Raw genomic sequence first — 57,671 nt, 5'->3', positions numbered from 1 at the left:
CAGGCAAAGGTGCTCGATTTTGCAGAGAAAGAATTGATAGCTGCTGCAAAGGACCTGCCTTTCATTTATAACAGTACTGATCCGCAAAGTCCCGGTTTTTATTTTAACCAGGGATACAGTTTCTGGGCCGGTACCTTGTTTAATAAGATCAGCGCATATGCCGTGCTGTCACATATTGCAGCCTGGCAGCAACACTATACGGATGTAATGTCTTACACCCGTTTTATTCTCGATAACTACACGCGTGCGGATGCTTCCTTTACACCGGAAACGGATATACTCTGTGCCAGCGATAGCGGCTTTTTTGCGCGCAGAGGACCGAGTCAGATCCTGAATTTTTCATTCGATTATCTGAATGCAGAAGGCATTACCGCCGGTCACCTGGAAGAATATACACTGGCGCAGCCCATTACCAGCAACCAGTTGCCGGCTATGTATATTCCAAGGGATTCTATTCTTAAATATTTCGAATGGAACGGGGATGAACGCTTCAGTATTGATCTGACCACAGGTTACCCGCTAACAACTTATTACTTCTCCAATTACACCACCAATACACCGGTGTTCAGCAAGATCAAAGTGATTGAAGATGGGAAAGCTGACAAAGGTACTTTCCGGTTGTACAATGGCACTATGATGTTCTCCCGCCTGGAAGAGCTGGCGCTGTTAAGAGCGGAAGCTGCCACCGTATTAAATGATCCGAATGAAGCTATGCAGTGGTTGTCTACTGTAATGGTGAGCAGGGGGATCGTAAGTCCTTCTTTTAAGGGCAAAGATCTGTTGGTAGAAATTTTTAAGGAGAGAAGAAGAGAGTTGATGGGAGAAGGCTGGCGATGGTACGACCAGGTACGGTTTGCCCGCCTGCGTCCTGGCAGCAGTGAGCTGGGACCATTGCTGCGCAACGGAGGTATCTACTGGCCGATTGCGGATGAAGTGCTGAGCGCCAATCATCAGCTTGTTCAAAATGCTTACTGGAATAAATAATAGCAGCTATGAAAAAGATACATGCTTATACCCGAATATGTTGCCTTCTGTTGTTAATGGCTGGTACATTTTTTACCGGCTGCCAGAAGGATGGAGGATATAAATCATACACCAAGGGTGCTACACAGATAGATGCCAACATGTACGATTATCTTAAAAGCCAGGTGGGCGTTTTTGATTCTATGGTGGTGGTCATCGACCGGCTTGGCTTAAAGCGGGTAATGAGTAATACACAGCTTACTTTATTTGCGGTCACCAATACCAGTTTTAAAACAGCCATGCGTAACCTCAATGTATTGCGGGAAAAGGAAGGACTGGCCTCCTTATCCCTGGCCGATCTGGATCAGAAAAACCTGGATACGTTGTTTTGCCGTTACGTGGTGCCGGGTGTATATCCAACCGATAGTTTGTTGTTATACCCCGATGGCCGTGGCATCAACTCCATCAAATACAGCCGTGAAGTAAACCTGCAGCTATATACCCAAACTGCTTCGGGTTATGCAGGCGGCGGACCGGCATACATCATCTACAGTGATACAAAAGGTTCCTTTTACATCAGCAAATGGATAAGGGCCAATACCATGTCGATGGATACTTATTTGAGGAACGGTGTGATGCACATCCTGGCCGAAGACCATGAATTTGGATTTAATGAATTCATCAACAGATTTAACAAATAGCTTTTAGCTGAAGCCGATAAATAATTGTACAATGAAAAGATCATTTCAGTTGCTGACAGTTTTGGCCGCCTCCGGATTACTACTGTATGCCTGCGTAAAAGTGCCGGCTGACGTGGATTTTATCAGTTCAGGAGCTAACTACACCCAAACTACGTTTGAACCGGTGCTGGGAAGAACTTCCCTGTTGCCGCAAGATCCTGCCACCAATATTTTCAACGCAGACAACTCTACCAGTCCACTCACTTTTAAAATCATGAATATGAGAAGTGTGGATGGCGGATCCGCGGACATCTTTAATAAAACTTTCCCGGTACTGGTATGGAAAGAAGCTTATACTGGTCTGGAAACCACCCGTGAAGAAATAGAAAAGAAGCGTACCATTGAACAGCACCACCTGTTTGAAGTACGGGAGCACTCCGGGCAATTTGTTATGTGGGCGCCTACCGATCTGCAATACCTGAACGCTATCAAAATGCAGCCGGATTCCGGGTATAAATTTGATGTGGAAGTATCCAACAGCGGCGGCAGTAAAATGATCCGCGACCTGGCATTGAAGCCGCTTCGCCCGCAGCCATATGCACCCAGCTCCATTGATCCGGTAACCGGTAACGCCAACGGATATACGTATGCTTACCTGGTATCTGGTGTAAAGAACTATAACGATGAAAGTTACATTGGTAACTCGGGGGTAATAACAGTATTTTACAAAGATCCGAATGCCACCGGTAACTCCCTCACATTTGAGTTCCGCGATTCTTCCTACCATCCTATCAACCCTGCGTTGTTTAAACATACTAAATGGGAAGACGTAGTGCACCACTTCGGGCAGCCAAAATTTACCCCGGAAGGAGTAACCTATGACGTGGCGTATCCTATCCCGCTGGCTTTACGGCAAACAAAATATACCAATGGCATTGGAGATCGTGCAGTAGCCACTTTTAGCTATGATCGTGTTTCCAATGGCGCATTGAGAGTAACCGCGCAGGTAGGAACACAATTCGCCATCTATCAGCCGGGCGTCTGGAAAATTGTATTCTGGTTCTGGAAAGGAAATCCCGATTTCAGAGACAACTGATCAAAACAGATGTCATTGGCAGGAAAATAAAATCATCAAATGAAAAAATCAAACCTTCATGTATAAGTATAACACTATACCAGGGAAGATAAAACCACTTATCGCGCTGTTGATAGCTGTAATGCTCGCTGTTACAGCTTCGGCGCAGGATCAGACGGTAACGGTAAAAGGAATCGTGTATGAGAAAGGCGGCAACTCTCCTGTACCGGGCGTGGTCATATTCAGCGGTAAGCCACCTAAAGGAGTAGGCGCCAGCGCAGGGGACGGCAGTTTTTCTGTAACTGTACCGGCAGGAGCCGATATCAGCTTCCAGGCATTGGGCTTTAATACCATTGTGCAAAAAGCCAAAACCGGTGAACTGATGCGGATATATCTCACGGTAAAAGAAAATAAACTGAATGAAACGGTGGTGATCGGGTATCAGAAAAAAACAAAAGAAACCACTACCGGATCTACTGTGTTAATCAGTGGTAAACAATTGCAGGATGTACCGGTATCCAACGTACTGGAATTGTTGCAGGGTAAAGTAGCGGGTTTGAATATCCAGAATAATACCGGCGCACCAGGTTATGCAGGTACTATCCAAATGAGGGGGTTGTCTACACTGAGCATCACCGGTTCCGGCAGCAATGCTTTCCTGGCACCTACCTCGCCATTGTTTGTGATCGATGGTATCCCCGTTGATGCCAATTCCAATTACCAGTATGGATTTAATCAGGCAGGCCCGGGTTTGAATCCGTTATCACTGATTCCACCCGAAGACATTGAAAGTGTACAGATTCTGAAAGATGCCCAGGCTACTGCATTGTATGGATCGCGTGGCGCTTACGGCGTTATGCTGATCAATACCAAACGCGGTAAATCAAAAGTGCCTATCGTACAATATTCAGGTAATTTCTTCGTAAGTATTCCGCCTACCCTGCGGGAAGTAATCGGCGGTAACGGCGAAAGGCAGCAACGTATTTCGCAGATCCTTACTTATACGGATTCATTAAAGTACGCACAGGCTGATATCAATGCCACGCCTTTCCTGGCAGACAGCCTCAATCCTTACTATAACAATTCTACCAACTGGCAGGGATTGTTCTATAAATACACCTATAACCAAACGCATAACGTCACCGTTTCCGGTGGTGATGACCGCTTTAACTATAAAGCCAATCTCGGTTATTATAATGAAGAAGGAGTAGTAAAGAACACTGACTTTAACCGTTATACTCTCAGCACCAACATGCAATACCGGCCCACACCACGGCTGAAGATTTACGGTGCGGTGACTACCAGTCTCGGACAAAACAGTAAGGGTAGTGGCAATGGTATCACGCAAACGGATGTAGGTAAAGCCGGAGGTCAGTCTTCCCTTTTGCCGGCGCCTTCTTTTTACTCTGCTTCTGCCAACGCAGTAGCAGCCTTGAGAAATGATAACGTGAATAAAACAGCGAATGTAACCACTAATGTGGATATAGACTATGAAGTGCTCACCGGTTTACATGCCACCAGCCAGTTCAGTTTTGGTAATACCACCGGTACAGAGGATAACTTTATTCCCGCAGCTATCAATAACAACTATTCGGAAGTAAGGGCTTATAATGATCGTTCTACTAATTTATATAGCCGTAGCAGTATTTCTTATTACAAGTCGGTAAATAATAAACATAACTTTAGCGCTTCTGCTTTTAATGAGCTGACTAAAACCACTTTTCAGGCTACCATGCTGCGTCAGCGTGCTACGCCAAGTGATCATGTATTGGGACCCATCGGATCCGGTGGTGCATTMGATGCAGGTGGTGTACTGAATGGAAGTTCCGACAACAGGATGGTTTCTATTGCGGCTTCCTTCTCTTACAACTACATGCAAAAATATATGCTGGATCTTACCTACCGGCGCGATGCATCTTCCACTACCGGGAAAGCTACTCCGTATTCCAATAACCCTTCTATCGGTGTCCGCTGGAATTTTAATAAGGAGAACCTGCTGAAAGATAAAACCTGGCTTGACTATGGTTCGTTTCGCGCTACCTGGGGACGGAATGTAACGCCACAGGGTACCATTTTTGATGCTTATGGTGTGTACGACGACCGTAACGGTGGTAAATACAATGACCGTTCTATGAGTGGTATTTCCTACGATCAGTTACCGAATGCCAATATGAAACCGGTTACTACTACCCAGTGGAATGGTGGTTTTGATCTCGGATTATGGAAAGGTAAATTGTCTACCGAAATGGACGTTTACATTAAAGACGTAAGCGACATGTTGATGGAGCTGCAACTCCCTACCAGTAGTGGATTCAGCAAAGTGAAAACGAACGATGCCGCCATGAGGAATATCGGGATAGAGTTTAACATTACCTATCGCCCTTTACCTGCTACCAGCAAATTAAACTGGACCATTACTGTTAATGGCGCATTCAATAAAAATATCCTGACCCGCCTGCCAAATGGTAAACGGGAGTATATATGGTATGATGAAACGGCCAAACAAAATATCCTGTACCGTGTAGGTCGTAACAGTTTAACCAACTTACTGCTGAACAATACCGGCGCGTATTCCAATCCAGGCAGCGTACAGGTAGATCCTGCCACCGGCAGGCCGCTGCTGGTGTCTTCTGCCGATGGTAAAAATTATTATTATGCAGAAGCCGGCGATCCCAGGTGGACAGACCGTGATGGTAACTATATTATCAATGATGCAGATATCATTTATGCCGGTAACTCTCAGCCACTCGCTACCGGAGGACTTAGTTCATTTGTGCAGTACGGCCCCTGGTCGCTTAATATTACCGGCAGCTACACGGCCATCCGCGCTATATTAAATAACGCCGTACAGGACCGTTTTAACAGCTTTTCCAATCCATTTGGATATGATGCCAACGGAAGACCCACCGTACCTGGCGCCCTGGTGCCACTGGATCAATACGATTACTGGGTTAAGAATGGAGACAATGCGAAGTATCCTAATCCGTACGATTATCAGCGCTATAAAAACATAAGGCCGTATCGCGTAGAACAGACCCTGTTTGAAGAAGATGGTTCTTATTTGAAGATACAGTCTATCACGCTGGCCTATACTATACCGCGCGACAAAACCATCCGCTGGGGTATTACCTCCTGTCGTCCGTATTGCACGTTGGGTAATCCTTTCATGTTCAGTAAATACAGCGGCCCTAACCCGGAAAACGTATCTGCACTCGGAAGAGATCAGACAGGTGGATACCCGGTGAGAAAAACCGTGACAATGGGTTTGAACGTGCAGTTCTAGGATATAAACAATCAATGTATTAAGCAATTAAACTGTGATATATGAAGCGTTTAGTTTTTGCGATAGGAATGGCCGCTTTACTTTGCACCAGCATGCCGGGGTGTAAGAAGTTCCTGGAAACGACTACCACGGACAAGGAATCCGGCTCCACTTTCTGGCAAACCAAAGCCGATGCGGAAAAGTTTACCAATAACCTTTACGGAGAGATCGCGGATGTACTGCTGACCAACTCTTTCTTCCTCGCAGCAGAGTTCCGCTGCGGTATATACCGTCAAACATCCACTTCCCGCGCCATCTGGGGACGCCCGTACTACGACTTCCTGGTGTACAACGATTTGAAAGGATTAATGAAAGAGGGTTACTGGAATGGCTTTTTCCATTTTAACGATATTCCTAACTGGCAGGGATATTACCGGGTAATACAATCGGCTGCCATCCTGATAGACCGTGTGGACGATATTCCCGACACCCAGATATCGGCTACGGATAAACGAAGATATAAAGCGGAAGGAGTTTGGGTGAGAAATTTCCTGTATTTCCTGATGGTACGCCTGTATGGAGATGTGCCTTATTACACAAAGCCATACTTCAATGAAATCATTGGCCGTACTAAGTTTACTGATGTACTGAATTCCTGCCTGGCCGAAATGGCGAAGTACAAAGATGATCTGCCCTGGGCTTACAGTGATCCTAAAATGAAAGCCGTGCGTCCCAGCCGTGGATCAGCACTGGCATTGATGATGCATATGAACATGTGGAACGCGGGCTTTGATGAAGCCAATAAAGACAAATACTATAAAGCTACTGTGGCACTCGGCAAAGAGCTGATGGAACAAAATGGCGGCGCGCATCGTTTGCTGACCACCTCAGAATTCCGCCGCCTGTACAGGGGAGGATCTGAAGAAGGGTTGTTTGAGCTTACGCAGAATGTAAACTATGGAGAAGTACGCGGACTGGGTTATCAGTACCTGAACGATAATGTATTGGAGCATGGCGCCGGCAGCGGCTATTCTTACGTAAACTACGTAGGCAAGTTCCTGGAGAAGATGTACCCGTTGGGCGTAGCGGATAAAAGAAAAGACCTCTGGTTTGACGCCAATACTATGTATCGGGAAGGCAACCTCGTAGAGTTCCGGAAGTTCATCGGCAACTCCGGCAGTAACATTGCATTTGATGGTAACCTGATCGTATTCCGTTATGCGGATGCTATTCTGCTGGCGGCAGAGGCGAATGCGGAGTTAGGCGCTGCCAATCAATCTGAGGCGATCCGTTTATTGAATCTCATTCGTGGCCGCGCAGAAACAGCTTTTTATGCCGGTTCAGATGCTACTGAGCTGAAGGATGCTATTTTCTGGGAGCGTGCCAAAGAAATGATGGGAGAAGGACATGCTTACTATGACCTTGTTCGCACGCACCGTATCCTCAACCAGGAATACTGCACAGCGCCCATTTCCCAATCGGCTTTCCAACGCGGCGCCTGGACCTGGCCTATCGCAGAAAGTGCGCTTACCAACAATGCTTTAATGAAACTCAATGAATACTGGCGTTAACCTAAAAACTGCTGAACATGAAAAATAAATATTTATCGCTCCTGGCAGGTTTCACCTTGACTGTGATGCTGTTCGCCGCCTGCAAAAAAGATTATTACCAGGATACCGGTCTTGCAAAAGGAAAATTCAATGGTACTGTGCTGGAATATCTTCAGTCAAAACCTGAATACTTCAGTAAACTGCTGCAGGTGATCAGTATGACGAAAATGGAAAATGTTTTCAAAAATGAAACCATCACCTTTTTTGCTCCATCTAATCCCTGTTTTGATAGTACAATCTCCCTGGTAAACCAGGTGCTGTTCCTCACGGGAAAGGATACCATCACCAAATTATCACAGGTACCAGCGCCGGTATGGCGGGAAATGCTCTCCCGTTATATTTTCAAAGGAAAGTATATGCTGAAAGATATCCCACAGATAGATCCTGCCCAGTATAAAACATATCCCGGTGTGTTTATGCGCTCTTACGACAGCATACCCATGAACCTCGGCGTAATATATAACAACGAAGGCGGCGCGCAATATGCCGGATACCGGCAGTTGATGATCTCTTATACACCCGATATCTCACAGCCACCATTTTATTGGTTCCCGGCTCTTGTAGCTTCAGCCAACATAGAGCCCACAAACGGTGCCGTGCATGTACTGGTTTTTTCAAAACATGATTTTGGGTTCAGTGTATCCGAATTCTATAGCCGCTGTTTGCAGTATGGCCTGGACTTACATTAATTACTCCCTTCACAAATTATTCAGATGATGCAATTGTTCAGACAAAATATATGGTTACTGCTGCTATCGCTGGCAATAGTGGCTGGTTGCAAAAAAGATGACGGGAGTGTATTCCCCGATCCGTACGCTGGAGGGAAGCCTCCATTGGGCGTAAAGTTCAGCGATGAACTACCCAATCCTTCACAGGGCTCTTCCGGCGACCTGGTAACATTTAAAGTAACGGGGCTGATGGCTTATAAAGACTCCCTGCATTTTTTTCTGTCAGGTCAGGAGGCGCAAATAGTGTCGATTTCAGATGGGGCCATTACCGTAAAAGTGCCGCCAGCCAGTAGCTCTGGAAGTCCATACATAAATATCGGGTTGCAGGTGTTCCATGGACCGGTGTTTAAAGTAATTGGAAAGGTAAAGCTGGATAATACTTTCAAAGCCGGTACCGGTGCAGATGGTATCATTAATTACCTGTTGCCTACTTCTGATAACCGTTACCTGATGGTGGGCGGTTTCAAAACTTATAACAGTAATGGCGTAGGTAATCCGCTGAATGGCATTGCGCTGATAGAGAAACACGGACAGTTTGTGAGTGCCTTCAAAACAGATTCGGCAGTAAGTATGTCCGGAAGTATTTCCGGCGCAACGCAGCTCCCCAACGGTAAATTTGTACTGGGTGGTTTCTTTACCCAATATGGCCGCATGAAGGGAATGACGAACCTCACTCGCATCTATCCAAGCGGACAGGTAGATACCACCACCGTGCAAATCATCCCAACGGAAACGACAGGTGGCAATGCGCACGAGGGCGATCCCAATGAAGAGGAGAAGAACTCATTTGATACCGTCCCTGCTTTCAATGCCGGCGTATCCGGTGTAGTGCAGAAAATATTTTATACCAACAACCGCGTATTGGTATTAGGCACCTTTTTTAACTATCTGCAGTACTACTATAAAAATTCTACGAAAACCGACAGGTCGATCGATGTAAGATATGTAAACAGTATCATGGCATTGGATATGGACGGCAACCTCGACTCTTCCTATCATTATAACCTGGCCATTTCAAAAGGATTCAGCGGTGCTGCCGGCAGCATCCTGGATGCGATTGTATTGCCTGATGGCAGGGTAGTGATGGGTGGTTCCTTTAACAAGTTTGATGACATCAGCGCGGGAAATATTGTATGCCTGGATCAGAACGGACGAGTAGACCCGGCTTTCAAATCCGGTAGTGGCGCAAATGACAGGATATTCTCCATAAAGTATAATGCGGTGACAAAAAAGATCATTATCACCGGCGCTTTTAAATCGTTCAACGGCATCCCTTGTGATGGTATCATGATGTTGAATGAAGATGGATCTGTAGTAAGCACTTTTAAACCTAAACTGTTTAACTCCGGTTCCCCTGCGTATGCCTTACAACTAAACAACGGACTAATAGTAGTAGCCGGAACTTTCGATAAGTATGATAATTATGTAAGAGAAGGAATGGTGATCATGAATGCCGATGGTTCGCTGGCCGCTGGTTACAACAACACCGGTAAGCTGGCAGGATTTGTTTATGGGATGACAGAAACCGTGTCGGCAGAGGGAGAGCCAGCCGTGATTGTGTACGGTTCGATTTCTTCATTTGATAATACAGCGGTAGGAAATATTTTCCGTATGGTTATCGCCAAGTAAAAATAATCATCACAATCAGTTAATCATAGTATGAAAAAGATTATTTCGCTTTTGGGAGTTGCCGCCATCTTTACGTTGTTTGCCTGTAATAAGGCGAGCGACAGTAGAATTGAGAGGAAAGTATACCCCAATGATCCGGGCAAAATGTCCGGCACGCCTAAAGTACTTTGTCTGGTGATAGATGGTGCCAGGGGAGAAACCATGAAGTCGATGAAACCGCCCGTGATCTGGAGTATGCGCGATAGTTCCGTGTTTTCCTGGACCGGTATCGGTGATGCATCCGGCGCTGATGGAGCCACCTGGGCAGATATGCTCACAGGAGTTACAGGTGCACAGCATGGTGTAACAGGTGATGATTATACCAATAAAAACCTGGGCACTTACCCGGTATTTACCAAATATCTGAAAGATGCCGGCGTCATATCGCGCAGCGCTGCGTTCTGTGCTTCGGCAACCCTGAGTCAGGAGTTGATCGCGAACAGCATGGATGTAAATAAAACATTTACTTCAGACGTGGATGTAACCACCGCTGTGATCAACGAACTGAAAAATGATAGCGCGTCAGTGGTGTTTGCGGAGTTTAATAAAGTAGAAACCGCCGGCAAACAATATGGGTTCGATGAATCTGTTCCACAATACAATCAGGCGATCCTGGATGCAGATAAAAATGTAGGCAGCATCATGGCGGCATTGCGTGGCCGTAAAAACTTTGCCAATGAAAACTGGTTGGTGATCGTTACCTCCAATCATGGCGGAACATGGCCAGTGGCGCCGGAAGATAATGACGGCACCCCTTTCAGCAATCCTGTGCAGAATACTTTTACGCTGTTCTTTAACCCCCGCTTTGAAAGCGAAGTAGTGGTAAGACCAGAAAATATCCGCGTGCCGTATGAAGGCAGCGCCGTGAGATTGTATGGCCCCCCTGATAGCTACGTGCGTGCAGAGAACGCCGATGGGCAGTTGTATAATATCGGATCAGGATCAATGACCTTTGAGGCAAAAGTGAAGTTTAATAAAGGCCCCAATGGAAATTATACTTACAGCTATCCGCCATTTTTTGGAAAGGTAGCCGCCCGCAGCGGCACCACACCTGGTTGGGCATTTTTCCGTAATGGTAGTAATATTTCCTTCTTTATAGGTGATGGCAGTACTAAAATCGAGATCAGACCATCTGTAGGATTCACAGATGGAGACTGGCATACGATCACAGGAACCGTGACTAAAGTAGGAGCCAGCTATGTAGCGGCTGTTTTCCTGGATGGTGAAAACAAAGCGACCGGTTCAATGGCCAGCAATGTAGCCGGTATCACCAGTTCAGCCAACACCATCATGGGGTATTTTACCGAAGTATTTACCGACCAGTATGTGGATATGTACATGAGTGATGTTCGTATATTCAATACCGTAGTATCTGACGAAGTTATCAAACAATGGGCTCCGCGTACTTATGTGAACAAATCACATCCTAATTACGCTAACCTCATTGGCTACTGGCCATGCCTGGATGCACAGGGCGGTGTGTTTGCAGATAAGAGTCCGTCCGGGAAGAATTTTTCTCTCAAAGGAAATTATAAATGGGCGCCTTTTAGTGATGTAAGTGGTTACCTGTTTCCTGTGATTCCTAACCAGGAAAGATATGTACCCAACCCGGTAGATATCCCCTTTATGATCCTGAACTGGATGAAGGTACCGGTACAACCGGAATGGAACCTGGTAGGAAAATCATGGCCTGCGAATTATCGTGATTTCCCATCTACCATTCAATAATCATGGTGTTTAACATAAAAAACAGTGCAATGAAAATATCATTTATCAGGTCTGTCGTAGGGTTAACACTGCTGGTGACTATGCAGACAGCCTGTAAAAAAGATTATGATTATAAAGATGGCTATGACAAGCCACTGGCTGTCGATACATCCGGCGTTGGAGCGATCGATACCAGTATGTCCAAGATCGACAGCAGCGGCTTTGCAGATGCGCGTAAGTTTCCCGGCCTTATTTCTGTTGTCGAACCCCGTTTGTATAATGTACCGGTAACACTTAACCTGGACTTTAAACTGGCCTCGCCCAACATCCGGATCAGTGTAGTTCCTGGCGCGTGGCTGAGCACCGGCTATTACGCTGCGCCCGGCGAACTGGTGAAAGTAGTAGTGCCTGAAGGTATGGAAGGAATGGCCGTGCAAATAGGATCACATACCGATGATGTAAACGGTAAGTTGCCCCAGTTGCGCGCGGGTGTGATCACCACCCGTAGTGTGGTACTGCCGGGCGTAAACTATATCCGCAATATCTATGGTGGCCTGGTATATATGATTCCTGCGCTGCCATCTAAAAAAACAGTAACTATTACCCTCAGTAATGTTTGCAAAGCGCCTGACTTTGTATTGGGAGAAACAGATCCTGTTGCGTGGAAAGATCAGGTACGCCGCTCGCAGGTGCCGGTGCTGGAGTTGAGAGGCAAACGGTTTATACTAACGGCCTACCGCAAAGTATTACTGGGCCTGCTGGATAAATTTGATGCAGGTGCCGTGATGAGTAAGTGGGACGAGGTAATAGAGAAAGATTATCACGAATGGTATGGTTTATCCGATAACCCTGCAGATCCGGTTGACCAGGCGCCGGGTACACCGCAGCGTTTTGTACTGGACATACAGATTTCGCTGGGCAGTGGTCATAATGGTTATCCCTGTATGGCGTATCTCGACTGGCACAGTGATTTCCTGGATGTGGCAGAGATCAACAAAGGAGCCAGCTGGGGACCTTTCCATGAGATAGGTCATAACTTCCAGATGGGTAGCATGTGGAGCTGGAGTGGAGCGGACGGATTGGGAGAAACTTCCAATAACCTGTTTGTATTTAAGATAGCGCAGCGTTACGGTACCAAACCTCCACGCGTATACGATGAAGAGCAGAATTTTGTGCAGCCAGCACTGGATTGGGCTGCCAAAGCCGTTGGGAATGGTAAACACTTTTCAGATGTAAAAGATGTTTTCCAGCGACTGGTACCTTTTGTACAGTTGTTCCAGCGTTACGGTTATGGTATGATGGGATATATCTGTAAAGAGGCCCGCCATGAAGAGCGTATTTCCTATATCAATGAGGTGAAGAAAAACTTCTTCTTTGTGAAGGCCAGCAGATATGCAGGTGTAAATCTCAAACCGTTTTTTGATCAATGGGGCATTGCTGTTTCGGCTTCCGCGGTGGCTGATGTCGCCGATTTGCCGGTACTTACGGAACAGGTATGGAAAAATGATATCAGATGATCATCTCCCAACAGTCAGCCAAAATAAAATTATTATGCGCATAAGATCCTTACAATATATACTGGGTTGCACACTTACAGCAACAATACTGCTGACAGGGGCCTGCAAAAAAATAGGCATGGTGTCGGATGACAATACGCCGCAACCTAAATTTTCAGATAAGAGCAAAGTACTGTTGATAGTAGTAGATGGCTTATCGGGTCTTGAATTGAAAAAGATCAAGCCCCCGGTTATCAAAAGCCTGATGCCACATAGTACCTATAGCTGGGACGCTATTGCGGATTCTATTACTACCGATGCTACGTCCTGGGCCAGTATTATGACCGGAACAGGTGTTGAAAAGAATAATATAAGAGATAGCAGCATTACACCGGGATCTGCCAGCGGCGCCCGTTTTGCGTCCTTTCTTACACTGCTGAAAAATTCCGGCCAGCGAAAACTGAAAACGATTTCCGTAACCGGATGGGATCAGTTGAATAAAACATTATTGGCAGACGCCACTGTAAAAGTAACTACGAATGATGATGATGCGGCCGTGAAAAATGCAGCAGTGACTCACCTGAAAGCAGATAGCATGGACCTGATGATTACGCATTTCAGTGGGGTTAACAAAGCCGGTAAATCTTCCGCATTCAGTGGAGACAATCCTGTTTATGTAGCTGCTGTGAACCAGTTGGATACCTATATCGGTGAATTGCTGGATGGGATGAAAAGCAGACCTGATTTTGCCAACGAAAACTGGCTGGTCATTATACAATCCACTCACGGTGGAATAGATAATACATATGGCGCCGACTCAGATGCAGAGCGCAACGCGTTTTCTCTCTACTATTGCCCGGATTTGTATCAGCATGAAATAGAAGTACCGCTGGCCATTAAATATGGTGTACACATGTACGACCAGGGAAGCGGTGCTGTAAATGCTATTCTGCAGGATAACAGTATGTACAATATTGGTAGTACAGGTAACTATACCATTGAAGCAAAAATGCGGAACTATACTCCCAACTTCTCGGTTAACTACCCGGCATTCCTCTCTAAACGCGCTTCGTTTGATGGAGGCGTGGTTGGTTGGTGTTTTTTCCAGGAAGGAAATGTATGGCAGATAAACTTTGGCCAGAAAGGGAAGAACAACATTCAGTGCAAAGGAGGGAAGATGAATGACGGTAACTGGCATCAGCTCTCAGCAGTCATTTACATGACGTCCAATAATAAGAGATGGGTGAAAACCTATACTGACGGTGTGCTGAATAATACAAAGGAGATCACTGCCAATGGAGATTTTAATACCACGGCGCCACTTACCATGGGATACATTCCCGGTTCTATCGGTACTCCGGAAAATATGTACATGTCTGATGTGCGTATATGGGGCGATTCACTCACCAGTGATGTCATTGCGAAATATTCCTGCACCAATCAGATTGATGAAACACATCCCAATTATAATAAGCTGATTGGTTATTGGCCTTGTAAAGAAGGGAAAGGTAATTTACTCAGAAATCAGGCTCCTGGCGCCACTGGGAAAAACTTTGAACTGAAAGGTGGTTATGCCTGGGATGTACTGAACTATGTATTGCCCTGTGCAGGTAATTCGGAGTTGCAAACGCCTCCTTATACCAAGGAAGTGTTTTACCAGATAGCTTACTGGCTTAATCTTCAGATCGATACTAATTGGGAAATTGAGGGTCGCTTATGGCTCAAATTTTTCTAACAGTACGTGCATTTTTTTCTTTCTTAAACGAATGCTTTATGCAGAAATTATTATCAGGATATATACGCGGAGGATTGATAGCAGCTGCTATCATATTTGTAGCGGGTATAAGCGCCTGCCGGAAAGAGTTTCCGGCACTGTCTAAATACGATACCGATACCGCAGGATTGAATTATGGTGGCGCTAAATTCAAGAAGAGAAAAGTGCTGTTGATCGGGATAGATGGTGCGCCCGGCAAGCTGGTGGAAAGTTTTAATCCAACAGTAATGACAGGATTGCTCACTAAGAGTGTGTACACCTGGGAAGGGCTGAATGATACCGTATCTACCGTGGCAGCCGGCTGGACCGGACTTACTACCGGGATGCCCTATCTCAGTCACCAGATAGGCGACAGCACACTGATTCCAAAATCGGTGCAGGGAAGTCATGCAGATATCAAGTATTACTTCAGCTTCATCTACTATCTGAAACAGGATAATCTCAATACCAAGGTAACTGCCATTACGCAATGGGATGACCTTAATAACTTCCTGCTCAATAATGCAGATAAAGTGGTGGATGTGAGCAGAACAGCCGGCGACAAGGGGGTAGTGGACGCAGCAGTAACTGAGCTGTCATCGTCCAGCCCGGATGCGCTGATTGTAAACCTGAGTGGGCCTGCCAAGGCTGGTTTACAGGCCGGGTTCAGTGATAATGCTACCTATCGCCAGGCCATTTCAGACGTGGATGCCAATGTAGGCAAACTGCTGGATGCCCTCAAGGCGCGTAAGGATGCTGATAAAGAAGACTGGTTAGTAATCATACAGTCTACCAGTGGCGGCTATATGAAACAAATGGGCGGTAAATCAGCGATGGAGCGTAATACCTTCTCTATCTATTACAGCCCCCTGATCACACCCGGAAAATTCGTTGGCCCCAAAATATTTGACTATGGCATCCGGTTCCATGGCGGTGATCCGGGATATGTACGTGCAGAAAATTATAACGATATCTACAACCCCGGCACAGGAGATATTACGATTGAGGCAAAAGTTAAATTTGCGAGAGGACTCAACGGCGATTTCGATTACTATTATCCGCCGTTTCTTACCAAGTGCAGAAACGTGGACAGTGCCGTAGTAGGATGGTCATTTTACCGCAGTGGGAATGATGTGGTGTTTGTAGTGCATGATGGTACCAATGCGTTGGAAATCACCCCAACAAAAGCGATTGTGGACGGTAACTTTCATGCTATTGCAGCCACCATTACCCATACTAAAGATGCCGGCGGGGGAAATACCTACAAGGCCAATGTGTATGTAGATGGGGAAGGCAAAGGCTCCGGCACCATTACAGACGGAGAGCCATCCATCGTGTCGCCCAGCCCACTGGTGATTGGTTACAACCCTACTGTATGGTACGATGATAACGTGGTGGATATGAACATGGCGGATGTCCGTATCTGGAATACGGCAATGCCGGACGATGCGATTAAGAAGTACGCCTATGTTTCTGATATAGATGCCACACATCCCTATTACAAGAACCTGATAGGCAACTGGCCGGGCAATGATGGCAGCGGTAATAAACTGGTTGACAGAAGTGCTTCCCACAGCGATTTTACGATTGTAGGTCCGTATTCATGGGATTTCATAGGTGCGCCGATCACGCTTTCCGATGATGCACCTTCTATACATGACGTGGTGCCTTCCATGATGACCTGGATAGGCATTACCCTGCAGGGCGATGATAAGCCGCCGGGAAAGAACTGGCTGCAGGTGATCGGTATTAACTAAAGGTCGATTATAGTACAGTATATCAGGGGATGCCGGCAACGGTGTCCCTTTTTTATTCTTACAGAAGAATAGATGAGGTGTAATCCTTTACTATGGCTAGTTATTGATGTAATAAATATTTTTTCTTGCTTTTTAATTGTAAATGTGACAATTATTTTGTTCTTTTGAATTGTCACTGCAAATCAAGGTTGCGGGACAGGATATTTTAAAACCTCGTTATGAAAAAACAATATCATTATATCTGTACAGGTATTATAGGGCTGTTGCTTTCCACGCAGGCCATACAAGCACAAAATACGGTTACCTTCCGTTCTGATGCGCCCACACAAACGATCAACCGCAATATTTACGGGCATTTTGCGGAACATCTCGGCAATTGTATTTATGGTGGATTTTATGTGGGTGACACTTCCCATATTCCCAATACGAACGGGGTTCGTAAGGATGTTATCGCCGCCCTGCGAAAAATGAAAATTCCCAATCTCCGCTGGCCGGGTGGTTGTTTTGCAGATACTTATCACTGGAAGGATGGTATAGGCCCGAAAGATAAAAGGCCGGCCATCGTAAATACCTGGTGGGGAAATGTAACAGAGAACAACAGCTTCGGCACACACGACTTCCTGAACATGTGTGAAGAGCTGGGCGCAGAGCCTTACCTCTCTGGCAACGTAGGCAGTGGTACGGTGCAGGAACTGGGGGACTGGGTGCAGTATGCCAACTTCGGTGGTAAAAGCCCGATGTCTGACCTGCGGCAGCAAAATGGCCGGCAGGCCCCCTGGAAGGTTCGCTTCTGGGGCGTAGGTAACGAAGCGTGGGGCTGTGGCGGTAATATGCGTCCTGAATATTATGTAGATCAGTACCGCAAGTTTGCCACCTTTATGAATAGTGATTTGAAGGATGGAATTTTCCGGATCGCCTCCGGCGCCAGCGATGCGGATTATAACTGGACCGAAGTATTGATGAAAAATATTCCACTGCATTTGTTGCAGGGCGTGGCCGTGCACCATTATTCTATCATAGACTGGAACCGCAAAGGGGACGCGGTTGATTTCACAGAACAGCAATATTTTACAACGATGAAGTCGGCCCTGCTGACCGATACCCTGATCCGTAAACATACGGCCGTAATGGACAAGTATGATCCGGCAAAAAAGGTAGCCCTTGTAGTAGACGAATGGGGTGGATGGTATAACGTACAAGGAGGTACGAACCCTGGCTTCCTGTTTCAGCAGAATACCATGCGCGATGCTATGATCGCAGGTTCCACCCTCAACATCTTTAATAATCATTCCGATCGTGTACGCATGGCCAACCTGGCACAGGCGATCAATGTACTGCAATCGGTTATCCTTACTAAGGGAGACACCATGGTATTAACGCCCACCTACTACGTGATGGAGATGTACAGCGTACACCAGGATGCCACCCTGATCCCTGTTGATGTTCACTGCAACGACTATACGCTTGGTAATGAAAAATTGCCAGCAGTTACCGTTTCTGCTTCGAAAGATAAAAATGGCGTTACGCATATTTCCCTGGTAAATATTGATGCCCATAAAGCACAGGAAATTACGCTGGATACCCGCAGCCAGGCCTACAAATCTGTCAATGGCCGATTACTTACCTCTGCTAAATTGCAGGACTACAATAGTTTTGCAAAGCCAAATACTATTAAGCCGGTAGATTTCAAAGGCGCATCGCTTAAGAACAATGCCATCAGCGTAAAACTACCGCCTTTCTCAGTGGTAATGCTGGAACTGAAATAAGAATTACGAATTACGGAGTTGTGAGGAGATTTTACAGGAGATATTCGTATAAGTCTCCTCACAACTCCGTAATTCGTAATTTCTTTTTTATAAGTGTCAATGATACATTAAATATGAATTCATCTTACGTTATAGGAGTAGATTACGGCACCGATTCCGTCCGTTCCATCATAGTGGATGTACAAAACGGTCAGGAAATAGCAGCAGCGGTATTTTATTATCCACGCTGGAAAGATGGTTTGTACTGCAACGCTGCACAGAGCCGTTTCCGTCAGCACCCGCTGGACTATGTGGAAGGACTGGAAACCACCATCAAACAATGTTTGCAGCAGGCAGGGAGTACTGTGGCGGCTAACATCAAAGCCATCTCCGTAGATACTACAGGTTCCAGCCCTGTGGCAGTAGACGAAACAGGTACACCGCTGGCGCTTACGCCCGCCTTCCATGATAATCCTAATGCCATGTTTGTATTGTGGAAAGATCATACCGCTCTGAAGGAAGCAGCTGCCATCAACGCTACGGCAGCCACCTTTGAAGAGAACTATCTTCGCTTTGTTGGCGGCATTTATTCTTCTGAATGGTTCTGGGCTAAATTGCTGCATATTCTTCGTGCAGACGAAGCCGTTAGGAAAGCTACGTATTCCTGGGTAGAGCACTGCGACTGGATACCTTTTCTGCTTTCAGGAGGCAAACATGTAAGTCAGTTGAAACGCGGTGTTTGCAGCGCCGGCCATAAAGCCCTTTTTGCAGAAGCATTTGGCGGGCTACCACCCGATGCTTTTTTTACGGCCGTAGATCCATTGTTACAGGGATTCACACAACGCCTCTTTAGCAAAACATATACCGCCAGCGAAGCCGCCGGACATCTGTGTCCGGAGTGGTCGGAGCGGCTGGGACTTCCCACCAGTGTGGTCATCGGCATCGGTGCTTTTGATGCGCATATGGGCGCCGTAGGCGGACAAATAGAACCATACCATCTCAGCAAAGTAATGGGTACTTCCACCTGCGATATGCTGGTGGCGCCCATGGAAGAGATGCAACACACCCTGGTAAAAGGCATCTGTGGTCAGGTACCGGGATCTGTGATCCCCGGTATGATGGGCATGGAAGCCGGACAGTCCGCTTTCGGAGATGCTTACGCCTGGTTCAGCAACGTACTGGCGTGGCCGTTACAACAGCTGCTGCCTTCCTCTTCCCTGATAGACGCCGCCACCGCAGCCAGGTTAGCGGAAGAAACCAGTGGTAGAATGATCACTGAGCTGGCCCGGCAGGCCGCGCAGATCGCACCGGAAGAGCATAGTGAACTGGGGATCGACTGGCTGAACGGTCGTCGTACCCCCGATGCGGACCAGTCGCTCAAAGGTACCCTCACCGGACTGAATCTCGCTACAGATGCTCCCCGCATTTTCCGCACCGTGGCAGAGTCCACCTGCTTTGGCGCCAAAGCCATTGTAGAACGTTTCGAAAGGGAAGGCGTACCCGTAAAAGGATTGATCGGTATCGGCGGTGTCGCCAAAAAGTCGGCCTTTATCATGCAGATGATGGCAGACGTAATGAACATGCCTATTCGTATTCACCGCTCCGAACAAACCTGCGCACTGGGCGCCGCTATGTTTGCTGCTACCGCCGCCGGCATATTTACCCGAGTGGAAGAAGCCATGGAAGCCATGGGGCAGGGCTTCGAAAAGACTTATCAACCGGATGTGCAACGGGCAGGAATATACGAAAACAGGTACCAGAAATATAAAGCTTTAGGCGCCTTTACTGCCGCCATCACCATAGATTAATAGTTGTATGCAACAATATCAGGATATCCGGCTGGCCGCATATGAGGCCAATATGCAGTTGCCTGCATTAGGACTGGTGATCTTCACCTTTGGTAATGTAAGTGCAGTTGATCGCCGGCAAGGTGTATTTGCCATTAAACCCAGCGGCGTGCCATACGCTGAACTGACACCGGAAAAAATGGTGATAGTGGATTTTGATGGCAGAACAGTGGACGGACAACTACGCCCGTCTTCTGATACGCTGACCCACGCCGTATTATATAAACACTGGGAGCATATTGGCGGTATTGTCCATACCCACTCTACCTATGCCACCGCATGGGCACAGAGTCAACGCGATATTCCCATTTATGGCACCACGCATGCCGACCATAACACGGTAGACATTCCCTGCGCACCGCCCATGTCTGACGAGATGATTGCCGGTGACTATGAATACCAGACCGGCTTCCAGATCATGGACACATTGTCGCAGCGCGGACTCACTTACACCGATATAGAAATGATCCTGGTAGGCAACCATGCACCCTTTACCTGGGCTGCCACACCTGCCAAAGCAGTATATAACAGCGCCGTGCTGGAATCAGTAGCACAGATGGCGTACCTCACCGAGTCGATCAACGGCAACGCTCCCCGTCTGAAAGACGCACTTATTAAAAAGCATTTTGAACGTAAACATGGCCCCAATTCCTATTACGGGCAGTAAACCAAGCAATATGATTAATCTGAAAACATTTGAGATCTGGTTTGTTACCGGTAGTCAAAATTTATACGGAGAAGAAACATTAAGACAGGTAGCCGCACATAGCCAGGAAATAGCCGCCGCACTGAATCAGGATAAGCGCATACCCGTTACCGTAGTATACAAGCCTACGGTGAAATCACCGGAGGAGATTTACGCTGTATGCATGGAAGCTAATGCTGCTACCAATTGTATAGGTATCGTTACCTGGATGCACACTTTTTCTCCGGCCAAAATGTGGATACGTGGATTGAAAGCATTGGCCAAGCCAATCTGTCACCTCCACACCCAATACAACCGCGATATTCCCTGGAGCGAAATAGATATGGACTTCATGAACCTGAACCAGAGCGCGCATGGCGACCGGGAATTCGGATTTATGATGAGCCGCATGCGCATCAACCGCAAAGTAATCACCGGCCACTGGCAGGATCCGGAAGTACTGGACGAACTGGGTGCCTGGGCCAGGGTGGCCGCGGGCTGGCACGACTGGCAAGGAGGACGCTTTGTGCGCTTTGGAGATAACATGCGCTTTGTAGCCGTAACAGACGGTGATAAGGTAGAAGCCGAATCCAAACTGGGTTTTTCCTGTAATACCCACGGCATAGGGGACCTGGTGAATGTGATCAACGGTATCTCCGATGCCGCCGTTGCCTCCCTGGTGAAGGAATATGGCGATAGCTACACTATTTCATCTGCACTGTTGCAGGATGTGGCGTTGAAAGATGCCGCCAGAATTGAGCTGGGCCTGAAAGCATTCCTGGAAGCAGGCGATTACAAAGGATTCTCCGATACGTTTGAAGACCTGCATGGCATGGTGCAATTGCCAGGTATTGCCGTACAACGTCTCATGAAAGCAGGCTACGGTTTTGCAGGGGAGGGCGATTGGAAAACAGCTGCACTCGTGAGAGCCATGAAAGTAATGGGCAGCGGTTTACCCGGTGGCAACTCTTTTATGGAAGATTATACCTACCATTTTGATCCGGCTAACCCCCTGGTACTCGGTTCGCATATGCTGGAAATCTGTGAGTCGATTGCAGATGGTAAACCTTCCTGTGAGAAGCATCCGCTGGGAATAGGAGGTAAGTCAGATCCGGTAAGACTGGTGTTTAACTCCGCTGCAGGTCCTGCTATCAATGCGTCTATGGTGGATATGGGGAACCGTTTCCGTTTGCTGGTAAACGAAGTAGAAGCCGTTGCGCCGCCACAGGATCTGCCTAAGCTCCCCGTAGCCCGCGTATTGTGGAAACCTTATCCCGATATGAAAAAAGGATGTACCGCCTGGATACTGGCAGGTGGCGCACATCATACCTGCTATAGTCAGAACCTTACCGCCGTACATATGCAGGACTTTGCAGAAATGGCCGGCATAGAACTGGCGCTGATAGATAAACATACAGACCTGCGTGAATTTAAAAATGAACTCCGCTGGAATGACGCAACATATTGAAAATAGCTTTTAGCCGTTAGCTTTTAGCTTTTAGCAAAATGCAGCGAAGGGGATGTTATGTTATTCTTCGCTGCATTTTGCTAAAAGCTAAAAGCTAATGGCTAAAAGCTTAAAAACCCTCCCGTTATGAAAAATATACTCTCCACTGGCGACATTCTCGTCTTTATCATTTACTTCGTTGTTGTATCTGCGTACGGTTACTGGATATATAGCAAGAAGAAGAAAACCGCTACTGATACCAAAGATTTTTTCCTGGCAGAAGGATCGCTTACCTGGTGGGCCATCGGTGCCTCTCTGATTGCCTCCAATATTTCTGCAGAGCAGTTTATCGGCATGAGTGGCGATGGTTATTTTGTAGGAATAGCGGTAGCCGCTTATGAATGGATTGCAGCCATAGCGCTCATCATCATTGCAGTGTGGTTTATTCCCATCTACCTGAAGAATAAAATTTATACCATGCCACAGTTCCTGAAAACACGCTACAATGAAACGGTAGCGTTAATCATGGCAATTTTCTGGCTGTTTTTGTATGTGTTCGTTAACCTCACTTCTATTTTGTACCTCGGCGCACTTGCTATCAATGGCTTGCTGGGAGGGGAATACCTGCATGTTGTAATGATTGCCCTGTCTGTTTTTGCTGTCATCATTACATTGGGAGGTATGAAGGTAATTGGTTATACCGATGTGATACAGGTGAGTGTACTCATCATCGGCGGACTGGCTACCACTTATATGGCCTTAACGCTGGTGAGTGAAAAATTTGGCCTGGGGCATAATGCCATGGCTGGTTTCAATGCCCTGATGAAAGATGCACCGGATCATTTCCATATGATATTGGCTAAACCCGATGCCGCATCTTCGCAGGAATATATCAATAAATATTTAGTGTTGCCGGGTATCCTGATGTATGCAGCAGGACAGTGGATCGTGAACCTTAACTACTGGGGTTGCAATCAGTATATTACACAACGTGCGTTGGGGGCTAATCTGCAAACCGCCCGTAATGGAATTCTCTTTGCAGGCCTGCTGAAAATTATGATGCCTGTCATCGTTATGTTGCCTGGTATTGCAGCTTATGTGTTGCAGAAAAATGGTCACCTGCCAGGTCTGGATAGCAAAGATGGGGCATATGCAGCTATTCTCGGTTTTCTGCCTTCCGGGCTGAAAGGCTTGTCTATTGCCGCTTTAACAGCTGCCATTGTGGCTTCACTTGCAGGCAAAGCGAATAGTATCTCTACCATTTTTACATTGGATGTATACCGTAAATATATCAGCAAAGACGCCTCTGAAGAAAAGCTGGTATGGACCGGCCGTATCACAGTTATCGTTGCGATGGTGTTAGGAATCCTCTTTACCTGGAATGATCTGCTGGGAATTGGCGGTGAAGGTGGATTTACCTTCATTCAGAAATACACCGGCTTTATCAGCCCCGGTGTATTTGCCATGTTCCTGCTGGGCATGTTCTGGAAACGCACTACCGGCGCTGCGGCAGTAGCAGGTATCATTACCGGCTTTACGCTCTGTGTTTTCTTTAACCAGTTTGCACCAACGGTATTAGGTCATGAAACCATTTTTTATACGGCCTATCCCAATGGAAAAGGAGGGTATGAAATTCCTTTCCTCATCTGTATGGGCCTGGCTTTTATGTTTACCATGATAGTGATGATTGCCATCAGCTTCGCCGGACCAAAAATAAATCCCAAAGCATTTGTACTGGATAAAGCGATGTTTAAGATCAGTCCGGCTACCACCGTATTGATTGTTATTACGCTGTTGTTGCTATCGGCTTTGTATATACGCTTTTGGTAAAGCGTGGATTTTGTCTTTGTTCAGTATAATCCTGAACAAAGACAAAGCTCCGCTTAAATTTGTACTTTCACTGACTAATACATCGTTATGAAAAGATATTCGCAGCAGACGAGGTTGTTATTTGCCGTTGACTGTATTATATTTGGGTTTGATGGGCAAGAGCTGAAACTGCTGCTGATACAGAGAGGTTTTGAACCTTGCAAAGGGCAATGGAGCCTGGTAGGGGGCTTTGTACAGGAGAGTGAAAGTGCGGAAGATGCGGCCAGCAGGGTGCTTAAAAATCTGAGTGGACTGGATGGTATTTACATGGAACAACTGCATACCTTCAGTTCGCCTTCCCGGGATACTGTAGAACGTACTGTGTCTGTAGCCTACACTGCCCTGATAGATATCCAGAAGTATAAGCAACAACTGAACGAAGATTTTCACCCCGTATGGTTTCCTATTAATCATCACCCGGAACTGATCTTTGATCATAAAGCGATGGTAGACCTGGCGAAGGAAAAGCTTCGTTATAAAGCAGCGTTGCACCCGTTATTGCTGGAACTACTGCCGGGTAAATTCACAATCCCTCAATTACAGCACCTGTACGAATCTGTGTATAATATCTCTTTTGATAAAGGCAATTTCAGCCGCAAGATCCTTTCTACCAAACTGCTGGTAAAGCTGACTGATAAAGATAAACTAAGCTCTAAAAAAGGCGCCTTCTACTATAGAATAGACCGCAAAAAGTATAACGCTAACTTCCACGCGTTCCTCAACTTTGTTCCTGACCCCCATGTGCTGCAGCATAACAGCAGGTTATAAAAATGGTGAATATTTTAATTGTTATTTTGACAATTAAATAAGTTCTGTTAATTTGGACTTGTTATGAAAAAACAAAAATACTCCATACTGTTACAGGGGATAGTTATGTCATTACTCCTGTCGATATTGTTTCCTGTACGGTTAGCGGCGCAACGCCCATTGAATTTTATCGTGAAAGCCAACGAAGTTAAAACGGCTGTATCTCCCAATATGTGGGGCATCTTCTTTGAAGATATCAACCTTAGCGCAGACGGTGGTATTTATGCGGAACTGGTGAAGAACCGCTCCTTTGAATTCAGTATACCGCTCATGGGCTGGAGTATTCCGAAGGAACTAGCCGCCAACGGGCAGGTGCTGGTTATCAACCGGCAGACCACCAATGCGGCCAATCCCCGCTTTGCCAGGGTAACGGTGCCCGACACACGTAATTTCGCATTGGTGAACGAAGGATTCCGTGGTATGGGCATTAAAGCAGGAGAGCAATATAATTTCTCTTTGTATGCCAGACAGCAGTCTGCTACGCCAATGGAACTCACGGTTACCTTACTGGATGAATCAGGCAAAGCTATCGGCAGCACTACCATAGCACCTGTCGGCAATAGCTGGCAACAATATAAAGGGAGCTTCACGGCTTCCGCTACGGTATCTAAAGGAAAATTGCAGGTGGCATTCAAAGGGCCGGGCATAGTTGATATAGACATGATTTCATTGTTCCCGCAGCATACCTGGAAAGAGCGCCCCAATGGCTTACGTGCCGATCTCGTACAATTACTGGCAGACCTGCATCCGGGATTTCTCCGCTTCCCCGGAGGCTGCATTGTAGAAGGGCGGGAGCTGACCAACCGCTATCAGTGGAAGAAAACAGTAGGAGATGTGAATGAGCGCGAAGTGATCATGAACCGATGGAATACAGAGTTTGCACACCGTTCAACACCGGATTATTTTCAATCTTTCGGATTGGGCTTCTTCGAATACTTTCAGCTGTCGGAAGATATTGGTGCTTCACCACTACCGATTCTCAACTGTGGCATGGCCTGTCAGTTTAATAGCAGTGAAGTCGTTGCTGTAAATGAGCTGGACCCTTACATACAGGACGCACTGGACCTGATAGCATTTGCCAATGGAGATGTAAATACTACATGGGGGGCCCTGCGTGCCAAAATGGGACATCCTGCACCATTTAACCTGAAAATGATGGGTGTGGGCAATGAACAGTGGGGGCCGCAGTATGTAGAGCGTTACACGATTTTTGCAAAAGCGATTAAAGAAAAGTATCCGGACATAAAATTGATCAATAGCCTGGGACCCGGTCCGGACGGTGATAAATTTACTTTCCTGAATGATACGTTGCGTAAACTGCATGCAGATATCCTGGATGAACATTATTACAGTTCCCCCGAATGGTTCCTGAAAAATGCTTCGCGTTACGATACGTACGACCGCAAGGGACCGAAGATCTTTGCCGGCGAGTATGCTGCTCACAGCAAAGGTGTTGGCAATGGTGATAATAAAAATACCTGGCAGTGCGCCCTCGCTGAGGCTGCATTTATGACCGGCCTGGAACGCAATACAGATGTAGTGGTAATGGCTTCCTACGCGCCATTGCTGGCACATGTGGATGGCTGGCAATGGACACCGGATCTGATCTGGTTTGATAACCTACGCTCGTATGGTACGCCGAACTACTATGTACAAAAACTCTATGCTAACAACAAAGGGAGTGTGGTGGTACCGATTCTGAAAAATAATGACGTGATCAGCGGACAGGACAGCGTATATGCTTCAGCGGTAGTGGACCATGTTACTGGCGAACTGGTGGTAAAACTGGTGAATACATCCGCTAATTCTATTCCTGCGGAGTTGATTGTGCAGGGCAGGAAGCTGGCCACCAGTGGAAGCGTAACTAAATTGCAAAGCAATAGCCTGCAGGGACTGAATTCCCTCGATCAGCCAACGAATATTTCCCCGGTTGTACAAAGTATTGATATTAAAGGCAAGACAATACGAACTAATATAGCACCCTGGTCTTTTTACGTGATCAGGATTAAGATGAATGAGTAGATCATATAACTGTCCCACTATATAAGCCGTTGGCGGGAAATGCTCCTGTCAGCGGTTTTTTTCATAATGATTATGTATGTCAATGGTACGTTGGGAAAACGATTCTTTTGAGGTAGCTGATTAGTTGGGTTGTTTCCGGGCGATCGACCGGAAACAACCCAACGGTCATTTACTCTTTCACCATTCTGCAGCCGTACAACGGTCCGGCGCTGTTATTGTTTTTAGGTACAAAACGTATGTTCACGCGTTCTTTTCCTTTTGTCAGGCTTTCAGGTATTGCATAGGAGATCTGATAAAACCGGCTCTCCTTGAATTTATTGATATCTTCTGTTGCGATCGTGGTGCCGTCTACTATAATGTCGAATGTTCTGCCACGGTTATCCATACCCCAGTACGTGCATTGCAGGGAGTGTTTGCTGTTGGGGGCTACTTTCATCTGGAAGGAGAAATAACCTTCCGGCCATGCGATACGCCATTTGCGGCCATGCTCTTCTTCAGTGGTTGTTTTTTCACCGGTGAATTCATGATCACGTTCTGGTTGCATTTCTCCGGGGCGAAGGATATCTGTGGTGCGGGCATCGAGTTCCTGCTGTTGCTTTTTTTCAGCGGCATAGCGTACCTGTTGCAGCTTCCAGCTCTCCGGTGAAAATACATCCCAGTATACGGTGTAATATTCGTTTTTAGTTTGATAGAAAGGTGACAGCGTAACATCCTGTGGTTGTGCGGTGCCAACAGAGCGGAAGGTGAGCGTATTGTTATCGGTGCGTTTGATCCAGGTATCGGGGGAATGATTGGCAGTGACCAATACCGGCACACCACTAACCGGGTCTGGTTCTTTTTCACCCAGTATACCGGATAGCAACACAGGGCCGTAGAACAATGCCTGTCGATTTGGGTTATCGGGGATGGCTTCTGTATACACATCTGCGGGTAAGGTAAGCGTTACTTTATCATTGTTTTTCCAATTGCGGCGGATCACAAAGTAGCCGCCTGGATCTGTCGTGAGCGGCTGGGCGGTGCCATTTACCCGCAGGGTAATGCCTGCTCTAGCCCAGGCTGGTTTACGGATGCGTAACGCAAAGGAAGCAGTCTGCTTCGTACTAACGGTGAAGGTAGTACGATTATCGGCAGGCAGATTGTTTTCCTGTTTCAGGGTAATTTCTTTTTCCTGCCATTGCAGTACAGATGGGATAAAGAGGTTGACATACAGACTTCCGTCTTCGCCTTTGTAATAAATGCTCTCGCCATATTTCACATGATTTTCCATACCTGATCCAACACAGCAGGTAAAGGTTTCGAACTCATCGCTGTACTCTTTTTTGCCACCCATACGGAGTGGTACGAAGTAGCACATCATACCGGTTTCATGATTTTGAGAGGCGAGAATATGATTATACAATGCCTTTTCGTAATAGTCCATTAGTCTGGCTTGTGGCGACAAAGCAAACAGGTGCCTGGTCAGCTTCAGCATGTTATAGGTATTGCAGGTTTCGGTGGTGTTGTCCGTTAGTGCTTCGTTGAGTTGTCTGGCGGCGCCGAAATATTCATAATTGCTATTACCTCCGTTGGCATAGGAGTGATCTTTTGTCACTACCTCCCAGAAGTAGGTGGCAATGGCAGCATCGTTGCTGTCTTTATTCAGTTCATATCTCCGGATGCTGGCAATAGCTTTGGGGATCTGGGTGTTGGAATGCTTACCGGGAAGTACATCTTTCCCGATAGCCAGTGAATCAAGAATACGTTTATCATAGAAGCGATAGGAGAGATCAAGGTACTTTTTATCGCCACTCAGGGCGTAGGTATTGACAAGTGTTTCCGCCATGCCACCGTATTCGCAGATCAGCATTTGCTGCATCTGTGCTTCCGTGAGATTTTTGATGACATTGCCGGTCCAGTCGGCGATACCTTTGTTGACCTGCAATGCTTGTGCATTATTGCAATAGAGCCATGCGTCCAGTAAGCCGGCCATTATTTTATGTACCGTATACCAGGGTGACCAGGCACCGTTGAGGTCAAAGCCGCGGGAGCGGATATCGCCGGCGGCTACCTCGGTCCAGAGTTTATCATCATTAGGGAAGGCGCCAATATATCCGCTGTGGCGGCTTTGCTGACATAAGGCCAGTTCATTTACCAGGTAGTTCACCCGGTTCAGGTAAGCGGTATCTTTCGTGGCGGCATATTGCATGGCGCAGGCGGATAAGTAATGGCCCATGGTATGTCCGGCGAGGCCACCAGTTTCCCAACCGCCGTATTGTTTCCCTTTAGGTGCCAGACCAGCATTGGAGCGGAAGGCCGACAATAATCTGTCGGGGTCTATTTTTAGCAGGTAATGTGCATCCGCCAGCATGGCTGTTTTGAACGGGCCGTCCAGTAACGTTACGGCCGCTAACGGAAACGGATATGCTTTAATGGCTACTGCCGGCAGCACTTTCATCTTAGGCTCTTTCCAGCCCGGAACATAGGACTGGGCAGTTGTGCTATAATACCCTGCCAGTGCCAGACAGGTAATGATCAGTCTTTTCATATTCATCAATATTTATCCCGCTAAAGCTAGCTACCACGCCGTATACTTACTTTCCGATTATTGACAGATAGTATACGTATTTTAATCATTCGCTTTTTTAATTGTTTAATTGACACTAAAAATAAAATAAAATTATTTGACTTTAGCCGGATTATCACGATATTTAGTGACTCTTTTTCACTTAATACCAAAATACGTTATGGACATGAATTTAAAGGCGATGACTGCCCTATTGATTTCCGGTGGCACCCTACTGGCTTCCTGTAACAACAATGCTCCTAAGACAGAAGAAAGTAAGGATTCCACAGCAGTTGCCACTACTCCGGCTAACGGCCCGCGCAGCTTTGGTCATGCAGACGGTCAGGAAGTATTGCAATACACCCTGAAGAATGCCAATGGGATGGAAGTTAAGATCCTGAACTACGGCGGTACCATTACCGATATTATCACCGCCGACAAAGAAGGCCAGAAAGGAAACGTCGTATTATCTTACGATTCATTATCAGGTTACCAGCAAAAAGGACAGCCTTACTTTGGCGCGCTGATTGGCCGCTACGCCAACAGGATTGCCAATGCAAAATTCAAACTGGATGGCAAAGAATATTCCCTTGCTGCCAATAACGATGTAAATAGTCTTCATGGCGGTCTTAAAGGCTTTGATAAAGTAGTATGGGCAGCCACCCCCGCTGGCGACAGCAGTCTGCAGCTGGTATATACCAGCAAAGACGGGGAAGAAGGTTATCCAGGTACTTTACAGGCAACCGTAGTGTATACGCTCACGCCTGACAACGCCCTGCAGATTACTTACAAAGCTACTTCCGATAAAGCCACCCCGGTGAACCTCACCAACCACGCTTATTTTAATCTTTCTGCTGGTAAAGACAGCACCATCCTGGGCCATGAATTGTCCCTGAAGGCCAGTCGTTATACCCCGGTTACGGATAAACTGATTCCTACCGGTAAACTGGATCCGGTAAAAGGTGGCCCTATGGATTTTACGTCACCTAAGAAAATCGGCGCCGATATCGGTAAAGTAAAAGGTGGGTATGACCATAACTGGGTACTGGACAAAAAAGAAGGCGATCTGGAAACTATTGCTACCCTGTACGATCCTAACAGCGGTCGTTTCATGGAAGTAGCTACTACGCAGCCAGGTATACAGTTTTATACCGGCAACTTCCTGGATGGTACCCTTACCAATACCCGTGATGGTAAAAAATATGTGAAGAACGCAGCACTTTGCCTGGAAACGCAGCATTTCCCTGATTCTCCGAATCAGCCGTCTTTCCCTAACGTGATCCTGAAGCCAGGTGAAACGTTTTCACAAACCACTGTGTATAAATTCTCTACAAAATAAGTAATAGTAAGGCGGTTGTTTCCATCTGGGGCAACCGCTTAATTTATGCAGCTGCGCGCTGGTCTGGCATTTCTTTCTTCATCATGCCGATCATTCCCCATACCCCCAGGATAGCGGCTATCAAACACATAAAAAGTACCGGCGACACATATAAGATCCCCACATAACCCAGCAGGGCCAGGTTAAAGCAAACCAATACCCCTATAATGACCTTTCCGAGCCATTTGCCGGCTTTAAATTCAAGCGGACGATTGATAGGCTGCGTACTGTACTTGTGCACCAGCAGCGCCGTTAATTCAGCGGAAAACTGCTCCGTTGTTTGCGCCGTGCCGTTTTCTTTTAAAAATACACGGAGTTGGTCGTCATTGATTTTATTCATAATAAATTTCTTTTTTCCTGGTCCAGTAATAACTGTAACGCCGCTTCCAGTTGTTTACGTCCTCTCAGCAGCCGCATTTTTATGGCGGATTTATTCATTCCCAGTATATCGCAAATCTCCCCGATACTTTTTTCCGCGATATAATGAAGCGTAATGATGGTTCTGTCTTCCGCTGCCAGTTCATTCAGCAGCAGGGTCACGTATTTTTTCCTTTCTGTGGCGATTAACGCATCCCAGCTCTGATTTTCAGAAAATCCCGGTAAACCGGCTGCGTACTGTGTTTCGAAAGGGACCGGCTGCGGCTTCCTGTACTGGATTTTTGTAATCGAAGTATTATAAACAATTTTATAAAGCCAGGAGGAAAATTTAGCATTGTTATTAAATTTTCGGAGAGCAGCAAAGGCTTTTACAAAGGAATCCTGTACAACTTCCTCCGCATCCTCCCTGTTTGAAACAATCCCCATGGCAATGGTGAAGGCAAAGTCCTTATAGGTATTCACCAGATAAGCTATGCCGGCAGGGTCACCAAGCGCTGCTTTTTTTAATAGTTCATCTTCGGGTTGAATTTGCCTAAATAGTTTCATCAGATAGTTAGACCAGCAAAGAAGGAAAGTGGTCACAAAAAAAATATTGTGACCATTTGGGCAAATGGCTGGTCTAATATGAAAGTAGCCAAAAACTTTTAAATAATACAACATGCAACTAACGTCCGCCGCCTTATTTATTGCTATTGCACTGGTCATATTCGGAATCAGCTATTATTATTTCACGACCAGGCATAAAGAACGAATGGCCATCCTTGAGAAAGGACTGCCGCCAGATTATTTCAAGGGAAATATAACAGTACTGCCTTTCTTATTAATACTGGGTATTATAAGTATTGGCATTGCGATGGGATTGCTGACAGGCGCCTTGCTGGATGCACTACCCATTCCGGGAGTTAGCAATGACCTTAAATTTATCTTTTCTATATTCCTTTGTTTAGGTATTAGTTTATTAGTGGGATATGCGCTGCTTAAATCCCATTCCCGGAAGCCTTAAACATACCTAAGAAAGTATACCATCCCATCACAGGAAACCCACACCCGCATGTATTAGCTTTTAATCATGCCGCCGTCCTGTGCCCATTATCCTCACCAGTTAAATACAAATTATCATGAAAAATAAGTTAGCGGGATCGCTATTGCTATTATTCCTCCACCTTCACTTTATAGCGCCGGCACAATCAGCCGAAGCACGAATAGATACCCTGTTGTCGAAGACATTTTCTGGTACTGGTCCCGGAGGCGTAGTACTTGTGGCCAAAGATGATAAGATCATTTACCAGCAGGCGTTCGGTAAAGCAGACCTGGAAGCAGATCTTCCCATGCAACCGGAACAGGTATTCCGCATCGGCTCCATCACCAAACAGTTTACTGCCTGCGCCATTATGAAGCTGATAGAAGTAGGCAGGTTATCACTGCAGGATGATATCCGCCGGTTTATCCCCGACTATCCCACGCATGGACAAACCATTACCATCGAACATTTACTCACGCATACCTCAGGCATTTCCGCCAGCGCCGGGAAATGGACGCCAGAAGCACGAAAAAAAGATATGACACCGCTGGAACTGATAAAGCAATTTAAGGAAGAACCCATGGAATTTGAGCCAGGCGCGAATTTCCGCTATAACAATAATGGGTATGTACTCCTCGGCTATATCATTTCACTGGTTACCCAAACTTCCTATGAGGAATATATCACTACACATATCTTTGAGGTCCTCGGCATGAAACATACCTTTTTCGATAACGGAGATCATATCATCCCCAACAGGGCACACGGTTATGAAAAGTATGATGATCATTACAGAAATGCCGCCTTCCTGAGCATGTCCCAACCTTATGCAGCAGGCGCTATACTCTCTACTGCGATGGATTTATATACCTGGAACAAAGCAGTCATGGAGTATAAGGTTATCCGGAAACAAAGCCTGGACAAAGCATTAACGCCCTATCAACTGAAAAGTGGTGCCTCTACCGGATACGGCTATGGCTGGTGGTGTGGCAATATTCAGGGAAGCCCCGACAGGCATCATGATGGACTGATTAATGGATTCTCCACCTTCGCTGTTTATCTTTCAAAAGAAAAAGTATTTGTAGTCCTCCTGACGAATTGCGAAAATAATAACCCGGAACTAACAGCCACAAAAATAGCCGCCATCACAATCGGAAAGGCTTATCCGCAACAGGAAATACCATTATCTGCTGAACAGCAAAAGGAGTTGGAAGGTGTATACGGATCAACGGCAACGGGTGAGAATTACATCGTGTATGAAGATAACCGACTGTTGTTGTATAAAAAAGGCGGCACTAAAAGCCGGTTGGTGCCTTTTGATAAAGACCAGTGCTGGCAGGATAACAGTTTGAATACCTTCACCTTTACCAGGGATAGCAGTGGCCATATTAATACAGTAGTGATACACGGTAACGGCGATTCCACCATCCTGAAACGCAGTGATAAGATCGTTACCGCCATGAAGGCAATACCCGTGGAACCCGCCAGCCTGGAAAAGTACGCAGGTAAATACCGGTTCAGCTCCGGATTTATTTTAACGATCAGCCAGGAAGATAACCGGATGTATGGTAAGGGAACAGGTGGGAGACAGGTAAAGCAGGAAATATTATTGTATGCACCACATCAGTTTTTTGCGAAGAATATGGATGCGCAATTATCTTTTCATGTAGATGAGCAGGGAAAAGTACGGGGGCTGACGAAAATCCAGAATGGGCAGGAGGAGGCGGAGAAAGTAGAATAATAAAAAAACCGCTCCCGATAAGAGAGCGGCTTTTCGTATATCCTAGAAATTCGGATTCTGTATCAATATCCCCTGACTTCTATCTATTTCCTGTTGCGGCATCGGGAAATAGTAGTTCTTCGGACGCACAAAAGTCCTGGCTGCACCACCGCGGGTGATCGTAGTACCATCATAGGCCTTTTTAGGCTGTTTGTATAATGCTACGATGTCTATCAACTTCGCTTTGTCCCAGCGCAACAAATCCTGATGACGTTCGTTCTCGCCACATAATTCTACCCGACGCTCGTGCATCAATTCTTTCATACCCGCATTTGTTACCACAGGCAAAGTAGTGGAAGCACGCTGACGAACCGCTTTAATCTCTGCATCACCGGCACCGGCGCCATTCACACGGATCTTAGCTTCTGCCACCAGCAGGTAAATATCTGCGGAACGCATCAATGGTGTTTTAAGCGAGTAGTCTAAACCACCGGAAGGTTTCCAGCTACAGAATTTTTTATAGTGATAACCACTCCAGGAAGCATCTGCATTGTAGGTAGCAATACCGGTACCTATGTTCACCTGGTCACCAGGTTGCATAATGCAGATATTCTTACGTGGATCGCCTGCTTCAAATTCATCCACCAGTCCTTTGGTAGGGTAGAAGAAGCTCCAGCCATTCCAGTTACGGGGGGCGTGATAAGTGATGAAGTCGGAATAGCCGTTACCATCTACTGTTTGAACAGCCAGCAACATTTCTGAATTGTTACCAGTAGCTACGCTGAAATTATCGGCATATTTGGGAGCTAATGCATAATGTGCATTGGTGGTTACTTTGCTGCCAAATTCAATCGCCTTGTCCAGTTTTTCCCAGTTCATATACAGTTTGCAGAGCAGGCCCCAGGCGGTTCCTTTGCTCACACGACCTTTATCGCTATCACCATATGTTTCAGGCAACTGATCGGCTGCTGCCAGCAGGTCTGTTTCAATCTGTGCACGCAACTGATCTGCACTCACTTTAGGTTTTTTGTAATTGGATTTGAGTACATCGTCTTCTGTAACAATAGGCGCTTCTCCGTAGATCAGCAGCAGACGCCAGTAAGCGAAGGCGCGGAAGAAATGTGCTTCACCCAGACAGCGGTTTTTAATCGCTGCATCTATATCTGTTATTTTAGGAACATAAATGAGCACATTGTTGGAGCGGCTGATTGTTTCATATTTCCATCTCCAGCCTACTCTGACGCTGTAGGTAGAAGGATCATAGGAAAAGTCTTCAATAGCAGCATCGTAATCGTGGTCTCCACCACGTACCTGGTCATCTGAGCAGTTATCAAATACAAACTCGTTAAAGCCGGTATAATCTTCTTCCAGTAAGGTATTATAAATGCCGGTAACACCATCTAATGCATCGCTTTGGTTACGCCAGTAGTTGCCGGTGGTATAATTTCCTTTTGGCTTTACATCCAGCACGCTCTTACAACCTGTCAGCAGTACGGCGGTAATTAAAAATATATGTTTGATCCGTTGCATAGTAATTAATTTAAAGTTCCCGTGAATTAAAAGTTAAGGGTAGCGCCAAATGTAAAGGTTCGGGCCTGTGGATAGGCAGCTACGTCTACACCGCGTTGTCTGTTACCATCGAGGGTACCGTTGTATCCCAGCTGTGGAGTTAAACCAGAGTAGGAGGTAAGGATGAACAGGTTTTGTGCGGCTACATATACATGGATATCAGAGATGCCGCTGTGACCCCATATTTTAGATGGAATGGTATATCCCAGCGAGGCATTCTTCAGGGAAAAATAATCACCTTTTTCTACAAAACGATCGGAAACACGATTGTTCTGATTGTCACTGCGGAGCGACATACGTGGTACGCTGTTGCTGGTACCTGCACCATGCCAGCGGTTCAACGCATCGGCATACATGTTATACGGATAGGCAGGATCCATACCCTGCATTTTATCAGCGTTGTACAGTTTTACACCACTTACACCGGCAAAAGAAAGACTCAGGTCAAAGCCTTTATAGCTGCCGCTGGCCTGTATACCGTATACCATTTTAGGATTAGGGCTACCCAGGTTTACGCGGTCTTTATCGTTAACGATGCCATCTCCATTGATGTCTACAAAGCGTACATCGCCGGGCATGATTTTAGCCTTGTTAGGATCGTTTTTGATATTGGCGTCATTATTTACTTCGTCAGCTGTCTGATAAATACCATTGGTTTTCCAGCCATAGTAAGAAGCTAATGGCTGACCTACATAGGTGCGGGAAATTTCCACTCCCTGGCGGCCGTAAACAGTTGAACCAATGTAAGAGGACGGATCGTATAATTTGGTGACTTCATTTTTAATGAAAGAAGCGTTGGCGCTTACATTAAAATGAAAACGATCATTACCGCCCTGGTAGCCTACTTCCACTTCCCAGCCTTTGTTATTCAGCTCACCGATATTACGATCGGGGATAGCGGCAGTACCATGCAGGTCCATTTCCGGTGCTGGTACCAGCATATCGCGGGTATTTTTATTAAACCAGGTAATAGTGGTATTCAGTTTGTTTTCGAAGAAGCCAGCCTCCAGGCTGATGTTCGTCATCTCTGCTTTTTCCCAGGTGATGTTGGGGTTGGCCAGTCTGGAATTCCATACKCCGGTAAAAGAGTTTTCACCAAAGTTATAGCGTCTGTCTTTGTCTATCGGTGCCAGGTACTGGAAATCATTTATGTTCTGATTACCCAGTTGTCCCCAGCCTCCGGTGATTTTCAGGTTGCTGACTGCTTTCACATGATCTTTAAAGAAGGTTTCGTCAGAAATGCGCCATCCTGCGGAGAAGGCAGGGAAGTATCCCCAGCGTTGATCCGGTGCAAACCTGGAAGAACCATCTGCGCGGAAGGTAACTGTCAGCAGGTATTTGTCTTTATATCCATAGAAACCTCTCACAAATCCTGATGCGATTGCGTTGGCCGGATAGTAGTTACCCTGGGCATCGTGGATGTCGTTACCATTGCTGAGTACACGCTGATCTGGTGCTTCATCATTAAAGCCCCAGCGGTCGGCGCGGAAGAAGGAGCCATTATAAGTTTGCTGAGAGTAACCACCGGTAACGGTGATGTGGTGTATTTGTCCGAATATCTTATTATAGGTCATGAAGATTTCGCTGAGCTGGGTGTTTTCGGTGGCATTGCGGTTGTACAGTTCTGCGTGATCACGTGCCCTGGTCTGGTCCAGAACTTTTGGAGAGAAGCTATACTGGTTGTTGATATTACCGTCAAAGCCGTAGTTGGCGCGAAGGGTCAGACCGTCCATAATTTCCAGTTCTCCGTATACGCTGGCCAGCATGCGGTAGGTTTTAGCCCAGGCATCGGTGGTTTCAGCGGTATATACCGGGTTGTTGATATCACCCAGTTCATTGCTGGCTTTGGAGCTGCCGTAGCTGCCATCGGGATTGCGTACCGGGATGGCAGGGTTGAACCGCAGGGCACTGAAAATAAGACCTGTCTGTGAAGAGTAGGTATCAGGGCCAGCGCTCTGTTTGTAGGTCAGCTGCATGTTTTCACCTACTTTGAAACGTTTACCCAGTTTGTGTTCTGAGTTGAAACGTACGGAGTAACGTTTAAAATAGGAGTTGACAATCAGCCCGTTTTCATTATAGTAACCTGCACTGAGCATGTAATTGGAACTGGCGTTACCACCGCGTAAGCTCACGTCAGCATTGGTTACATCGCCGGAACGCAGGAGGGCGCGTTGCCAGTCGGTGCGTTGGGTGGAATAGTAAGGATCTTTCCAGAGTGGATCTACAGCGGCGCCATCGTTGGTATAGCGTTCCTGTTTGAGCGTGGCCAGGTCTGGTGCCGTTAGCAAAGGAATATACCGGATGGTGTTGGAAACGCCCCGGTAAAGGTTCACAGATGCTTTCAGTTTCTCGCCATAGCTTCCTTTTTTGGTGGTGATGATAACTACGCCGTTAGCCGCACGGGTACCGTAGATCGCGGAAGAAGAGGCGTCTTTCAGTATTTCCATAGACGCAATGTCGTTTGGATTTACATCGCTGAGGCCACTGGCCGGGATCCCGTCAATGATCACCAAAGGGTCTGCGTTGTTAATGGTACCTGTACCACGTATACGTATGGCGGGGGTGCTGCCGGGAGCACCGTCGGAGCGGACAATGTCCACCCCTGTAACACGGCCCTGTATAGCCGAGGCGGCATCGGGTACCGGTAAGTTTTTAATATCCGAACCTTTTACGGAAGCAATGGTACCGGTTACATCGCGACGTGTTTGTACACCATAACCTACGACCACTACTTCACCCAATCCTTTGGTGGTAGCGCTGAGAGATACATTGATGACAGTTTTGTCACCAACCGTTATTGTTTGTGGTTCATAGCCGATAAATGAGAACAAAACCGATTTAGCACCCGCGGGTAAAGAAAGGGTGTAATTGCCTTTTGTATCAGTACTGGCTCCGCTGCTGGTGCCGGGCACAATTACATTTACACCTGGCAGACCCGTTCCGTCTGCCGCCCCGGTGACTTTTCCGGTAATGGTCTTTTGTGCCATCACAGCGCTGGTAGCTGCGCATAGAAAGACCATCAGAAAGCATAATTTTCTAGTGAATGAGTACCTCATAATTTGATGAATAAGACGTGAACTTGAATAAACGTGATTGGAACAGATATATACGGCCTGTCTGTTTTAGTGTTACTGAATTACTGGTTTTGGTTGTTAGATAATAATTGTTGCTAAATCGTTATTGCACTATTGCCTGTTGTAGGTAAAATTTTTAAATATTCACTGGGTTCCAAAAAACGTAGATGAAAAAAACTGGTTGGCATTTCACGATGACTACATTACACCTTTGGCTCAGCCAGAAAGATAGTGAATTTTACAAATGTAGCAGTATAGTTTTTTACCCGGGTCTGATAGTAGATTAATTATGTATTAACACTTGTAAACGCGTATGGAGAACACTTATAAGGGGAGATATTAAAAAGGGGACTGATACATCAGTCCYCCGGAAATGATTGGTTTGGTCAGTAGATTAGTTGGTGGTAGTAATTTTTTCCCTCTGGGAGACAGGTGGTTTATCGCTCCGTCTTTTCCTGTTAACCAGGTAATACACAGGAATACCAGACAGCGTAATGATCAGTCCCGGCCAGGTAAACCGTGGTTTATAGATAAACAGCAACCCGCAGAATGTGAGGCCCATTAAAATATATAATACCGGCAGCACCGGGTATCCGAAAGCCTTGTACGGCCTGTCAGCATTCGGCCGCTTTTTACGCAGGATGAAAATACCGGCTATCGTCAGCATATAAAATGCCACCACTACAAACGAAATCATGTCCAGCAATTCACCATACCGGCCACTTAAGCACCATAAACAGGCAAGCACACATTGGATCCATAAGGCAAACGCCGGTACGGAAGCACTGTTTAAAGTACCCGCCTGTTTAAAAAATACGCCGTCATTCGCCATCGTATGATACACCCTGGCTCCGGCCAGAATAAGGCCATTGTTACATCCGAAAGTAGAGATCATGATCATCAGCGCGATAACAACTGTGCCTGCATTACCCAAAACAACCTGAGATACGGACACGGCTACACGATCTTTTGGCGCCTGTGCAATTTCTGATAAAGGTAATACGGCGAGATAGGTAATGTTGGTCAACACGTAAATAATAGTCACGATAGCGGTACCCAGGAAAAGACTCAACCCAATATTACGTCGCGGATTTTTTATTTCTCCTGCCACAAAAGCAACATTATGCCAGGAGTCACTGCTGAAAACCGAACCAACCATCGCTGCCGCAATAGCACCAAGGGCTGCTATGGTAGTATAGGAGGGGGCAGTATTACCGGTAGTTAAAGGATGGAGGTCCCATGCATGCTGCCAGTTGGCCGTCCATACGCCCGGTTTTAATGCCAGCAGGCCGCAAATGATCAGGGCAGCAAGACTCACCAGTTTAGTCATCGTGAAAGTAGTTTGTATTTTTTTACCGCCCTCAATACCACGTGTATTCATATAGGTTAGTAACACAATCACCATAATAGACAGCAGTTGCGCCGCACTCACTTTCATCACCCCCAGGTCCAGTAACACATGTTCTTCACTGAATACAGGCAGGAGGTAGGCGGTGAACTTGGCAAAAGCAACACCTACCGCTGCAATGGTGGCCGTTTGTATGACCGTAAAAAAGCTCCAGCCATATAGGAAAGCCGTCATAGGATTATAGGCCTCTTTCAGGTATACATATTGTCCGCCGGCACGGGGAAACATGCCGCTCAGTTCCCCGTAGCTTAAAGCGGCAGTAAGCGTCATAAACCCGGTAATCAGCCACACCAGCAATAACCAACCGGCGCTTCCGGTATGACGGGTAATATCGGCACTGACAATAAAAATTCCAGAGCCTATCATGCTGCCGGCCACAATCATAGTGGCATCCAGCAGCTTTATAGACGGCTTGAATGATGGAGCGTCTGACATAGTAGCTATAGTAATTGGTTGATTACCCTAAAACTACAGCTACTTCGGGGTGAATTCTATGCGCTTATTGACCAATACTATGCAGATTTTGTAGCTGCTGTATCTGAGGTGTTATCCAGTTGTTCATATTCCCGCAGATAGCTGCGTGGCGATTTCCCGGTAATACTTTTAAATACCCGGTTGAAATTGGMAATACTATTGAATCCGCAATTGTACGCCACGGTAGCGATACTGTCGAATGAGCCACCAGCCAGTTTTTTACAAGCTTCATTGATGCGTACCTCATTCAGAAATGACACAAAAGTTAACCGCGTATGTTTTTTGAAATACCGGCAAAAAGCCTGTGGCGTCATATGCGCCTCCCGGGCAATATCTTCCAGCTTAATTTCCGTATCATAGTGCTGCATAATATAATTGTAGATATACCCGATACGGATACCTTCCTGCTCATTCACTGCCGATAACCTCGACCCCGTAATTAACGGCTCCAGGCTCTTAATCGTCAGAAAGAAATTCATCAACTCCACAAATGCCAGAAACTGCACAATCCCCTGCGACTGATGGATCTTCAGCATACGGCTCGAAATATCCAGCACATGCACTTCCGGGATCTTAAACCCGTTGCGGGACTGCTCTACAAATGACTTGATCTTTTTAAATTCCGGCAGCTCAAACAACGGCGCCAGCTTACCTTCCGGATTGAAAAATACGGTCAGCGCCTGCACATTCTTTTTGTTCTTACTGCCAAAAGGCAACTCCTCGCTCTTTAATACATGAGGTTGATTACTGCCTAACCAGTAAATTTCATTCGACCAGAAAGCGTGCATATTGTTTTCCACGATCAACGTACCATGTCCGTGCTGAATCCAGGTGAGCTGAATTTCTTCATGACGGTGCAGGTGCGGATAGAAAGCTGGCAGCGAATCTTTTTGCGTGATAATGGTTTTGTCGTGCGCTACAGGTATTGTAAACTGTAATACTTTCATGTAGTTACATTATTCTTTTTTTAACACCTTTGAAGGCTTTGTGACCAAATTTAGGTGAAGATATGAGAACAAGTTATTAAAAATCGTTCAAAAACTACGCATTGTGGATAGTACTTTTAAAAAATATTCAAACAGTGTATTTTTAATAATTGTCAGGTATACATTTACTTACAGCCGATCAGAATTATTTATGAAGTACCAGAAGTTTCTTTTTTTGCTATTGTTACTGGGTATCCCCGCCGGGCTGCTGCAGGCACAACAAAGCAAGCCAACGCCCTATTTACCCACACATGCGGATATACTGCAGCGATATCGCCAGGCGCGGTTGCTGGATAGCATCACCCGGAAAACAGTGTTCAAGCATAATGTAGATGCCAACTGGCTGCCGGGAGGAACCTCTTTCTGGTATGTGAATGATAGCAAAGACAGTACTAAGACTTATTACCTCGTGAACGCCGCTACCGGCAAAAAGGAAGTCATTACCGATACCGCAAAATTTGCAAAATTGTCGGTATCGAAATCCTCATCCCGTCCTTTCCAGCATCGGGAGCCCAGCCGCTGGGAGAGTTTTACCACCGACAGTCTCTCACCGGATAAGAAATGGGTGGCCACCACCATCAATGGCAATGTTTATGTACGCTCCCTCCTGGATGGGTCAGTGATCCCCTTTACAAAGGATGGCGACACAACAAAGGAAAGTTACGGCTCCCTGGCCTGGTCGCCGGACAGTAAATACCTGGTGGGATATCGCATCCACCCCGTAGAGGATTCTTCTGTATATTATATCCTGACGGACGTACCGGGAACTACCCGCGGACAGCTGCGTTCGCAGCCCTATAAGCAACCCGGCGACCCTTTTACCACCTATGAAATGTATGTGTTCAACCTGGCTGGCAAAACTACCACCAAAGTAAACACCGACATCATCGATTTCTTTGATGCGCCGGTATTGCACTGGCGCCAACCCGATGCCCGATACTTCCTGTACGAAAAAGTAGACCGCGGACATCAGCGCTTCCGCATCATAGAAGTAGATGCGGCTAACGGTAACACCCGTACGATACTGGAGGAAAAAACCAACACTTTCATCTACGAATCCCGGATATACACGCACTACCTCCCCGAAAGCAATGAACTGTTGTGGACCTCTGAAAAAGATGGCTGGCAGCACCTTTATCTCGTGAATAGCCTCACAGGAGAAATAAAGAACGAGATCACCAAAGGCGATTGGATTGTAAGAGAGGTGGATAGCGTAGATGCCCAAAAAAGAGAAATCTGGTTCCGCGGTAGTGGCCGGAATGCCGGGGAAGATCCTTACTTTATTCATTATTATCGTATAGACTTCAACGGTAGTAAACTGCTGGACCTGACTCCTGCTATCGGTAATCACCTCGTTTTCTTTTCTCCCGATAAAAAATTTTATATAGATAAATACTCACAGGTCAATGTGCCACCGGTAAATGAACTGCGCCGTACGGCTGATGGAAAACTCATTACCGTACTGGAAAAAGCAGATGTAAGTGCCTGGCAGGCCACCGGCGTTCCTTTCCCGGTACCATTTGTTGCCAAAGGCCGCGATGGGAAGACAGATATCTGGGGTGTGATGTGCCGGCCGTCCAACTACGACTCCACTAAAACATATCCGGTAGTGGAAAATATTTATGCCGGTCCGCAGGACGCTTTTGTACCCAAAAGTTTTATGAGTTATTACATAGACATGCAAAGCCTGGCAGATCTGGGTTTTATTGTGGTACAGATAGATGGTATGGGAACGGCTAACCGCTCAAAAGCATTTCATGACGTATGTTGGAAAAACCTCGCAGACGCAGGGTTCCCGGATCGTATTTTATGGATCAAAGCACTCGCCCGGAAGTATTCTTTTGTGGATACATCGCGGGTAGGTCTGTATGGTACTTCTGCCGGCGGGCAAAATGCGTTGGGTGGACTCCTTTTTCATCCTGAATTTTATAAAGCAGCCGTGGCTTCCTGCGGTTGTCACGATAACCGGGTAGATAAGCAGTGGTGGAACGAGCAATGGATGGGATATCCTGTGGGCAAGCATTACGAAGAGCAATCCAATGTCACCAATGCCGGCAGATTACAGGGCAGTCTTTTACTGATAGTAGGAGAGGCGGATACCAATGTACCTCCTGAATCCACTTACCGTGTGATAGATGCCCTGATAAAGAAAGGAAAGACATTTGAATTCCTTCCGGTTCCCGGCATGGGACATAGTGATGGCGGCCCTTACGGCCGTATTAAACGCCGCGATTTTTTTGTGCAACACCTGTTACAAACCACGCCACCAGATAGAAATATTAACGAGTAAAACCTGACCACCTTGAAAAAAATATTTCCGCTGATCGCTGCGCTGCTCTTACAGCAGGCGATCGTATCCGCGCAATCCGCTGATAATGACCTTTACGCACAAACCAGTGAGGTCAATAATATCATGGTACAGTATGAGGCAGATGCCGGTATCCTGAACCGCTTTTATTTTGTAGAGAACTCACCGGAACGTTTTGCGCGTTTCGCTGCGCTCATTAAGAGCTATCAGCAACGCCTGCAGCAGCTGAACTACAGCGCATTGAATGTAGGCACGCAGGTAGATTATACGCTGTTTAAACGCAAGCTGGCTGCTGCTGCGGAAGATTTGTCCGAGGCGCAACAGGAATATGCCCAGGTGAAAAAGTGGTTTCCCTTTGCAGATAAGATTTACCAGGTAGAGCAAAACCGCCGCCGTGGCGCCAAACCGGATGCACCGGCAATGGCAGCACAGTTCAACGAAATAGCAAAGGAAGTTAACAAAAGCAGGCTACAACTGGAAGGCGATAGCAGCATCTCTATTGTACAGATACGCCGGGGTAAGGCTACTGTAAAAGACTTGCGTAATGCGCTTGGCAGCGTGTTTTCTTTTTACAACGGATATGATCCGCTTTTTTCCTGGTGGATACCTGCTCCCTATAAACAATTGGATAGTCTCCTGAGCGGCTATGGGACTGCTTTTGCCGCTAAAGAGAAAAGCAGTGGACAGCTCCCTGATGATGGCAGCGGTATTATTGGTCACCCTATTGGCAGAACGCAGCTGATCAGGGGATTACAGCAGGAAATGATTCCTTACACGCCAGAAGAACTGCTGGCCATTGCCAATAAAGAATTTGCCTGGTGTGATGCAGAAATGGATAAGGCTACCCGTGAAATGGGATTTGGTACCGATTGGAAGGCCGCCATGGAAAAAGTGAAGAACAGCTACGTACCGCCGGCCGACCAGCCTGCCGCCATGATGCAACTTTATAATGAATCCATAGACTTTCTCAAACAGCATGACCTCATCACATTGCCGCCACTGGCCGAGGAAACCTGGCGTATGAACATGATGTCGCCGGAAAGACAACTGGTTAATCCATTCTTTTTAGGCGGCGAAGAATTCATTGTATCCTATCCGGTTAGTAGCATGAGTCATGAAGATAAAATGATGAGCATGCGGGGTAATAACCCACACTTCTCCCGCGCCACCGTACACCATGAATTGCTGGCCGGACATGCACTACAGGAGTTTATGCTGAACCGTTACAAAGCATACCGTCATTTTGAAACACCTTTCTGGATCGAAGGATGGGCTTTGTACTGGGAAAGACTGCTCTGGGATCAGGGCTTTGCTAAAACACCGGAAGATCGCATCGGCATGTTGTTCTGGCGTAAGCACCGTTGTGCCAGGATCATCTTTTCTATCAACTACCACACTGGTAAATGGACACCGCAGCAATGTATCGACTTCCTCGTTGACCGTGTAGGACATGAGCGGGCCAATGCAGAAGGAGAAGTACGACGCTCTTTTGTGGGCGGTTATAGTCCGCTGTACCAGATCGCTTATATGATTGGAGGGTTACAGTTCGAAGCACTGAAAAAAGAATTGGTAGACAGTGGAAAAATGTCTTACAAACAATACCATGATGCTGTGCTGAAAGAGAATATGATGCCCATTGAAATGTTGAGGGCGATTCTTTTGAATAAACCAGTACCCAAAGATTTTGTCAGTACCTGGCATTTTTACAAGCTATAACGGAAATACGCCGGGCGCTTTCCAGCCCCGGCTTTTTTTATTGCGACAGCCTCAACTTATCAGGCGCAGCCTGCCGCTGCATAGTGTAGCACTGCTGCGTTGCGCAGGATTGATAAAATACAGGGAATACTCGTTAATATTTACGCAGTATTCCTCTTTTTTTCTGAATACTTTTAAATGTCATTAAGACAATTTAAAAAAAACTTGTTTGAACTGGCTTTATAACTGGCTGTTTATCCGGATGTGATGAGTCAGAACAACCCATTGAGTTAAAACGTAAGTCAGGACTTATAATTGTTTAATTGACAATTATGAATTATTATATTAGGTGTTTATAAAGATAAAAAAGGTATGAGATCATTTTTGGGAAAGATGGCGATGGCGGGCGCAGGTATGTTGCTCAGCAACACTGCATTAAAAGCGCAGCTGCAAAAAGACTATCCGATAAGGCCGGTGGCCTTTACCCAGGTAAGGGTAAACGACCAGTTCTGGGCGCCAAAAATAAGGACCAACGCCGGTGTAACGATACCGTATACATTGGAGCAATGTAAAAAGACAGGCAGAATAGATAACTTTTTGCGTGCCGCCGGTAAACTTTCCGGTGATAAACTAACAGAGTATACTTTTGATGATACAGATCTTTACAAGGTGATTGAAGGTGCTTCCTACGGACTGCAGGTGCAGCCGGATCCCGGTCTGGAAAAATACCTGGATACACTCATCAGCATCATCGGTGCAGCACAGGAAAGAGATGGTTATCTCTATACCTTTCGTACCGTGAAAGCAGCAAAACCACATGAATGGATTGGCAGCAAACGTTGGGAGAAGGAAGAAGATCTCAGTCATGAACTCTACAATGCAGGTCACCTGTTCGAAGCAGCTGTAGCGCATTACCAGGCCACCGGAAAGAAGACACTACTCAATATCGCGATTAAGAACGCGGACCTGCTGGTGCGTGTTTTTGGCTGGGGTAAGGAAGAAAAGTTTCCGGGCCATCAGATCGTGGAAACAGGTCTCACCAGGTTATACCGCGTAACCGGTAATAAATCTTACCTGGACCTCGCTAAATTTTTCCTGGATGTACGCGGTCCCGGAACGAAGTATAGCCAGGAGTACAGCCAGTCGCATAAAAAAGTAACGGAACAGCATGAAGCCGTAGGACATGCGGTACGTGCTACGTATATGTATACCGGTATGGCAGATGTGGCGGCATTAACGGGCGACCGGCAATACCTTAAAGCCATTGATGATATCTGGGAAGATGTGGTAGAGCGGAAGTTATATATCACCGGCGGTATTGGTGCAACTGGTGCAGGGGAGGCTTTCGGTGCCGCGTATGAGTTACCGAATATGTCGGCCTACGCKGAAACCTGCGCGGCTATTGCCAATGTATACTGGAATAGCCGGATGTTCCTGCTCCATGGAGATGCCAAATACATAGATGTGCTGGAACGCACGCTGTATAATGGATTGTTGTCAGGTGTATCATTGAGCGGTGATCGCTTCTTTTATCCCAACCCACTGGCCTCTATGGGGCAACACCAGCGGAGTGCCTGGTTTGGCTGCGCCTGTTGTATTTCCAATATGACCCGCTTCCTGCCCTCTATGCCGGGATATGTATATGCGCAGAAAGATAATGATCTGTATGTAAACCTGTTTGTAGGTGACTCCGCCAGCATACAACTGAAAGCAGGGAAAGTAAATATTGTGCAACAAACAGATTATCCCTGGAATGGTAAAGATGAAATTACGATCAACACGACCAAACCCACTGCTTTTAACCTGAAAGTACGTATTCCCGGATGGGCGGAAAACAAGCCTGTACCGGGTAATCTCTACTTTGAGGATGACAGTGCTGCCGTGAATATCCCTGTTTTACTGAATGGTAAACCAGTGGTGTATGCTATGGATAAAGGCTATGCGGTGATCAGCCGCACCTGGAAAAAAGGAGATAAAGTAGTGGTAGACTTCCCCATGCAGGTGAAGAAAGTGCTGGCAGCAGCACCGGTAAAAGATGATAAAGACCGCTTTGCCCTGGAACGTGGCCCTATGATGTTTTGCCTCGAAGGCCCGGATAATAAAGATGCCACCGTGCAGAATATTGTAGTCAGCAAACAGGCCGATGTGAATACAGTCTTCCAGCCAACCCTGCTCAATGGAGTGATGACCCTGCAAATGGCAGGTAGCTCGGCCAGCAGACAACTGCACTCAGATTCGCTGATCAGCAGCACGCAAACGGTAACGGCTATACCGTATTACGCATGGGCCAATCGTGGCCCTGCAGAAATGACGGTATGGATACCTTTTGAATCTTCCGCAGCCCGTCCCAAGCCGGCGCCCACCATTGCGTCCAAAAGCAAAATCAGCGCTTCGGTGAAAAATCAGCGCATGTTTATGGCATTGAACGATCAGTACGAACCTAAAGATTCCAAAGATAACAGCGCCCTCTATTTACATTGGTGGCCAGCCAAAGGCAGCACGGAATGGGTGCGCTACGATTTCGACAGCACCTATACCGTTAGCAGCTCCAAAGTATACTGGTATGACGATGGGCCTTTTGGAGGCTGCCGCATTCCTGCCACCTGGAAGCTCTATTACAAACAGGGAGCTGACTGGATACCGGTGAAGAATAAGACACCCTATGTAGTGGAGAAAGATAAATACAGCGTCATCACCTTTGAACCGGTTACAACAACTGCGTTAAAACTCGAAGTGCAATTACCTGCAGAAAATGCAAGTGGCATACATGAGTGGATCGTGGAATAATAAATTATACGCATGAAATACGGCCATTTCGCTGCCATCGCTCTGGTGATGGGGTGTAGCACTGCTATCGCTCAATCAAGGGCCAGCATCCACGTAAATACCGCTGTAAAGGGTGCTGTAGTACCAGCTACCCTGCACGGTATTTTCTTTGAAGAAATCAGTCATGCCGGCGAAGGAGGACTTTATGCGGAAATGGTACAGAACCGCGGCTTCGAAGATCATTGCATTCCTGCAGGTACACAATTGAAAAATGGCTGGCTGCAACCTTTTCCGCTGAAGCCGCATTTTATGCTTAACGGACAGCCATCCGACTGGAAAATGGAATGGCCCCTGCAAAGTCAATGGCCAGCCTGGCATGCGGAAGAAAAAGGAAACGCCACGATACGGTTATCTATTGTCAGCGATCATCCCTTACACAAAGCTACTCCGCATGCTATGCAGGTGGAGGTAACGGCTACGGATCTACGTAATGATGCTGCATTGGTAAACGAAGGGTTCTGGGGTATGAACATCGCCAAAGGGGCTCCATATCGTTTATCTTTTTTTGCCAACGGCAGCAAAGGTTACACCGGCAATGTGCGTGTTTCTCTGCAAACAGCCGGCGGTAAGGTACTCGCGGATACTACTTTTACAATTGCAGCAAAGACCAACTGGAGAAAGTATACTGCCGTACTCACCGCAAAAGATACTGACCCGGACGCGCGACTGGTACTTTCTTTTCAGCGCTCCGGTACCTTGCTGCTCGATATGGTGTCGCTCTTTCCGGTACATACTTTCCGCGACCGGCCCAATGGTATGCGGGCAGACCTGGCTACCCTTATCGAAAAAATGAAGCCTGCCTTTGTGCGTTGGCCCGGCGGCTGCTATGTAGAAGGTATTACGGTGGAAAGTGCACCGGACTGGAAAACCACGCTGGGACCGCCTGAGCAGCGCATACCAACGTATAGCCCCTGGGGTTACTGGAGCAGCAACGGATTCGGATATCATGAATACCTGCAGTTTTGTGAAGATATTAATGCAGCGGCGCTGTACGTATTCAATGTGGGCATATCCTGTGAATATCGCAGTGGTACCTTTATTCCGGACGATAGCATTGCACCCGTGATACAGAACGCACTCGATGCTATTGAATATGCTATTGGTCCGGTTACCTCGCGCTGGGGTAAACAACGTGCTGCCAACGGTCACCCGGCACCTTTCCCATTAAAGTATGTAGAAGTAGGCAACGAACAGCATGGCCCCAATTACGCCAAACGATATAACCGTTTTTATGACGCCATACACGCCAGGTATCCTCAGATAGGTATTATTGCCAGCATGGGAATTGGTGATGTAAACCAGTATACACTGGATAGTATGCAGCATACAGACATTGTAGATGAACATGCATATAAAGATGCCGGCTGGAGCCTGCGCAACTTTGATCATTTTGATCAGTATAAACGCGGCCACTGGCAAATGTATGTGGGAGAATATGCCACCAATGCCGGTGTAGGCAATGGCAACCTGCGGGCCGCCCTGAGCGATGCGGTATACGTGATGAGCATGGAGAAAAACGGCGACCTGGTGAACATGAGCAGCTATGCACCCTTGCTGGTGAATGAGCATGATGTGGATTGGCCCGTGAACCTCATTCATTTTAACGCCGCCACCAGCTTTGGCCGTATTTCTTACTATGCGCTTAATATGCTCAATGATCATAAAGCCACCATCAACTTCCCGGTGACAACCAGCATACAGACCGAAACTACGGAACAACCGAAGTTTGCCGGCGGTATCGGTCTAGCGACATGGGATACGGAAGCGGAGTATAAGGATATCGTAGTCGTACAAAATAAGGATACGGTATATCGCAGCAACGCATCCATCGGTTTAAAGGAATGGCTGCCGGTGCGGGGTAGCTGGCAACAAGCCGGTGGCATCATGGCGCAAACTATGGAAGGCGCTCAGCAATTGGCAGTATTGAAAGATCATCACTTTAACGCCTATACGCTTACGTTGAAAGCACGTAAAACAGGCGGAGTAAATGCTTTCATTATCCCGTTTGCAGTGAAGGATACAAATACCTGTTTGCGCGCACATATAGGATCATGGCTGAATTCTCATGCCGTGTTTGAAAGTCTCACGAACGGTTATGAGGTAGCAGGTATCAGTAACCCGGTAAGACTGAAATCCCCATTGGCATTGGATCATTGGTATAATATCCGGCTGGAAGTAGGTAACAGTGAAGTAAAATGTTATTTAGAGGATACCTTACTAATGACTTACCAGGAACCACAAAAGCTGTTCACCATTGCCGGGAAAGATGAAAAAAATGGAGATATTATACTGAAAATAGTCAATGCCGGTGAACAGGCGGTGAATGCCGATATTCAACTGGGTGGCGCTACGGCTGTTAACCCCATCGCACAGGTCATCACGTTAACAGCCGATACACCGGAAGCAGAAAATTCTTTTGACCGGCCTGCCGCCTATGTGCCGCATACCACTACTATCACCGATGCAGGTGCGCAATTCAACTGGACTGTACCACCACTTTCAGTGAATATTATCCGACTGACCCCGGATAGAACTGCAATACACACATCGCAGGCTCCTGATAAATTGAAGCCGTAGCTCACCACATCCCATCATCGGGAGACCTGCAAGATAACTATTCACTTTTTCCGTTTTTTGAAAGAAATGGGGAGATGCTCGTTGATAATCAGCGATCAGCTCCCCATTTCTCCTAAAAACTAAAAAATATATTTACACTTTGTATTACAAAGTGCTTTTTATTTTATAGCTTTACCTCGTATTCAAAACCTATATATGGAAGTTGGAATTTCCAAACGCCAGCCGATAATAATTAAGATCGGCCTGGTATCACTATGCTGTTCAGTACTCGTATTTGTATTATCCTCTTGCCGGATAGGGAACCCTAAATGGGAAGCCTATTTTTTGATGAATCACTTTATCGTATTAATCTGGCTCTTTGCCAATTGGTTCGGTGGTGAACTCAGACGAAACCCTCATAGACGAAAAGTGGTAGCCATATTTGTTGTCCTGTTATTGTTGGATGCTTATACCATTAATAACGAGATATCCGTATTTAAATCAACGGCAACCTGGTTTGCTATAATACTGGTAATGATGTGTGTTAACATCATGGCGTTTTGTTTCTTTGAACAATGGCCGGAATGGGTAAAGTGTCTGCAAAGCGCGGTATTGGGTTTCACTTTGTTGGCGCCGGTTTACCTTGCCTGCTATCTGCTGAATATGTATGTTATTAGTCTGATTGGCCTGATTGCTATTGGGATTTCCATTGTTACGTTTTCCCCGCTATTCCTTTTATGGTTTAACCTGCGAATGGTACAAAAACTGATATGGCCGGTGTTTCGTTATCGCGTCATTTATTTAATTACACTGGCATTGTCCCTGACCATTATTACCACTTACGCATTATTATATGCAGTAAACGTGAAAGCCATCGAGGATGTTTTCAGTGTAGATGACAGATCAACAGAATTGCCAGCCTGGGTGAGCGCGGCGCAAAAGCTACCGCATAATTTCATGATGGAAAAGATCCTGAAAACAGGTATTATTTATATGGTCCCTGGAAATTGGGATAGCTTTAGCCTCTGGTCTATGCCACAAAAGGAATACGATGGCGAAATGAAACACGACCCGCTGTTCATTACATCTGCTTTTATTTTTGGGACCACCAACATACCGGAAGAAGACAGGCTGAATATCCTCAGTGTAATATACGACAAGCGACATTTTGCAGAAGATCGTCTTTGGACCGGAAAAGACTTAGCTACTACCAAAGTTAGCACCAGTGCTGATCTCTGGCCACGTTACCACCTGGCATATACGGAGAACACGATCACGGTAGCAAACAAGAGCGAAAAGGGTTGGCCACAAAACGGAGAAGCTATTTATACTTTCCATTTACCGGAGGGGGGCGTTGTCACTTCTTTGTCGCTATGGATCAATGGCAAGGAAGAAAAAGGGATACTCACCACCAAACAGAAAGCGCAGGCTGCTTATAAAGATATTGTCGGTGTTCAATACCGTGACCCGTCTGTTGTTCATTGGCAGGAGGGAAATCGGGTAGTCGTACGCGTATTCCCGGTACCCGTGGGCGATAGGCGGAAATTTAAAATAGGGATCACGTCTCCGTTGCTGGTGAAGGAGCGTAAACTGGTATACCAACCCGCCTGGTTTGAGGGACCGGTGCATGATAACGCAGATTATGAAGTCAATCTGAATATAGATAACTGGCCTAAAGAAATGGCATTCCCATCCGGATTCCACCCGGGTAAAGGAAAAACCATCGTGCGTAAAGGCAACTATGATGCAGACTGGGAATTGAAAATTCCGGAAGAACAAATAGACAATGCGGCTTTTAATTTTAACGGACAGCGATATACGCTGCTGCCTTATGCACCGGCTTACGAATTTTTTGCACCGGAAAACTGTTACCTGGATGTCAACAGTAGCTGGCAATACAACGATTACCAGCAAATAACAGCACAGCTGAAAGACAAAGCAGTATGGGTATTTCATCCCAAAAAAGGGATGACGGCGGTGACAGAAAATAATAAGAAGGAACTATTCGATGAGCTACAGCAGCTTCGCTTTTCGCTGTTCCCGTTTCATCATATCCGTAATGCAGTCAGTGCTATAGTAATTACTGCTTCCGAAAATATTTCGCCACAACTGGGCGACCTGGAAGATGCGAAGTTCCGGGATAGTTTACGTACGTTCTTTACCAGGCAACCCGTACGACTATACGATATTGGTAATACCCTTTCACCTTACCTGGCTACCCTGAAAGAATCACGCTCGTTGATCTATGAAAAAGGAACAACAGCCCAGTTGTTATCTCAACTAAATAAAAATAGCTTTTTAAAACAGGAGGAAGACAGCTCACAGTTGACGATGGCACAGGCAGGCATGCGCATTACACGAAGTACAGATAGTACCCTTGCACAAGGCCCGGATCATCTGGCACGACTCTTTGCCTACAATCATGTGATGCAACAGCTGGGACAGCGCGTTACGGCAAAAGACCTCAACAATGATACTGCCCTCATCGGGGTGGCAAAGCAAGCCTACATCGTATCGCCACTATCCAGTTTGATTGTACTGGAAACGCAGGCAGATTATGATAAATTTGATATCAAAGATGATGGAAATACATTGAAAAATGCTTCCTTACACGGGCAGGGAGCTGTCCCTGAACCACATGAATGGGCACTGTTTATTATAGCCATGTTGCTATTGACCTATGTCAGATTTGAGAAGTTGCTGTTCCCGAAAAAGAAGAATATATGCTAACGTTATTGTATAAACGGTGTACAAGCAGAGGGGCAAAACTGCCGGCAACATGGTTGCTGGCAGTTTACATAGTAACAGGCATCATGGAGCTGCAAGCCTATTTTGCCTGGCGCAGCACCTTCTTTATATTGTCAGTAGTAGCCATGGTCATGGTATTCCGGATAGACCGTGCCCGCGCGGGCAGTATGCGTTGTGGCTGGGTGGCGATGTGTTTTTTATTGCTGTCGTGGCAGCTGCCGGTCTTCACTTTACGTTATGCTGCACTGGCCTCCGCCATCTTTTTTGTAGTAGAGTATTTTTATGGGCGCATTCATCCGCTCACTTTTATTACCGCTATACTGGTTACACCGGTAATAGATTATGCCGCTAACGTATTTAGTTTCCCGCTGAGACTGTGGCTTACCGGGATGGCTGGAAAAATACTGGCAGGCGTTAATCCCACCATTACCACCAACGGTAATGTAATTCAACTTGGGCAGAATGAATTTACGGTGGATGTTGCCTGTATGGGATTGCAGATGATGCTTACCTCCCTGCTTTGCGGGGTGATACTGATCGCCTTTTATCAGCGCAGGTATCAGAAAACGCTCCCGGGAATTTTTATCGGCCTGGTACTAATGGGCATTACAGGTTTAAATATTATAGCCAACTTGTTTCGCATCATTTTGCTGGTACAATTTGCATTACCACCCGGCACGGCTGCACATGATGCTGTAGGTATTTTATCGTTACTCATCTATGTCATACTTCCCCTGATACCTGGAATTAACTGGTTATTGCAGCGGTATGGGAAAACAGCGATGGAGCACCCCATTGCGGCTACGCACAGGTATGGGCTGCTATTGCAATTGTTGCTGCTGGTGGGTATTGTAGCCGGACATTATTTAAAAAAGAATAGTGCCGGAAGTGATACGGAGCGCAACACCCGTATAAAAGCACTGCCAGGTTATACGCAAACCATTGAAGCCGACCACGTGATTAAACAAACAGCTGCTGATGCCTTGCTATATATCAAACCTATTCCCGGCTTCTATTTTACCGATCATCAACCTATGATTTGCTGGAAGGGGAGTGGCTTTGAATTTTTTAATGTACAGGAGCAGACTATGCAGGGCGTGAAAATGTATACAGCAGAATTGAGAAAGGAAAACAGCACCTTGTACACCGCCTGGTGGTATGAAAGCAGTACCCGCCGCAGTAGCAGCCAGCTGGAGTGGAGATGGGATGCACTCTGCAGCGGGGATAATTATTATCTTATTAATATAACGGTAGAAAAGAAAGCATTACTCGAACAAAAAACAGGAGCGTTACTCCGTGCACACCTTATTCAGTAGTCACTTCTGTTTCCTCTTTATGCCTTGGCTGATAATACAGATAGAAATAAGCCAGTATTAAAATGCCTGTCACAAAAGGAATCAGTGCCAGATGCTTATAGGTAATATCGCCCACAATCACCTGCGTATCAAAATGAAAGAACTCACTGATCATCCAGTAGGAGTTCGCCGAAATCCAAACGGTGATAGCTACGTTGTGGCATAACTCAGACACAAACTGACGGGTACGCCACGCAATAACGATGGAGATAATCAGCGTTGGAAAAATCATGGCAACGCCCAGGGGCTTCCAGATCATACACCAGCTGATATCTTTCAATAGCCAGAAAACAATATGGAGATTTTCCATCTTACGGTAACTTAAAGGAATAGAGTATACCGGTGATGTGGTTGCTTGCTTACTCATGTGTGTAGTTCAGTTAATTTTATCTGGTTGAAATAGGGGATAAAGATATTCTTTATCTTCGTTTTGTACCAGCTAAACTCAGGCTATGAATGAATTTTACTGGAATTACCAGCACACAAAGTTTCATGGTATCAACTGGATCCCCGAAAATCTTGACCGGGTAATGATTATTGTACACGGAATCGGAGAGCATATTGGCCGTTATGATCATGTGGCCGCATTCTTTATGAATGAAGGTTTTGCGGTGATCGGCATTGATCATTATGGACATGGTAAAAGTGATGGTCCCAAAGGAGGCTCCAAAGGTTTTGAATTTATGTTTGAATACCTGCAGGCATTCCTGGGCTATGTAAAGGATACTTATGGTAAGCCGGTAGTGATGTATGGCCATAGTATGGGCGGTGGTGTATTAACGGGTTTCTTACTCAAAAGACAACCGGATATCCAGGCAGCGGTGATTTCGGCTCCGGCGCTGATCATTGGTATACGTCCTGGTGGTTTCCTGAAAGGCACCTTGAAGGTATTGAGTGCAATAGCTCCTAATATCAGGGTTAACCAGGGACTGGATATCAATAAAATTTCACATGATAAGAGGGCGGTAGAAAAGTTTAAGGCAGATCCTTTGCGTCACGATAAACTCAGTTTGCGTTTGGCCAATGATATGATTCAAAATGGCGCCTGGTGCCTGTTACACGCGGCAGCATTAAAAGTCCGTTCCTTGCTGATCCATGGCAATGCCGATGAATTTACTGCTGTGGAAGGCTCCCGGTTGTTTGCGCAGCGGGCCCCCGCTACACTGCTTACTTACAGGGAATGGGAGGGTATGTATCATGAAATGCACAATGAACCGGATGCCCGGGATGTTTTATTGTTTGTGGCCGGTTGGCTGAGTAATGTGAGATAATTAGTAAATTGGGTTTACAATTCTATTAATTATGAAAATCCAAGGCTCTTTTAAATGGCTTTTGCCGGCTATTGTCATGTTTTTTGGCACCACCGCATACGCACAACAAATTGATCTCGGCGTTAGAGGAGGCATTAGTATTCCAAATCTTACGGCGGGTGGCAGTGAAGAAAATCCCCTCAATAAGGGTTACAGCTCCCGTCAGGGCCCCGACTTCGGTATTTTCGGGGAATACCACATCAGCAAACTTTTCTCTATCGAAGCAATGATCAGCTACTCTTCACAGGGCGGCAAAAAGAATGGATTGCAGGCATTTCCGGTACCACCACAACAGGCGGGCCAGTTACCTCCCGGCACTACTTATCTCTATGCAGATTTCAAAAGTCAGGCAAAACTTAACTACCTGATGGTGCCTATTCTGGCTAAATTTGGCTGGAACCTGGGACCGAAATCACCGCTGCGTTTATATGTGGATGCAGGTCCTTTCTTTGGATTTCTGCTGAGTGGTAAACAGGATATCACCGGTGGTAGTACCACCGTTTTCCTGGATGAAAAGGCTACACAGCCAATTGGTCAACAGTCTTTMGACCAAAACGTAGACATCAAAGATCAGCTGAATACTTTCAACTTCGGTGTAAGTGGAAACGTTGGACTGGCTTACCTCTTTGGTCGTAGCCAGGTATTTGTGGAAGGTGGAGGAAACTATGGCTTCCTCAATATTCAGAAAGGAAGTGCCAATGGTAAAAACAATACAGGTGCTGCTACCGCATCTATCGGATACGCTTACCGCATCCGTAAATAATTCATGGAGGATGTTAGTTGCTGATGATCATATTCATCAGCAACTAACATCAAGTAACTTAAGGATTAGTAGACCATAACCCCGCAGATTTCACCAGCACTCTTCTGTTCAGCTTCAACTGTGCCACTACAAATTCCGCCAGATCCTCCGGTTGTAATACTTTGTCCGGATTACCATCCGTTAAATTCAGGTCTTTCGCCATATCCGTAGCAATGGTACTAGGTGTTAAAGCACTTACCCGGATATTATGTTTTCTCACTTCCAGCATCAGGGATTCTGTTAATCCCAGCAGCCCGAATTTAGAAGCGCTGTAGGCGCTCGTAAGCGGAGCTCCACGTTGTCCGGCTGTGGATGAAATATTGATGATATCACCTGTTTTTCTGGCGATCATGCCCGGTAATATGGCACGGGTTACATAATATACGCCCATCAGGTTTAC

Annotated in this window: 38 protein-coding genes (2 of these 38 only partly in view); 29 read left to right on the top strand and 9 right to left on the bottom strand. The window is 46.4% G+C overall.

Features of this window, described 5'->3' with window-relative positions:
* The 18 genes from AC1DCV_RS08230 to AC1DCV_RS08145 all read left to right on the top strand — a co-directional run.
* Positions 1–984, top strand: partial view of a RagB/SusD family nutrient uptake outer membrane protein gene (locus AC1DCV_RS08230; protein ID WP_477022740.1) — the 3' portion only. Its footprint begins 552 nt before the window's first position; only the last 984 of its 1,536 coding nucleotides appear in the window; its start codon lies beyond the left edge, outside the window; its stop codon occupies positions 982–984.
* An 8-nt stretch (positions 985–992) separates the two neighbouring features.
* A complete protein-coding gene (locus tag AC1DCV_RS08225) occupies positions 993–1,664 on the top strand; it encodes a hypothetical protein (RefSeq protein ID WP_477022739.1) in 672 nt (223 codons plus the stop codon).
* Between the two features lie 31 nt (positions 1,665–1,695).
* On the top strand, positions 1,696–2,739 hold the full coding sequence (locus AC1DCV_RS08220) for a DUF5007 domain-containing protein (RefSeq protein ID WP_477022738.1): 1,044 nt from the start codon (positions 1,696–1,698) through the stop codon (positions 2,737–2,739).
* Positions 2,740–2,797: 58 nt separating this feature from the next.
* Positions 2,798–6,001 carry a SusC/RagA family TonB-linked outer membrane protein gene (locus AC1DCV_RS08215; RefSeq protein ID WP_477022737.1) on the top strand — a complete coding sequence of 1,068 codons (3,204 nt, stop codon included), beginning with the start codon at positions 2,798–2,800 and terminating at the stop codon, positions 5,999–6,001.
* Between the two features lie 41 nt (positions 6,002–6,042).
* Positions 6,043–7,551 carry a RagB/SusD family nutrient uptake outer membrane protein gene (locus AC1DCV_RS08210; protein WP_477022736.1) on the top strand — a complete coding sequence of 503 codons (1,509 nt, stop codon included), beginning with the start codon at positions 6,043–6,045 and terminating at the stop codon, positions 7,549–7,551.
* Positions 7,552–7,568: 17 nt separating this feature from the next.
* A complete protein-coding gene (locus AC1DCV_RS08205; protein WP_477022735.1) occupies positions 7,569–8,279 on the top strand; it encodes a fasciclin domain-containing protein in 711 nt (236 codons plus the stop codon).
* Between the two features lie 24 nt (positions 8,280–8,303).
* Positions 8,304–9,947 carry a DUF5008 domain-containing protein gene (locus AC1DCV_RS08200; RefSeq protein ID WP_477022734.1) on the top strand — a complete coding sequence of 548 codons (1,644 nt, stop codon included), beginning with the start codon at positions 8,304–8,306 and terminating at the stop codon, positions 9,945–9,947.
* Positions 9,948–9,977: 30 nt separating this feature from the next.
* Entirely contained in the window at positions 9,978–11,714 is a 1,737-nt protein-coding gene (locus AC1DCV_RS08195) for a DUF4983 domain-containing protein (RefSeq protein WP_477022733.1), read from the top strand.
* A 29-nt stretch (positions 11,715–11,743) separates the two neighbouring features.
* Entirely contained in the window at positions 11,744–13,210 is a 1,467-nt protein-coding gene (locus AC1DCV_RS08190) for a M60 family metallopeptidase (RefSeq protein ID WP_477022732.1), read from the top strand.
* Positions 13,211–13,244: 34 nt separating this feature from the next.
* On the top strand, positions 13,245–14,924 hold the full coding sequence (locus tag AC1DCV_RS08185) for an alkaline phosphatase family protein (RefSeq protein ID WP_477022731.1): 1,680 nt from the start codon (positions 13,245–13,247) through the stop codon (positions 14,922–14,924).
* A 38-nt stretch (positions 14,925–14,962) separates the two neighbouring features.
* A complete protein-coding gene (locus AC1DCV_RS08180; RefSeq protein ID WP_477022730.1) occupies positions 14,963–16,699 on the top strand; it encodes a LamG-like jellyroll fold domain-containing protein in 1,737 nt (578 codons plus the stop codon).
* Positions 16,700–16,917: 218 nt separating this feature from the next.
* Positions 16,918–18,465, top strand: coding sequence for an alpha-N-arabinofuranosidase (locus tag AC1DCV_RS08175; RefSeq protein ID WP_477022729.1), 1,548 nt, complete (start codon positions 16,918–16,920; stop codon positions 18,463–18,465).
* Between the two features lie 113 nt (positions 18,466–18,578).
* Complete coding sequence (locus AC1DCV_RS08170) at positions 18,579–20,252, top strand: ribulokinase (RefSeq protein WP_477022728.1); 1,674 nt, start codon at positions 18,579–18,581, stop codon at positions 20,250–20,252.
* Positions 20,253–20,259: 7 nt separating this feature from the next.
* On the top strand, positions 20,260–20,958 hold the full coding sequence (locus AC1DCV_RS08165) for an L-ribulose-5-phosphate 4-epimerase (protein ID WP_477022727.1): 699 nt from the start codon (positions 20,260–20,262) through the stop codon (positions 20,956–20,958).
* A 10-nt stretch (positions 20,959–20,968) separates the two neighbouring features.
* Positions 20,969–22,444 (top strand): L-arabinose isomerase, encoded by a 1,476-nt coding sequence (gene araA, locus AC1DCV_RS08160; RefSeq protein ID WP_477022726.1) that lies wholly within the window; start codon positions 20,969–20,971, stop codon positions 22,442–22,444.
* A 126-nt stretch (positions 22,445–22,570) separates the two neighbouring features.
* Entirely contained in the window at positions 22,571–24,253 is a 1,683-nt protein-coding gene (locus AC1DCV_RS08155; protein ID WP_441574154.1) for a sodium:solute symporter family transporter, read from the top strand.
* A gap of 87 nt (positions 24,254–24,340) precedes the next feature.
* On the top strand, positions 24,341–25,060 hold the full coding sequence (locus tag AC1DCV_RS08150) for an NUDIX hydrolase (RefSeq protein WP_477022725.1): 720 nt from the start codon (positions 24,341–24,343) through the stop codon (positions 25,058–25,060).
* 63 nt (positions 25,061–25,123) lie between these two features.
* Positions 25,124–27,121 (top strand): alpha-L-arabinofuranosidase C-terminal domain-containing protein, encoded by a 1,998-nt coding sequence (locus tag AC1DCV_RS08145; protein ID WP_477022724.1) that lies wholly within the window; start codon positions 25,124–25,126, stop codon positions 27,119–27,121.
* A 169-nt stretch (positions 27,122–27,290) separates the two neighbouring features.
* Here AC1DCV_RS08145 and AC1DCV_RS08140 read toward each other — a convergent pair whose 3' ends face one another.
* Positions 27,291–29,645 carry a beta-L-arabinofuranosidase domain-containing protein gene (locus AC1DCV_RS08140; protein ID WP_477022723.1) on the bottom strand — a complete coding sequence of 785 codons (2,355 nt, stop codon included), beginning with the start codon at positions 29,643–29,645 and terminating at the stop codon, positions 27,291–27,293.
* A 199-nt stretch (positions 29,646–29,844) separates the two neighbouring features.
* Between AC1DCV_RS08140 and AC1DCV_RS08135 the strand changes: the two genes are divergently transcribed.
* Positions 29,845–31,002, top strand: coding sequence for an aldose epimerase family protein (locus tag AC1DCV_RS08135; RefSeq protein WP_477022722.1), 1,158 nt, complete (start codon positions 29,845–29,847; stop codon positions 31,000–31,002).
* A 43-nt stretch (positions 31,003–31,045) separates the two neighbouring features.
* Here AC1DCV_RS08135 and AC1DCV_RS08130 read toward each other — a convergent pair whose 3' ends face one another.
* Positions 31,046–31,381 (bottom strand): hypothetical protein, encoded by a 336-nt coding sequence (locus AC1DCV_RS08130; protein ID WP_477022721.1) that lies wholly within the window; start codon positions 31,379–31,381, stop codon positions 31,046–31,048.
* Positions 31,378–31,965, bottom strand: coding sequence for an RNA polymerase sigma factor (locus AC1DCV_RS08125; protein WP_477022720.1), 588 nt, complete (start codon positions 31,963–31,965; stop codon positions 31,378–31,380). Before AC1DCV_RS08125 ends, AC1DCV_RS08130 begins: the two co-directional genes overlap by 4 nt.
* A gap of 112 nt (positions 31,966–32,077) precedes the next feature.
* Here AC1DCV_RS08125 and AC1DCV_RS08120 point away from each other — a divergent pair, with 112 nt between their 5' ends.
* Together AC1DCV_RS08120 and AC1DCV_RS08115 are read left to right on the top strand one after the other, a co-directional pair.
* Positions 32,078–32,422, top strand: coding sequence for a DUF6249 domain-containing protein (locus AC1DCV_RS08120; protein WP_477022719.1), 345 nt, complete (start codon positions 32,078–32,080; stop codon positions 32,420–32,422).
* A 115-nt stretch (positions 32,423–32,537) separates the two neighbouring features.
* Complete coding sequence (locus AC1DCV_RS08115; protein WP_477022718.1) at positions 32,538–34,181, top strand: serine hydrolase; 1,644 nt, start codon at positions 32,538–32,540, stop codon at positions 34,179–34,181.
* 42 nt (positions 34,182–34,223) lie between these two features.
* On the opposite strand, the gene AC1DCV_RS08110 is transcribed toward AC1DCV_RS08115, so the two are convergent.
* The 4 genes from AC1DCV_RS08110 to AC1DCV_RS08095 all read right to left on the bottom strand — a co-directional run bounded on the left by AC1DCV_RS08110 (position 34,224) and on the right by AC1DCV_RS08095 (position 41,632).
* Complete coding sequence (locus AC1DCV_RS08110) at positions 34,224–35,690, bottom strand: RagB/SusD family nutrient uptake outer membrane protein (RefSeq protein ID WP_477022717.1); 1,467 nt, start codon at positions 35,688–35,690, stop codon at positions 34,224–34,226.
* A gap of 26 nt (positions 35,691–35,716) precedes the next feature.
* Positions 35,717–38,749, bottom strand: coding sequence for a SusC/RagA family TonB-linked outer membrane protein (locus tag AC1DCV_RS08105; protein WP_477022716.1), 3,033 nt, complete (start codon positions 38,747–38,749; stop codon positions 35,717–35,719).
* A gap of 448 nt (positions 38,750–39,197) precedes the next feature.
* The gene (locus tag AC1DCV_RS08100) at positions 39,198–40,646 is read right to left on the bottom strand and encodes an APC family permease (protein ID WP_477022715.1); all 1,449 of its coding nucleotides are present in this window, start codon (positions 40,644–40,646) and stop codon (positions 39,198–39,200) included.
* A gap of 77 nt (positions 40,647–40,723) precedes the next feature.
* Positions 40,724–41,632 (bottom strand): AraC family transcriptional regulator, encoded by a 909-nt coding sequence (locus AC1DCV_RS08095; RefSeq protein WP_477022714.1) that lies wholly within the window; start codon positions 41,630–41,632, stop codon positions 40,724–40,726.
* Positions 41,633–41,822: 190 nt separating this feature from the next.
* On the opposite strand from AC1DCV_RS08095, the gene AC1DCV_RS08090 reads away from it, so the two are divergent.
* From AC1DCV_RS08090 to xrtN, 6 genes are all read left to right on the top strand, one after another.
* The gene (locus tag AC1DCV_RS08090) at positions 41,823–43,961 is read left to right on the top strand and encodes a S9 family peptidase (RefSeq protein ID WP_477022713.1); all 2,139 of its coding nucleotides are present in this window, start codon (positions 41,823–41,825) and stop codon (positions 43,959–43,961) included.
* Positions 43,962–43,973: 12 nt separating this feature from the next.
* Entirely contained in the window at positions 43,974–45,695 is a 1,722-nt protein-coding gene (locus AC1DCV_RS08085; protein ID WP_477022712.1) for a DUF885 family protein, read from the top strand.
* A 351-nt stretch (positions 45,696–46,046) separates the two neighbouring features.
* Positions 46,047–48,461, top strand: coding sequence for a glycoside hydrolase family 127 protein (locus AC1DCV_RS08080; protein ID WP_477022711.1), 2,415 nt, complete (start codon positions 46,047–46,049; stop codon positions 48,459–48,461).
* A 12-nt stretch (positions 48,462–48,473) separates the two neighbouring features.
* The gene (locus AC1DCV_RS08075; protein WP_477022710.1) at positions 48,474–51,077 is read left to right on the top strand and encodes an alpha-L-arabinofuranosidase C-terminal domain-containing protein; all 2,604 of its coding nucleotides are present in this window, start codon (positions 48,474–48,476) and stop codon (positions 51,075–51,077) included.
* A 195-nt stretch (positions 51,078–51,272) separates the two neighbouring features.
* Complete coding sequence (locus tag AC1DCV_RS08070; RefSeq protein WP_477022709.1) at positions 51,273–53,786, top strand: XrtN system VIT domain-containing protein; 2,514 nt, start codon at positions 51,273–51,275, stop codon at positions 53,784–53,786.
* Complete coding sequence (gene xrtN / locus AC1DCV_RS08065; RefSeq protein ID WP_477022708.1) at positions 53,780–55,120, top strand: exosortase N; 1,341 nt, start codon at positions 53,780–53,782, stop codon at positions 55,118–55,120. Before AC1DCV_RS08070 ends, xrtN begins: the two co-directional genes overlap by 7 nt.
* Here the strand turns inward: xrtN and AC1DCV_RS08060 are convergent.
* A complete protein-coding gene (locus AC1DCV_RS08060) occupies positions 55,110–55,526 on the bottom strand; it encodes a hypothetical protein (RefSeq protein WP_477022707.1) in 417 nt (138 codons plus the stop codon). The two genes, xrtN and AC1DCV_RS08060, sit on opposite strands and share 11 nt — an antisense overlap.
* 85 nt (positions 55,527–55,611) lie before the next feature.
* Here AC1DCV_RS08060 and AC1DCV_RS08055 point away from each other — a divergent pair, with 85 nt between their 5' ends.
* Positions 55,612–56,430 (top strand): lysophospholipase, encoded by an 819-nt coding sequence (locus AC1DCV_RS08055; protein ID WP_477022706.1) that lies wholly within the window; start codon positions 55,612–55,614, stop codon positions 56,428–56,430.
* Between the two features lie 31 nt (positions 56,431–56,461).
* A complete protein-coding gene (locus AC1DCV_RS08050) occupies positions 56,462–57,232 on the top strand; it encodes a porin family protein (protein WP_477022705.1) in 771 nt (256 codons plus the stop codon).
* Between the two features lie 58 nt (positions 57,233–57,290).
* On the opposite strand, the gene AC1DCV_RS08045 is transcribed toward AC1DCV_RS08050, so the two are convergent.
* Positions 57,291–57,671 carry the 3' portion of a 3-ketoacyl-ACP reductase gene (locus AC1DCV_RS08045; protein WP_477022704.1) on the bottom strand. The gene runs 336 nt beyond the window's last position, so 381 of the gene's 717 nt are visible here — the last part of the coding sequence; its start codon lies beyond the right edge, outside the window — the gene reads right to left on this strand; its stop codon occupies positions 57,291–57,293.

The organism is Chitinophaga sp. 10T418 (genome assembly GCF_056394125.1).
The sequence above is the reverse complement of the archived record's forward strand: the minus strand, read 5'-3'. Positions and strand labels throughout refer to the sequence as shown.

What these genes read in the sequence shown, in the direction of transcription:
- AC1DCV_RS08225 (WP_477022739.1), top strand. Translation starts at nt 993, where the DNA reads ATGAAAAAGATACATGCTTATACCCGAATATGTTGCCTTCTGTTGTTA.
- AC1DCV_RS08220 (WP_477022738.1), top strand. Translation starts at nt 1,696, where the DNA reads ATGAAAAGATCATTTCAGTTGCTGACAGTTTTGGCCGCCTCCGGATTA.
- AC1DCV_RS08210 (WP_477022736.1), top strand. Translation starts at nt 6,043, where the DNA reads ATGAAGCGTTTAGTTTTTGCGATAGGAATGGCCGCTTTACTTTGCACC.
- AC1DCV_RS08205 (WP_477022735.1), top strand. Translation starts at nt 7,569, where the DNA reads ATGAAAAATAAATATTTATCGCTCCTGGCAGGTTTCACCTTGACTGTG.
- AC1DCV_RS08200 (WP_477022734.1), top strand. Translation starts at nt 8,304, where the DNA reads ATGATGCAATTGTTCAGACAAAATATATGGTTACTGCTGCTATCGCTG.
- AC1DCV_RS08195 (WP_477022733.1), top strand. Translation starts at nt 9,978, where the DNA reads ATGAAAAAGATTATTTCGCTTTTGGGAGTTGCCGCCATCTTTACGTTG.
- AC1DCV_RS08190 (WP_477022732.1), top strand. Translation starts at nt 11,744, where the DNA reads ATGAAAATATCATTTATCAGGTCTGTCGTAGGGTTAACACTGCTGGTG.
- AC1DCV_RS08185 (WP_477022731.1), top strand. Translation starts at nt 13,245, where the DNA reads ATGCGCATAAGATCCTTACAATATATACTGGGTTGCACACTTACAGCA.
- AC1DCV_RS08180 (WP_477022730.1), top strand. Translation starts at nt 14,963, where the DNA reads ATGCAGAAATTATTATCAGGATATATACGCGGAGGATTGATAGCAGCT.
- AC1DCV_RS08175 (WP_477022729.1), top strand. Translation starts at nt 16,918, where the DNA reads ATGAAAAAACAATATCATTATATCTGTACAGGTATTATAGGGCTGTTG.
- AC1DCV_RS08170 (WP_477022728.1), top strand. Translation starts at nt 18,579, where the DNA reads ATGAATTCATCTTACGTTATAGGAGTAGATTACGGCACCGATTCCGTC.
- AC1DCV_RS08165 (WP_477022727.1), top strand. Translation starts at nt 20,260, where the DNA reads ATGCAACAATATCAGGATATCCGGCTGGCCGCATATGAGGCCAATATG.
- araA (WP_477022726.1), top strand. Translation starts at nt 20,969, where the DNA reads ATGATTAATCTGAAAACATTTGAGATCTGGTTTGTTACCGGTAGTCAA.
- AC1DCV_RS08155 (WP_441574154.1), top strand. Translation starts at nt 22,571, where the DNA reads ATGAAAAATATACTCTCCACTGGCGACATTCTCGTCTTTATCATTTAC.
- AC1DCV_RS08150 (WP_477022725.1), top strand. Translation starts at nt 24,341, where the DNA reads ATGAAAAGATATTCGCAGCAGACGAGGTTGTTATTTGCCGTTGACTGT.
- AC1DCV_RS08145 (WP_477022724.1), top strand. Translation starts at nt 25,124, where the DNA reads ATGAAAAAACAAAAATACTCCATACTGTTACAGGGGATAGTTATGTCA.
- AC1DCV_RS08140 (WP_477022723.1), bottom strand. Translation starts at nt 29,645, where the DNA reads ATGAAAAGACTGATCATTACCTGTCTGGCACTGGCAGGGTATTATAGC.
- AC1DCV_RS08135 (WP_477022722.1), top strand. Translation starts at nt 29,845, where the DNA reads ATGGACATGAATTTAAAGGCGATGACTGCCCTATTGATTTCCGGTGGC.
- AC1DCV_RS08130 (WP_477022721.1), bottom strand. Translation starts at nt 31,381, where the DNA reads ATGAATAAAATCAATGACGACCAACTCCGTGTATTTTTAAAAGAAAAC.
- AC1DCV_RS08125 (WP_477022720.1), bottom strand. Translation starts at nt 31,965, where the DNA reads ATGAAACTATTTAGGCAAATTCAACCCGAAGATGAACTATTAAAAAAA.
- AC1DCV_RS08120 (WP_477022719.1), top strand. Translation starts at nt 32,078, where the DNA reads ATGCAACTAACGTCCGCCGCCTTATTTATTGCTATTGCACTGGTCATA.
- AC1DCV_RS08115 (WP_477022718.1), top strand. Translation starts at nt 32,538, where the DNA reads ATGAAAAATAAGTTAGCGGGATCGCTATTGCTATTATTCCTCCACCTT.
- AC1DCV_RS08110 (WP_477022717.1), bottom strand. Translation starts at nt 35,690, where the DNA reads ATGCAACGGATCAAACATATATTTTTAATTACCGCCGTACTGCTGACA.
- AC1DCV_RS08100 (WP_477022715.1), bottom strand. Translation starts at nt 40,646, where the DNA reads ATGTCAGACGCTCCATCATTCAAGCCGTCTATAAAGCTGCTGGATGCC.
- AC1DCV_RS08090 (WP_477022713.1), top strand. Translation starts at nt 41,823, where the DNA reads ATGAAGTACCAGAAGTTTCTTTTTTTGCTATTGTTACTGGGTATCCCC.
- AC1DCV_RS08075 (WP_477022710.1), top strand. Translation starts at nt 48,474, where the DNA reads ATGAAATACGGCCATTTCGCTGCCATCGCTCTGGTGATGGGGTGTAGC.
- AC1DCV_RS08070 (WP_477022709.1), top strand. Translation starts at nt 51,273, where the DNA reads ATGGAAGTTGGAATTTCCAAACGCCAGCCGATAATAATTAAGATCGGC.
- xrtN (WP_477022708.1), top strand. Translation starts at nt 53,780, where the DNA reads ATGCTAACGTTATTGTATAAACGGTGTACAAGCAGAGGGGCAAAACTG.
- AC1DCV_RS08060 (WP_477022707.1), bottom strand. Translation starts at nt 55,526, where the DNA reads ATGAGTAAGCAAGCAACCACATCACCGGTATACTCTATTCCTTTAAGT.
- AC1DCV_RS08055 (WP_477022706.1), top strand. Translation starts at nt 55,612, where the DNA reads ATGAATGAATTTTACTGGAATTACCAGCACACAAAGTTTCATGGTATC.